Here is a 56,208-nt window from a genome sequence, read left to right as displayed (position 1 = left end):
GAGGACCGCGAAGAAGGCGATCGTGCTGAACTCCAGGATCTGGGACTCGGCGGCGACGCCCGCCTTCCGGTCCTGGATCAGCAGCCAGATGCCGAGAACGAGACCCGTGAGGGCCCCCCACTGCCAGCCGGCCGCGGAGACTGCGGCGAAAGCGATCCAGGGGATGAAGCCGCGCAGGTAGTTCATGACAGGCCTTCCAGTGGTGCGGTGATCCGGATTCCGCTCCGGCTCCCGGCATTCCATTTCCGACGTGTCAAAAGTAGAACGTCCAGCATTGACGTGTCAAGAGTGGAAGGTAGGATGGAACGTATGAGCCTCCGCCACGCACTGCTGGGCCTCTTGGTCGAACGTCCGGCCAGCGGCTACGACCTGATGAAGCTGTTCGAGACCTCCCTCGCCAACGTCTGGCCCGCGACCCAGAGCCAGGTCTACGGCGAGCTGGGACGTCTCGCCGACACGGGCCTGCTCGAAGTGGCCGCGGAAGGACCGCGCGGCCGCAAGGAGTACGCCCTCACCGACGAAGGACTCGCCGAGCTGCGCCGCTGGCTCACCGAGACGGAGCCCGACCGGGTCCGCCGCAGTGAGACGCTGCTGCGGGTCTTCTTCCTGGGCGTCCTCACCCCGGTGGAGGCATGCGCGTACCTCGGGAACGAGGCCACCCGTGCGGCCGATCACCGTGCCTCCCTGAAGGAGCTGGAGGCGGCGGTGGACTGGGGCGACGACCAGCCCTCCGTCTACGGCCGGCTGGCGCTGGAGTACGGCCTGCGCTTCACCGCCATGCAGGAGGAGTGGGCCCGCTGGGCCGCGGACCAGGTCGCGGACCGCCCGCGCTGAGCGGCTGGGCCGCTCTGGGCCCGTGTGAGCCGAGTCACCCGGCCGGTCGGGGCCGACCCGTCCCGGCCCGTCGGAGCCCAGCCGCCCGGCCCGGCCGCGCAAGGGTGGCAGGCCGACGGGAACCGGGGCAGGGTGGTGTCCGTTGGAGCTATTGGGCAAAGGAATCGTCAAGCGGCGCGGCCCGCGCCGGATTGAACAGGGAGTCCATCATGGGTGTCAGCCTCTCCAAGGGCGGCAATGTCTCGCTGACGAAGGAGGCCCCCGGACTGACGGCGGTCACCGTCGGCCTGGGCTGGGACGTGCGCACGACGACCGGCACGGACTTCGACCTGGACGCGAGCGCGCTGCTGGTCGACACGACCGGCAAGGTCGTCTCGGACAAGCACTTCATCTTCTTCAACAACCTCAAGAGCCCGGACGGCTCGGTCGAGCACACCGGTGACAACCTCACCGGTGAGGGCGAGGGTGACGACGAGGCCGTCAAGGTGAGCCTCGCGACCGTTCCGCCCGAGGTCGACAAGATCGTCTTCCCGGTCTCGATCTACGAGGGCGAGAGCCGTCAGCAGAGCTTCGGCCAGGTCCGCAACGCGTTCATCCGCGTCGTGAACCAGGCCGACAACAACGAGCTGGCGCGTTACGACCTCACCGAGGACGCCTCGACCGAGACCGCGATGGTCTTCGGCGAGCTGTACCGCAACGGCGCGGAGTGGAAGTTCCGTGCCGTCGGCCAGGGCTACGCCTCGGGCCTGCGCGGCATCGCGCAGGACTTCGGCGTCAATCTCTGACCCGGAACCGCTCCAGCGAAGGGCCGCGCGACGACTGTCGCGCGGCCCTTCGCGTTCCCGGGGGAACCGTTACGCGGGCTGGTCGGCGGGCGCGGTGACGGAGGCCGGACCGGAGGCCGCGACCTGCGGCCGGGTGTGGCGCGCCGGGATGAAGGCCGCGATCAGCAGGGCGGCGAGACCCGCCCCGCAGGCGATCGCGAAAGCGACGCGGAAACCGTTCAGCGAGGGCAGCGGCATGCCCCCGAACGGCTGCGTCATATGGGCGAGCACCACGCCGATGACCGCGCTGGAGACCGAGGTCCCGATCGACCGCATCAGGGTGTTGAGGCCGTTGGCGGCCGCCGTCTCCGACAGCGGCACGGCGCCCATGATCAGCGCGGGCATGGCCGCGTAGGCGAGCGCGATGCCGGTGCCGATGACCGCCGACACCAGGACGATCTCCCAGACCGAGTCCATCATGAACAGCCCCATGGCGTAGCCGGCGGCGACGATCGTCACGCCCAGCATCAGCGAGGTCTTCGGACCGCGGGCTGCCGAGAGCCGTGCGGACAGCGGCGAGACCACCATCATCACCAGACCGCCGGGGGCCAGGCAGAGCCCGGCCGCGACCATCGACTGGCCGAGACCGTAACCGGTCGCCTTGGGCAACTGCAGGAGCTGCGGAAGCACGATCGACATCGCGAAGAGGGCGAACCCGACCAGGACCGACGCGAGGTTGGTGAGCAGCACCTGCGGGCGGGCGGTGGTCCGCAGGTCCACCAGGGGAGCGGTCGTCCGCAGCTCGAAGGCGCCCCAGCCGATCAGGATCACGGCGGACGCGGCGAGCAGCCCGAGGGTGGTGCCGCTGCCCCAGCCCCAGTCGCCGCCCTTGGACACGGCCAGCAGCAGGCAGACCAGGCCGGCCGAGAGTCCGACGGCACCGGGGAAGTCGAACCGCGCGGGGGTCCGCACCGGCGACTCGGGGACCAGGAAGAAGATGAGCGCGGCGGCGGCGATCCCGAGCCCGGCGGAGCACAGGAACAGGGAGTGCCAGTCGAAGTGCTGCGCGATCAGTGCGGCACCCGGCATGCCGAGCGCCCCGCCGATGCCGAGCGAGGAGCTCATCAGGGCCATCGCGGAGCCCATCTTCTCCCGGGGCAGCTCGTCACGCATGATGCTGATGCCGAGCGGGATGACGCCCATCGCGCCGCCCTGGAAGGCCCGGCCGACCACCATCGGGAGCAGCGAGGTGGAGAAGGCGCAGATCAGCGAGCCGATGATGAGCAGGCCGAGGCTGACGAGCAGGATGCGCCGCTTGCCGTACGTGTCGCCGAGCCGGCCCATGACGGGGGTGGCGACCGCGCCGGCCAGCAGGGTCGCGGTGATCACCCACGAGGCGTCGGAGGCGGAGGCGTGCAGCAGCGTGGGGAGTTCGGGGATCAGGGGGACCACAAGGGTCTGCATGACCGCCACGACGATGCCCGCGAAGGCGAGCACCACGACGATGGAGCCGCCGCGGTCGCGGGCCGCTGGATCGGGTATTTCGGGCACGTGTACCGCCTCCGGGGGAAGTTGTTGATGTGCACGATACACAGGATGTGTATCGTGCACATTGCGTACCTTGTGGGCACACATGGCGCGCAGGACGCGGTGACATAGGAGGCAGTGTGCTGGAGCGACTCGAACGGGAGTTGATGCTCGTCGCCCGGCACCAGGTGATGGCCCGCCGGGACCCGGCCGGCGCGCGGCTGGAGAAGTCCGCGTACCTGCTGCTGACCAGGATCGACGCGGGTGGTGCGATGTCCATCGGGCAGCTCGCGGAGGCGTTCGGGCTCGACACCTCGACCGTCAACCGGCAGACGGCCGCGCTGCTGCGGGCCGGGCTGGCGGAGCGCGTCGCCGATCCGGACGGCGGGATGGCGCGGAAGCTGCGGATCACCGGTGAGGGCAAGGACCGGCTGGCGGTGGACCGGACGGCACACCTGGAGGGCCTGGCGCGGGTGCTCGTGGACTGGACGCCGCAGGAGATCGAGCAGTTCGAGGACGTGCTCGGCCGCTTCAACCGCAGCATCGAGGCACTGGAGGGACGCGAATGGCCCCGCCCGGAATCGGGCGGGGCCGGCGCGGCGTCGTAACGGGCCTCGCGGCGTCGTAACGGGCCTCGCGGCGTCGTGACGAGCCTCGGAATCGCGAGGCTCAGGCCTTGAGCCTGAGGCCTTGCAGTTCGGGCCTTGAATCTCGTGGAATCTCAGGCGGCGAGCCGTACGGCGAGGGCCTTGGCCTTGGCGATCGCTTCCTCGTGGGCGCGGGCGCGCGAGGCGTCGGCCAGCTCCCGGAGGTCGGCCATCTCCGGCTTGACGTGGGCGAGCGTCAGCTCGGGCACGATGAAGTCGACCTCCAGGCCGAGCATGCCGGTGAGGACCTTCTCCAGGTAGTTCGAGGCGAACTCGAAGCTCTCCCTCGGAGTGCCCGCGGCGTAGGAACCGCCCCGCGCGGTCACCACCGTGACCGGGGTGCCGGCCACCGACGACCCCTCGCCGGCGGTGCGGCCGATGATGATCACCTGGTCCAGCCACGCCTTGAGGCTGGAGGGGATCGTGAAGTTGTACATCGGGGTGCCGATCAGCACCGCGTCGGCCCGCTCCAGTTCCTCGGCGAGCGTCGCGCGCAGGGCATGCGCCGCCCGCTGCTCCGGGGTGTGGTCGGCCGCCGGGACGAAGGACGCGGTGATGGCGTCGGCGGTCAGGTGGGGGAGCGGATCGGCCGCCAGGTCGCGGTAGATCACGGCGCCGTCCGGGTGCTGGGCCTCCCATTCCTTGCGGAAGGTCGCGGCGACCTCGCGGGAGACGGAGCCCTCGTGGAAGGCGGAGGAGTCGATGTGCAGCAGGGTGGGCATGGAAATGCCTCCACTCTCGGAAGACGGGGCGAGCGCCGCTGTGCCGCGGAAGGCGGCTGCGCTCTTTTGTATGTAGCTATTGATAGCACAGTAGCTTACTTTTCTGCAGTAGCAAGATGGGCGGCAGTAGGCTGTCCTCATGCAACGGGGCGAGCAGGCGCAGGCGGAGCACGGGGAGCAGGCGTGTACGGGCGTCGACATCGCGCTGACGCGCGTCTTCGAGCTGCTGGGGAAACGGTGGACGGGGCTGATCGTGGCCGTCCTCACCCAGGGCGCGGCCTACTACGCCGACCTGCGGCGATCCCTCCCCAAGATCAGTGAGCGCATGCTGTCGGACCGGCTGAGCGAGCTGGTCGACGCCGGGCTCGTCCTCCGAGAGGTCGAGGCGGGTCCGCCGCTGCGCGTGGCCTACCGGCTCACCGAAGCCGGTCTCGGGCTCGGCCCGGCCCTCGACGAGCTGGGCCGGTGGGCCGAGACGTACCTGCTGGACGGCATCGACCCGGCGGCCGTGCTCGATGGGCCGTGCACGGGCGCGCACTCCAGCCCCTCACGGCCCCAGGCGCCCGAGATCTGCTGAACGCCGCGGCGCAGCCGGTCGCGCCGCTGCCATCGGACGAGCCGTCGGACGAGCCGTCGGACGAGCCGTGAGGTGAACCGTCGGACGAACCGTCGGACGAACCGCCGGGAGCGCCGTCAGCCGGCGGCGTCCTGGCCCGGTAGCGGCATCTCGAACCAGACCACCTTGCCCACCGCCTTGCGGCTGGTGCCCCAGCGCCGCGACAGGTTCGAGACGAGCGCGAGGCCGCGTCCCTCCTCGTCGTCCGCGTCGGCCCGCCGCAACTGCGGCAGGTTGTGGTCGTCGTCGCTGACCTCGACCAGCAGCTTGCCGACGTTCATCAGCCGCAGCTGGACGTCGTGCGACGCCACCCGCAGCGCGTTGGTGACCAGCTCGCTGACCAGCAGTTCCGTGACGTCCGACAGCCGTTCCAGACCCCAGGTGCCGAGCTGCCGCCGGGTGAGTTCCCGCGCGGTGCGGACCTCCGCGAGGTTCATCCCCAGCGTCCACTGCGCGACGTCCGCGGAGGCGATGCCCTCGAACCGGGCGACGAGCAGGGCGACGTCGTCGCGCCGGTCCTCGGAGTGCAGCCGGCTGAGGATCTGCGCGCACACGTCCTCCGGCGTCTGCTGCGGTTCGATGACGTTGGCACACAGGGCCGCCAGGCCGGCGTCTATCCCCTCGCCGCGGACCTCGACCAGACCGTCCGTGCACAGCACCAGCCAACTGCCGTCCGGTACCGGGATCTCGACCGTCTCGAACGGCACCCCGCCGACGCCGATCGGCGCGCCCTTCGGGATCTGCAGCAGCTCGCTGACCCCGTCGTGGCGGGCGAGAACGGGCGGGATGTGGCCCGCGTTGGCGAGCGTCAGATTGCGGTGGATCGGGTCGTAGACCGCGTAGACGCAGGTGGCGAGGTGTTCGGGGCCCAGCCGGTGCGCAAGGTTGTCGAGGTGCCGCAGCAGCTGCGCGGGCGGCAGGTCGAGGGCGGCCATGGTGATGACGGACGTACGGAACTGCCCCATGACGGCCGCGCTGATCAGGCCGTGCCCCATCACGTCGCCGACGATGAGCGCGACCCGCCCGCCGGGGAGCTGGATCGCGTCGAACCAGTCGCCGCCGACCTGCGCCTGGCGGTCGCCCGGCATGTAGTGGTGCGCGATGCGGACACCGGGGATCTTGGGCGGACGCGTCGGCATCATGCTGCGCTGCAGCGTCGCGGCGGCTCGGGACTCGAAGCGGTGCAGCCGGGCGTTGTCGAGGTGGACGGCGCCGCGGGTGACGATCTCGCCCGCGGTCGCGGCGTCCTTGGCGTCGAACGGGCGCCGGTTCGGCTGGCGCAGGAAGCACATCCGGCCGAGGACCGTGCCGCGCGCGGTCAGCGGGACCACGACCAGGGAGCGGCCGGGCAGCAGTGGGCCGAGGGCGGGAACGCCGAGGTCCATGGCGAGGTCGTCGGCGAGGGCCGGTTCGATGACGGGCACGAGCATCGCCTCGCCGAGGCGCGGGGTGATGTCATCGGCGGCGAGGGTGATCAACTCGCCCTCCGGGACGGCGCTGTCCCAGACGCCGGGCGGTCCGTGCAGCGCGACGGCGACCCGGCGGAGCAGCACCGAGTCGGCCGGGCGGTCGTCCTTCGGCGGCTCGTTCTCCGAGAACAGCTGGTCGACGATGAGGATCGCCGCGAAGTCCGCGAAGCGCGGGACGGTCACGGCGCACAACTCGCGGGCGGTGGTGTCGAGATCGAGGGTGCTGCCCACCTTGGTGCCGGTCTCGCGGAGTAACGCGAGCTGCTCGTCCAGCACATGGCCGGGGGCGGGCGTGGCGAAGACGGGTACGGAGGGGACGGCGGTCAGGCCGTCGGCCCCGATGCGCACCCCGCCGGCCCTGACCGAGGCGGTGTTGACCCCTACCGTGTTGATCCCGGCGGCATTGATCGAGGCCGCGTTGAGGCCGGCCGTATTGATCCCGGCGACGTTGACGGCGCCCCTCGTGTCGACGGACGCGGAGCCGGAACGGGGGCCGGGGAGCAGTTCCCGGCGGTTGGTGCGGGCCGGCCGCAGCGTGCCGCCGTCGGCCTCGTACTCCCGGGGCAGGACCGGGAGTTCCGTGCTGCCGTCCACGCGCAGGACGGGATAGCCGAGCGGGACGACCTGCCCCATGATCCGTTCGAGGCGCCCGGCGCTCACCCGGGGCAGGACGATGCCGAGGCGGGTGGTCAGCTGCCGGGCGTGCGCCAGGTCCGGGACGGGTGCGAGCTGGGCGGAGATCGTGATCCCCTCGCGCGCCGGTGTCTCGGCGGCGTACGGCAGCAGGCGGTCGCCGATGGCGATCCGCAGCGCACCGGACCGCAGCGGCTTGGCGTTGGCGGCGATGGCCAGCAGGCTGCGGCCGGCGGGCTCCATGATCCGGTACGTCCACCACAGCACGTCCCGGACGGTGCCGTCCCGGTCGGTGGTGGGCAGCGAGCCGGCCCAGGCGGGGTGCGTGAGGTCGTCCAGCAGATCGAGGGTGTCCTGGTGCGGAGCGCCGGAGGCGGTCAGCAGCCCGGAGGCACGATGTCCGAAAACGCCTTCCCAGCGGTGGCCGAAGAGCTCCTCGGCGCCGCGGTTCCAGTACGAGACGCGGCCGTCGGGATCCACGCAGATGACGGCGAGCCGCAGGAGCGCGGCCACCCCGGAGACGGCCAGGGGCGCCGCGGCCGAGCCGGTGCTTTCCATGGCGTCGATACCGGTCTTGGCGTCGGCACCCGTGTCGGCACCGGTCTCGGCACCGGCCTCGGCACCCTTCTGGGTACCCGTCCTGGTGTCGTCGGCGGTCCCGGCGTCCGGGCCCGCCTCCGTGGTGGTTCCGGAGCCGGCGCCGGTCGCGGTGCTGGTGCCGGGGCCGGGCTCAGTGCTGGGGCCGGCTACGGTACGGCTGCCGTTTCCGGAGGAAAAGTCGGCGGACACGTCCCTCTCCGTCTGCGCTTCCGCGCCGGTGACCGGAGCCTTTGAACGGGCCTTTGGCCGGATCGGCGGACTGGGAAAGCCAGGTCATCTCGTTCAACGTCGTGCACCGGCGGTTCGGCGCTGAGTAGGGTCTCGGCTCAAGGCAAGCACGAAACTTCGGGCGAGGTCGACCAAATGGCCAGATTGCCCCCAGCGCGGGGGCAATCGGCTGTGGTGCGTCCCGCTCGCTGGGGGGAGAGCACATGAGTGAGTCGAGGGTGCCGCGGATCACGGGATTCGCGGCCTGGCCGCACGAGGCCTCGGCGAAGACCGCGGGCAAGGAGCTGCGGGGCCAGGTGCCCCGATCGGCCCACGACCAGCTGCCCGACGGCAACGACCGGCCCGGCGCGCTGGGGGCGCTGGAGGCGTCGAACGCCGGGCGGATCGACGGGCTGATACCGCTGCGGGTGGGGCGGATGGCGGCGAGCCCGTTCTCGTTCCTGCGCGGCTCCGCCGGGCTGATGGCGGCCGATCTCGTCGACACCCCGGTGACCGGTGTCGGCACCCAGATATGCGGCGACGCGCACGCGGCCAACTTCGGCCTGTACGGCGACGCCCGCGGCCGGCTGGTCATGGACATCAACGACTTCGACGAGACGCTGATCGGCCCGTGGGAATGGGACGTGAAGCGGCTCGCGGCCTCCCTGGTGCTCGCCGGGCGGGAGGCGGGCGCGTCCGAGGACGTCTGCCGCGCGGCGGCCCATGACGCGGTCGGCGCGTACCGGCGCACCATGCGGCTGCTCGCCAAGCTGCCGGTGCTCGACGCGTGGAACGCCATCGCGCACGAGGAGCTCGTCGCGCACGCGGACGCGCGGGACCTGCTGGGCACGCTGGAGCAGGTGTCCGCCAAGGCACGGAAGAACACCAGCGCGAAGTTCGTCGCGCGGTCGACGGAGCTGCTGGACGACGGCGGGCGGCGCTTCGTCGACGCCCTGCCCGTGCTGCGCCGGGTGCCGGACGGGGAGGCGGCGGCGGTCGCCGGGGCGCTGGACGGCTATCTGCGGACGCTGTCGGAGGACCGGCTGCCGCTGCTCGCGCGCTACGCGGTGCACGACGTGGCGTTCCGGGTGGTGGGGACCGGGAGCGTGGGGACCAGGTCGTACGTGGTGCTGCTCCTCGACCACCTGGGGGAGCCGCTGGTGCTCCAGGTGAAGGAGGCGCGGGCGTCCGCGCTGCGGCCGTACGTGGAGAAGGCCGGATACGTGGGTGCCGAGGCGGGCGCGGGAGCCGGTGCCGCGGGTGCCGGTGCGGGCGGGGGTGCCGGTGCGCTGTCGGCGCACGACGCGCACGAGGGGCGGCGGGTGGTGCTCGGGCAGAAGAGGATGCAGGTGGTCAGCGACATCCTGCTGGGGTGGACGTCCGTGAACGGGCTGCCCTACCAGGTGCGCCAGTTCCGCAACCGGAAGGGGAGCGTGGACCCGGCGTCGCTGGAGGCGGGGCTGATCGACGACTACGCGCGCATGACGGGGGCGCTGCTCGCCCGGGCGCACTCGCACAGCGCGGATCCACGGCTGATCGCCGGGTACTGCGGGAAGAACGAGGAGCTCGACACGGCGATCTCGTCCTTCGCGGTCGCGTACGCGGACCGCACGGAGGCGGATCACGCCGAGCTGCTCGAGGCGATCAGGACGGGGAAGGTCGCGGCGGAGCTCGGCGTCTAGAGCGGCCGGCGCGACAGCCGGCGCGACAGCCGGTGAGGTGACCGGTGAGGTGACCGGTGCCGCGGCCGGTGCCGCAGGCCGCGGGCCGTCTGCGGGGCAGCCGGCGGGGCAGCCGGCGCGGCCTCGGTGGAGGGGCGCGGGACGGGGGGCCGCCGGAATCCGTACGCTGTGCGGGTGACGAACCCGGAAGCGGAACAGGTGGATCAAGCGGCCTCCCAGCGGTTGGCGAAGGCGGTGCGCGCCGCTGAGCAGGCACTCATCGAGTTCGAGATCGCGGTGGAGACCTTCCGGGTCGAGGTGGACAACTTCTCCCGGCTGCATCACCAGCGGCTCGGCCCGATGTACGCCCGGCTGGATGAGCTGGACGCCCTCATCGCGGAGGCGGTGGCGGCGAACAGCGGCGACCGCGCGGACATCGAGCGGGCCTGGGAGGCGCGCGCCCTCGTCATGCCCATGCCGGGGATAGAGGAGCTCTTCGAGGGGATGCTCGGCTCGGACGGCGTCCGGCCGGTCGAGGACCCGAACCCGCCGCGCCGGGTGCGGCCCGGCAAGGAGGCGCAGCGGCTCTACCGCGAGCTGGCCCGCAAGGCGCACCCGGACCTGGCGCAGGACGAGGCGGAGAAGGAGCGGCGCAGCGTCTTCATCGCGCGGGTCAACGAGGCCTACGCGGACGCGGACGAGGATCGGCTGCGCGAGCTGGGGGCGGAGTGGGACGCCGGGCCGGTGCTCGAGGAGGAGCTGCCGACCGAGGCGGAGGTGCTCTACGCCCGGCTGGAGTGGCTGGCCGAACGCAAGGAGGCGCTGTCCGTGATCGCCACGGATCTGGACAGCAGCGCCATCGGGCAGATGATGAAGCTGTCGCCCGACGATCCCGACGGGCTGCTCAACGAGATCGCCGAGCAGCTGCTGGAACAGGTGGGCGCGCGGGAGACCCGGCTCGCGGAGCTGGTCCGGCCCGCCGAGGGCTGAGGTAGTTTTCTCAGGTCCGTGCGTGTCGTGTGCGCCGAGCCCGTTGTGCCGAGGAGGCCCTTCCCATGTTCAACTCCCAGCTGCCCGCCGTCGACGCCTCCGGCGTTCCCGCCGACGGCATCCTGCTGGACGTCCGGGAGAACGACGAGTGGGCGGCCGGACACGCGGAGCAGGCGCTGCACATCCCCATGGGCGAGATCGTGGGCCGGATCGCCGAGGTGCCGGACGGCGGCACCGTGCACGTGATCTGCCGGGTCGGCGGACGGTCCGGGCAGGTCGCGCAGTACCTGATCGCCCAGGGCGTCGACGCGGTGAACGTGGACGGCGGGATGCTCGCCTGGGAGGCGGCCGGGCGGCCGCTCGTGACGGACGGCGACGGCCCGGCCTTCGTGCTGTAGGTCGCGGGGCGGCTGCGGGGCGGATGCCTGCCCAGGAGACGGCCTAGCCGAGGGGGTGGGCGGCGATCAGGTCGCCGAGCACCTCCTCGTGGGCGGCGGCCGGACCGAGCGAGAGCTCCAGCTGCTTGGCCCAGGCGTGGTAGCGGTGCAGGGCGTAGTCGGTGTCCGCGCCGAAGCCGCCGTGCAGGTGCTGCGCGGTCTGGACGACCCGCCGCACGCCTTCCGAGGCCCAGATCTTCGCGACCGCGACGTCCCCGGTGAGCGGCAGCGCGCCCGGGGTGCCGATGCTGAGCCGCCAGGCGGCCTGCCAGAGGGTGGCCTCCATCGCCCGCAGGTCGATGTAGCGGTCGGCGGACTGCACCGCGACCGCCTGGAAGGTCGCGATGGGGTGCCCGAACTGCTCGCGCTTGCTCGCGTAGGCGCTGGTCATGCCGAGGACCGCCTCGCCGACGCCGAGTGCCAGCGCGCAGGTGCCGACGGCGAGCACGTTGCGCAGCCACTCCCAGGCGCCGTCCGCGGTGATGACGTCGTCGGCCGGGATCCGGACGCCGTCGAGGGTGATCTCGGCGAGGCGCTCCCCGCTGGTGGAGATCTGCTCGGCGAGGGTGACCCCCTCGTGCTGCCGGGGGACCACCGCGATGACGGTCCCGCCCTCGGTGGTGTGGGCGGGCACCAGGACGTGATCGGCCTGCTGCGCCCAGGGCACGGCCGTCTGCACCCCGTCCAGCAGCCACGGGCCGTCCGGCGCCGCGCTCCCCTGCCCCTGCCGGCGCGCCTCGACGGCGAGCTCGGCCCCGTCGTGGCCGGTGCGGCCGTTGGCGGCGACGGTGAGGACGACCCCGCCGCTGCCCGCCGCCGGGAGCAGCCGGGCGCGCAGCGCGTCGGAGCCGTGGGTCTGGACGGCGAGACCGGCGGCGTACGTCTCCAGCAGCGGTACACGGGCGAGCACCTTGCCCGCCTCGCGCAGCACCAGGCACAGCGCTATCGGGTCGAGGCCTGCGCCGCCGTAGGTCCCGGACAGGGCGAGGCTCAGCAGGTCGCCGTCCACGAGCTTGCGCCACAGTGCGCGGTCGAAGTCCTCGGCGACGGCCCCGTGCGTCAGGGCGGGGCTGGGGACCGCATCCGGCGCGACGCCCGCGAACACGGCCCGCGCCGCCTCGACCGCCGCCAGTTGCTCTTCGGTGAAGCTGAAGTCCACTGCTCGCCCCTCCCACCGCCACGGCCTACTGACAGTGCGTCAGGTTAGAACACGTTCTAGTGAGAGGGAAGAGCGAGGGCACCGCTACGCGTCGAAGTCCAACTCCACCCGGTCGGTGAGCGGATGCGACTGGCAGGCCAGCACGTATCCGGCCTCCGTCTCGTCCGGCTCCAGCGCGAAGTTCCTGTCCATCCGGACCTCGCCGGAGACCAGCCGGGCCCGGCAGGTCCCGCACACCCCGCCCTTGCACGCGTACGGGGCGTCGGAGCGGTTGCGCAGCACCGTCTCCAGGACGGACTCGCCGCCCTCGGACGGCCAGCTCCCGCCGCGCCCGTCGAGCGTGGCCGCGACCACGCTGCCGACCGGGGCCGGGGCCCGGACCGCGTCGGTGACCGGGCCGTCGTCCACGTGGAAGATCTCCTGGTGGATCCGGGAACGGTCCACCCCCAGGCCGCGCAGCGCCTGCTCGGCACCCCGCACCAGGCCGAAGGGGCCGCACAGGTACCAGCCGTCCACCGCGTCCACCGGCAGCAGCGCGGGCAGCAGGGCGGTCAGCCGCTCCTGGTCCAGCCGCCCGGACGGCAGTCCGGCCTGCTGGTCCTCGCGGGACAGCACGTTCACCAGCTGGAGCCGGTCGGGGTAGCGGTCCTTGAGGTCGGCGATCTCCTCCAGGAACATCGTCGAAGCGGCCGTCCGGTCGCTGCGCACCAGGCAGAAGCGGGCCGCCGGCTCCCGCGCCAGAACGGTGGCGATGTGGGAGAGCACCGGGGTGATGCCGCTGCCGCCGACCACCGCCGCGAAGTAGCCGGGGCGCGGTTCGAGGACGAACCGGCCCATCGGCGGCATGACGTCGACCACGTCGCCCACGGCCAGCTCCTTGTGGGCGTACACGGAGAACTCGCCGCCCTCGACCAGCCGCACGCCGACCCGCAGGCTCGCCGGCCCGGCGGGACCGGGGGCGGGGTCGCAGACCGAGTACGTCCGCCGGATCTCGGAGCCGTCCACGAACCGGCGCACCGCGAGGTGCTGCCCGGCCGCGAAGCGGTACGTCTCACGCAGGGGGGCGGGCACGTCGAAGGTCACGGTCACCGAATCGTCCGTGAGCCGCTCGATCCCGGTGACCCGGAGCGGATGGAACATTCACAACTCCTTGAAGTGGTCGAACGGCTCACGGCAGCTCTCGCAGCGGCGCAGGGACTTGCACGCGGTGGAGGAGAACCGGCTCAGCACGGTGGTGTCCACCGAGCCGCAGTGCGGGCAGCGCACCGCCAGGGCGACGGGGACCGGACCGCCGCCGCCGACCGGGCGCGGCGGCGCTATCCCGTGCTCGGCGAGCTTGCGCCGCCCCTCGTCGCTGATCGCGTCGGTCGTCCAGGCCGGCGCCAGCACCGTATGGACGGACACGTCGGTCATTCCGTGCTCGCGCAGGATCCGGGTGATGTCGGTGACCATCGTGTCGATGGCCGGGCAGCCGGTGTACGTCGGCGTCAGCCGCACCTCGACCCGGCCGGGGCCCAGCAGCCGCAGACCGCGCAGCACCCCCAGCTCGGCGAGCGAGAGCACCGGCAGCTCGGGGTCGGGGACCGAGCCCGCGAGCCGCAGCAGCTCCGCCTCCAGCGCGCTGTCGGCGACCGCGCCGCCGGTCACCATGTCGCACCCGGATGGGCGCGGTGCAGGTGCTGCATCTCGGCCAGCATCCGCCCGAACGACTCGGTGTGGACGCCCTGCCGGCCGGCACCCGCCGACCAGGCCGTCACGTCGGGCCCTTCCGGCATCGTCAGCGTCGCCTGCCGGACGACGGCCGAGACCCGCTCCAGCCAGGGTTCGCGCAGCGCGCCGAGGTCGACGCCCAGGCCCTCTAGGGGCTGGAACAGCTCGCCGGTGTACCGCCACAGGGCGTCCAGGCCCCGCTGCATGCGCGCGTGGCTCTCGGCCGTGCCGTCGCCGAGCCGCAGCGTCCACTGCCGGGCGTGGTCGTGGTGGTAGGCGACCTCCTTCACCGCTTTCGCGGCCAGCGGCGCCAGCTCGCCGTCGCCCCGGGCCAGCTCCGTGTAGAGCAGCTCCTGGTACGTGGAGAAGTAGAGCTGGCGGGCGATGGTGTGGGCGAAGTCGCCGTTCGGCTGCTCGACCAGCTGGACGTTGCGGAACTCGCGCTCCTCCCGGCCGAAGGCCAGCTCGTCCTCGTCGCCGACCAGCGACAGCAGCACCCGGGCCTGCCCCAGCAGGTCAAGCGCGATGTTGGCGAGCGCGACGTCCTCTTCGAGGACCGGCGCGTGCCCGGCCCACTCCCCCAGCCGCTGGGCGAGCACCAGGGCGTCGTCACCGAGGGGCAGCGCCGAGCCGACGATCACCGGGTTCACAGGTGCCGCACCCCTTCCGGGATCTTGTAGAACGTCGGGTGCCGGTACGGCTTGTCCCCGGCCGGCTCGAAGAACGAATCCTTCTCGTCCGGCGACGAGGCGGTGATCTGCGTCGACGGCACCACCCAGATCGACACGCCCTCCGCCCGCCGGGTGTAGAGGTCGCGTGCGTTGCGCAGCGCCATCTCCGCGTCGGGGGCGTGCAGGCTGCCCGCGTGGCTGTGGCTGAGGCCGCGCCGGCTGCGGACGAAGACCTCCCACAGCGGCCAGTCAGTGGCAGTCATCAGCGCACCTCTCCGTGCTCGGTTCCCTGCTTGGCCGCGTAGGCCGTGGCCGCTTCCCTGACCCAGGCGCCCTGCTCATGGGCGGTACGGCGCTGGGTTATCCGCTGCTCGTTGCACGGCCCGTTGCCGCGCAGCACCTCGTGGAACTCGGTCCAGTCGATCTCACCGAAGTCATGCGCGCCCCGCTCCTCGTTCCACCGCAGCGCGGGGTCCGGGAGCGTCAGCCCGAGGACCTCGGCCTGCGGGACGCAGATGTCGACGAAGCGCTGCCGCAGCTCGTCGTTGGAGTGCCGCTTGATCTTCCAGGCCATGGACTGCTCGGAGTGCCCGGACTCGGTGTCCGGCGGGCCGAACATCATCAGCGACGGCCACCACCAGCGGTCCACCGCGTCCTGGGCCATCGCGTGCTGCGCCTCGGTGCCCTGGCTGAGGGCCAGCAGCAGCTCGTACCCCTGCCGCTGGTGGAAGGACTCCTCCTTGCAGATCCGCACCATGGCCCGGGCGTAGGGGCCGTAGGAGCAGCGGCACAGCGGCACCTGGTTGGTGATCGCGGCGCCGTCCACGAGCCAGCCGACCGCTCCGACGTCGGCCCAGGTCAAGGTGGGGTAGTTGAAGATCGAGGAGTACCGCTGGCGGCCGGCGTGCAGCTTGTCGAGCAGCTCGTCGCGGCTGACGCCGAGGGTCTCCGCGGCGCTGTAGAGGTACAGCCCGTGCCCGGCCTCATCCTGCACCTTGGCCATCAGGATCGCCTTGCGGCGGAGCGAGGGGGCGCGGGATATCCAGTTGGCCTCGGGCTGCATCCCGATGATCTCGGAATGTGCGTGCTGGGCCATTTGGCGGACAAGCGTCGCGCGGTACGCGTCGGGCATCCAGTCGCGCGGCTCGATCCGGGAGTCTTCGGCGAGTGCCGACTCGAAAGCGGCGAGAAGGTCGGCCTGCGGTGCCGCCTCCTCGACCGTGGCTGCCGTGGTCATCTGTGCCCCCTACGTTGTCCCGCTCCGGCTCAACCGACCGACCGATCGTTCGGTTCAATGGTCGGCTGAGCGCCCTGGGGTGTCAAGGCCATCTCGGCGGCTGTGGATAACCCGGTACGGTCACCGTTGGCGCAAGGGCATGAGTAGCGTTCCGTGCGGAAGCGGAGCGCGGTGAGGAACGGGGAGACCATGGAGCCACCTGAGAGGCCGGTACCGGGCACGGGGCCGGGCTCGGGACCGGGCGCGGATCCGGGCGACGCCGCCCGTCCGGTGGCGAGTGCCGGGACCGGCGCGCGACCCGGACCCGGGACCACGTCCTGGGGCGTCGGCGACACCGCGGCCGACAAGGGCGCGGACACCGGTGCGGACGCGAACGCGGACACCGGCGCCGGCGCGGGCGCGGGCGCGGAGACAGACGTGGACGCGGAGGCCGCCGAGACGTGGCAGCTGCCGTCTCTCTCCACCGGCTCCTGGGTCGTGGTCTCCCTCGCCGTCGCAGCGGTCACGGTCGGCGTCGTCTTCCACCTCGCGATGGTGTTCCTGCACGTCGCGCCGTCGAACACGGCCAGCAAGGAGTACCAGTCCACGGTCGACTCGTACGTCTATCCCGAGTTCGAGCAGAACTGGAAGCTCTTCGCGCCCGACCCGCTCCAGTCGAACATCCATGTGCAGGCCCGCGCCCAGGTACGCGGCGCGGACGGAAAGCTGCAGACGACGGGATGGGTCGACCTCACCGACCTCGACCTGACCGGCATCCGGCACACCGTCGCCCCCAGCCACACCCGGCAGAACGAGCTGCGCCGCGCCTGGAGCTTCTACACCTCCTCGCACGGCGACAACAACACGCCCAACGGCGTCCGCGGCCGGCTCAGCCAGGAGTACGTGCAGCGGATCGTCGAGAGCCGGTTCGGCCCGAGGCTGAACGGTGGTGACGTCGTCCGTGTGCAGGCGCGCTCCGCGACCACGGCCGTCGCCCCGCCCTCCTGGAGCGACGCGAAACCCGACACCGCGACGCAGTACCAGGAGACGCTCTGGTGGTCGGTGGCCACCTCCGGACAGGAGAACGCCTCGTGAGCGCTCGCAAGGATCTGCCGCCGTCCCCCTTCGCGGGGTTCGGCAGCAAGCTCGACAACGGACTGATCCGCGGGCTGGCCCGGATCACCACCACCGCCGTGGGGCCGTACCAGAGCGCTGTCGTCCGGATCGGCTTCTCGCTGACCTGGCTCCTGTTCCTGCTCCGCGAATGGCCGCACCGGGCCGAGCTGTACGGACCCGACGGCGTGTGGACGTGGGACATGGCCCAGCGGCTGATGGCCGCCACCGACACGGGCACCCCGTTCAGCGTGCTGATGTGGACGGACAGCCCGCTCTGGTTCGAGTTCGTCTACGGCATGTCGATCATCGCGAGCCTGCTGCTGCTCGTCGGCTGGCGGACCCGTACCTCAGCGCTGCTGTTCATGGTCGGCGTGCTGTCGCTGCAGAACCGCAGCATCTTCATGGGCGACGGCGGCGACAACGTCATCCACCTGATGGCGATCTACCTCGTGCTGACCCGCTGCGGCCAGGTCTGGTCGCTCGACAAGCGGCGCGCGGACCGGGCGCGGGAGCAGGACCGGTCCCCGGACCGGGACCTGGTCGGCATCGCCCTGTGGTCGGTGTTCGGCGCCGCGCTCGCCCTCGTCACGGCGCTGGGGAAGCTCGACCAGCTCTGGGGCGCGGTCTTCTGGATCTTCTGGCTGGGGCAGGCGGCCTGGTGGGCGGCGCGGCGCCAGGCGCCCGGTGAGCCCCGCAAGGTGCTGGACATCCTCGCCAACCTCCTCCACAACGGCGCCATGCTCGTGATCGTCGTCGAGGTGTGCCTGATCTACGCGACGGCCGGCTGGTACAAGATCCAGGGTTCTCGCTGGCAGGACGGCACCGCGCTGTACTACCCGCTGCACCTGGACGACTTCACCCCCTGGCCCGCGCTCTCGCACACCCTCGCCGGTGCCGGCCTCATCGTCATGGCCATCACCTACGGCACGGTGATCGTGCAGGTCGCCTTCCCCTTCACGCTCTTCAACCGCCGGGTGAAGAACGCGCTGCTCGTCGCGATGATCATCGAGCACGCGTCGATCGCCATCGTGCTCGGCCTGCCGTTCTTCTCCCTTGCGATGATCGCTGCCGACGCGGTCTTCCTGCCGACGAACTTCCTGCGCTGGGCGGGCAGCCGGATCGCCGGCCTCGTGCCGGGACGTGCAGGCGGCCAGGACGCTCCCCGCTCCGGCGACCCCCGCGACCAGGACCGGAAGGCCGAGGACGAGGACCAGCACCGGGTGCGGGAGCTGGGAACGACGATCGGCCGGCCCGCCGCCGAGCCGCAGCTGGCCCAGGGCGAACCGGGCGCCGCCGGCGACGGCTACCGCGTCTAGCCGGGGGCTACCGCTGTCAGAGGAGCCCGGTGCCCGGTTCCGGCAGCCAGTGGTAGAGCGCCATCGCCACCGTCGTGGCCAGGTTGAAGCTGGAGACGTGCGGGCGCATGGGCACCGCGATCAGTTCGGTCGCCCGCCCGCGCAGCTCCGGCGAGATGCCGTGCCGCTCCGAGCCGAACGCGAGCAGCGCGTCGTCCGGGATCTTCACGGACCTGATGTCCTTCCCCTCCGGGTCCAGGACGTAGAGCGGCCCGGGCGGCAGGTCGGGGAGGTCCAGCCGCTCGACCGCGGTGGCGAAGTGCAGGCCGGCGCTCGCGCGCACGACGTTCGGGTGCCAGGGGTCGATGTCCCCGGTGGTGACGACGCCGGTCGCGCCGAACCCGGCGGCGAGCCGGATCACCGCCCCGATGTTGCCGAGGTTGCGCGGGTTGTCGAGGACCACGACCGGTGACCGCCGCGGCGCCGCGTTCAGGACGCCGAGGTTGGTGCCGGCGCTCGGCCTGACGGCGAGCGCGGCCACACCGGTCGGGTGGACGCGCGGCAGCAGCTCGCGCAGCACCTGTCCTGGAACCTCGACGAGGATCGCGCGCAGCCGCTCGGTCACATCGTCCGCGAGCTCCTCGGACAGCGTCAGGGTGGCGGTCCGGTCGCTGGTCAGCGCGAGCCGCACCTCGGCGCCGAAGCGCAGCGCGTGCTTGAGGGCATGGAAGCCGTCGAGCAGAACGGCGCCGGGGGCCGCCTCGTGCCACTGCCGTGCCGCACGCCCGGCCTCGTCTTCCGCTTCCGTCATGGCCTCAGCGTACGGCGCCGGAGGAGCCGCCCCGCCAGGGCGCCGACCTGCCTGGATGGCACGGCCCGGACGGCACTGCCCGCACCGCGCCGAGCGGGCCGGGGAGCCCCGTCCGGAGTGACAGGGCAACTCGGGACGGGGCTGGACTGGGGCCGGTGCGGTACGCGCCCGCGCTACGCGGGCCTGCGCACCTCGATGACGCGGAAGCGGCCGGCCACGAAGGCCCCGTCGCACAGCGCCGCGTTGGCCGCCGGGTTGCCACCCGAACCATGGAAGTCGGAGAAGGCCGACGTCTGGTTGACGTACACCCCTCCGGTCAGGTTCAGCGAGAGCTGGGCGCACTCCTCCCAGCACGCCTCCTCCAGCAGCCGCTCCACCTCGGGCGAGGTGGTGTAGCCGCCGACCGTCATGGCGCCCTTCTCCCGGACCGTACGGCGCAGCAGCTCCACCGCGTCGGCCGTGGAGTCGACCGCGACGGCGAAGGAGACCGGTCCGAAGCACTCCGTCAGGTACGCCGCCTGGGCGTCGGGCTTCGCCCCGTCCAGCTTCACCAGCACCGGGGTGCGGACCGTCGCGTCCGGGAAGTCCGGGTGGGTGACGGCACGGGAGGCGAGGGCCACCTCGCCGATCGAGGGCGCCGCCTCCAGCCGCGCCTTCACATCCGGGTTGACCAGCGCGCCCAGCAGCGCGTTGGCCCGCGCGTCGTCGCCGAGCAGGCCTTCGACGGAGGCGGCCAGGTCGGCCACCACCTCGTCGTACGACCGGTGGCCCGCGTCCGTGGTGATGCCGTCCCGGGGGATGAGCAGGTTCTGCGGGGTGGTGCACATCTGGCCGCTGTACAGGGAGAGCGAGAAGGCCAGGTTGGCGAGCATCCCCTTGTAGTTGTCCGTCGAGTCCACGACGACGGTGTTGACGCCCGCCTTCTCGGTGTAGACCTGCGCCTGGCGGGCGTTGGCCTCCAGCCAGTCGCCGAAGGCGGTGGAGCCGGTGTAGTCGATGATGCGGATCTCGGGCCGGACGGCGAGCGTCTTGGCCAGCCCCTCGCCGGGCCGCTCGGCGGCCAGCGCGACCAGGTTGGGGTCGAAGCCCGCGTCGGCCAGCACCTCACGGGCGACCGCGACGGTCAGCGCGAGCGGCAGTACGGCACGGGGGTGCGGCTTGACCAGCACGGCGTTGCCGGTCGCCAGGGAGGCGAAGATGCCCGGGTACCCGTTCCACGTCGGGAACGTGTTGCAGCCGACCACCAGGGCGATGCCGCGGGGGACGGCTGTGAAGGTCTTCTGCAGTCGCAGCGGGTCCCGCTTGCCCTGCGGCTTGACCCACTCGGCCGCGTCGGGCGTACGGACCTGCTCGGCGTACGCGTAGGTCACGGCTTCCAGGCCGCGGTCCTGCGCGTGGGGGCCGCCGGCCTGGAACGCCATCGTGAAGGCCTGGCCCGAGGTGTGCATCACCGCGTGGGCGAACTCGTTGGTCCGCGCGTTGATCCGCGCCAGGATCTCCAGGCACACCATCGCCCGCAGCTCCGGGCCGGCGTCCCGCCACGCGGGCATGCCCGCCCGCATCGCCGGGAGCAGCACCTCGATGTCCGGGTGCGGGTACTCGACCCCGAGCTCGATCCCGTAGGGCGAGGTCTCGCGGCCGGTCCACTCGTCGGTGCCGGGCTGGTCGAGCGGGAAGCGCTGTCCGAGCAGCGCGTCGAACGCGCCCTTGCCCTCGGCTCCGTCTCCGTAGGCCTTCGGGTGTTCGGGGTACGGCGACCAGAACTCGCGCGTCCTGATCGCTTCGAGTGCCTTGTCGAGAGTGCCGCGATGCCGTTCGATCAACGGGACAGCGGTGAGATCGGCGGCCATGGGGACCAACTCCTCGTCGAGCTGGGCTGGGTAGGGGAACACCGCTAGATTAACCGAATGTTCGGTCGGTTCAAGAGGGCGGCCGGAGCTGTGGACAACTTGGCGAGGAGCAGTCGGCATCATGATCGCGCTTGATCGAACCCGCACCGTCGCTGTCATCGGCGCCGGCACGATGGGTCAGGGAATCGCCCAGGTAGCACTGGTCGCCGGCCATCGCGTACGGCTCTACGACGCCGCTCCCGGCAGTGCCGAGCGCGGTGCGGCCGCCGTGGCCGCCCGGCTCGCCCGGCTGGCCGAAAAGGGCCGGATGGACGCGGCCGAACGGGATGCCGCGCTGGCCCGGCTCGCCCCGGCCGGGGCCCTCGGCGAGCTGGCCGACGCCGCGCTCGTCATCGAGGCGATCATCGAGGACCTGCCGGCCAAGCAGCGGCTCTTCGCCGAGCTGGAGGACGTCGTCGACGACGCGTGCCTGCTCGCCACCAACACCTCCTCGCTCTCGGTGACCGCCGTCGCCGGCGCTCTGCGCCGCCCCGGCCGCTTCGTGGGCCTGCACTTCTTCAACCCCGCGCCGCTCCTCCCCCTCGTGGAGGTGGTCTCCGCCGCCACCACCGACGAGGACGCGGCGGACACCGCGTACGCGACCGCCGCCGCGTGGGGCAAGTCCCCGGTGCGCTGCACCGACACCCCGGGGTTCATCGTGAACCGGGTCGCCCGCCCCTTCTACGCCGAGGCTTTCCGCCTCCACGAGGAGGGCGTCGCCGACCCCGCCACCATCGACGCGGTCCTGCGCGAGTGCGGCGGGTTCGCGATGGGGCCGTTCGAGCTGACCGACCTGATCGGCCAGGACGTCAACGAGGCCGTCACCCGCTCCGTCTGGGAGTCGTTCTTCCACGACCCCAAGTTCACGCCGTCGCTCGCCCAGCGCCGCCTCGTCGAGTCCGGGCTGCTCGGCCGGAAGTCCGGGCGCGGCTGGTTCCGGTACGGGGACGAGCAGGACCGGCCGCTCCCGGCGACGGCGCCGCCCGCGCCCGCGCCGGAGTGGGTGACGGTGAGCGGGGACCTGGGGCCGGCGGAGGAACTCGTCGCCCTCATGGAGGAGGCGGGCATCGCCGTCGAGCGCGAGGAGGACGGCGTGGGCGCGATCGTTCTCGACGACGTGACGCTCTTCCTCGCCCAGGGCGGCTACGCCTTCGAGTACGGCGACAACGTCATCCACTACGACCTGGCGCTGGACTACCGGGCCGCCACCCGCATCGCCCTGGCGCCCGCCGACACCGTGGACCCGGAGGGTGTCCGGGCGGCCGTCGGGCTGTTCCGGGCGCTGGGCAAGCAGGTCAGCGTGATCGAGGACGTCCCGGGCATGATCGTCGCCCGCACGGTGGCGATGCTGGTGGACCTCGCCGCCGACGCGGTCGCCAAGGGCGTCGCCTCGCCCGCGGACATCGACACCGCGATGCGGCGGGGCGTGAACTACCCCATCGGCCCGCTGGAGTGGGGCGACCGCCTCAGCGCGGACTGGGTGAGCGTGTTCCTGTCCGAATTGCACGATGCGTGCCCCGGTGGCCGCTACGCCCCGTCGGCACTGCTGCGCCGCCGTGGGGCCTCCGAAGGGAAGCTGCTCTAATCGTGACCATGGCCGAGCCCCACAGTCCCCGCGTCAAGAGGGACACGTACACCCCCGACACGCTGCTCGCCGTCGCCGTCGAGGTGTTCAACGAGCGCGGCTACGACGGCACCTCCATGGAGGACCTGTCCCGCGCCGCCGGGATCTCCAAGTCCTCGATCTACCACCATGTGCGCGGCAAGGAGGAGCTGCTCCAACGTGCCGTCGGGCGGGCCCTGGACGGACTGTTCGGCATCCTGGAGGAGCCGCGGGCACGGCAGGGGCAGGCGATCGAGCGGTTGGAGTACGTCACCCGCCGTACCGCGGAGGTGCTCATGGAGGAGCTGCCCTACGTCACCCTGCTGCTGCGGGTGCGCGGGAACACCGGCACCGAGCGCTGGGCGATGGAGCGGCGCAGGGAGTTCGACCAGCGGGTGTCCGACCTGCTGAAGGCCGCCGCGAGCGAGGGCGACCTCCGCTCCGACATGGACATCCGGCTGGCGACGCGGCTGCTCTTCGGCATGATCAACTCCATCGTGGAGTGGTACCGGCCCGACGCCAAGGGGGCGCTCGACGGGAAGCACGTCGCGGACGCCGCCGTACGCCTGGCGTTCGAGGGGCTGCGCACGTAGCCGAACCGTGAGGTCCAGACCATTGACCTCCGCGCGGGGCCGCCGACACGATCCAGCCATGTATTCACCTGGACGTACCCGGACCCTCCGCGCGATCGCCGCCACGGCCCTGGCCACCGCGCTTCCCCTGTTGCTGACGGCCTGCGGAGACGACGGCGGCGGCGGGAAGGCGACGGCGGAGCCGTCCCCGACGGCCACGGTGAAGACGTTCGACTGCCTGACCGAGGCCCAGGCCAAGGCGGGCTCGATCAACTTCAAGGACACCGACGGCAACGCGGTGGACGGCTACCTGGCGGGCACCGGCACCACCGGCATCGTGCTCGCGCACCAGTCGGACGGAAACGTCTGCCAGTGGGTGCCCAAGGCGCTGGAGCTGGTCAAGAGCGGCTACCGGGTGCTGGCGATCGACTCCAACGGCACCGAGGTCCCCGAGGTCGTCGCGGGCGCCCAATTGCTGCGCTCCAAGGGTGCGAAGAAGCTGGTGCTCATGGGTGCCTCCAAGGGCGGCACCTCGGTGCTCACGGCCGCCGCGAAGGTGCAGCCGCCGGCGGACGCGGTCGTCTCGCTCTCCGCGCCCGAGCAGTACGGGCAGATGGACGCCGCGGCGGCCGTCCCGGGGCTGACCGCGCCGATCCTCTACATGGCGGCGGACGGGGACACCGCGTTCGCCGAGTCCACCAAGGCGCTCAGCAAGTCCTCGGCGAAGGCCAAGGAGAACGCTCTGTACATCGTGACCGGTGCACATCACGGGGTCTCGATGCTCGACGACGCCGAGAACTGGGCGAAGGTCACCGCCTTCCTGAAGAAGTACGGCGGCTGAGCGGGACGGGCAGCCCCCTGGCGTAGCCGGGATGGCTCAGTCGCCGACGACGAGGTCGGTCTCCTCGAAGACCAGGAGCGTCCGGCTGCTGAGCACCTCCGGTATGGCCTGGATGCGGGTCAGGACCAGCTCGCGGAGGCTGCGGTTGTCGGCGGTGTGCACCAGCATCAGCACATCGAAATCCCCGCTCACCAGGGCGATGTGGGCCACGCCAGGAAGGGTGAGGAGGGTCTCCCGGACCGTCCGCCAGGAGTTCTGAACGATCTTGAGGGTGATGTACGCGGACGCGCCCTGCCCGGCGCGTTCGTGGTCCACCCGCGCGGTGAACCCGCGGATGACGCCGTCCTCGATGAGGCGGTTGATCCGTGCATAGGCGTTCGCCCGGGAAACGTGCACGCGCTCGGCCACCGAGCGGACCGAGGCCCTCCCGTCCTCCTGCAGCAGCCGCAGAATCGTCCGGTCGATGGAATCGAGGGGGCGACTGTGCGGATCGGGCTCGGCCATCTGTTCTCGCGGCATGCCCCCGAACCTCCTTACCATGGACGGACTGGCTCCATTCCAGGCTGTGGAGAACCGTTTGTCCACAGGCTGAACGCACCTGTGGCCAAAATGCCTCCGACAACCGAACAATCGGTTGGGAGGGCGTGATCCGTCCTCCAACCTACGAGGAGGTGCTCGCGATGACCGTCATGGACCAGAAACCCGCTCCTGGCCACAGGCATGGGGGACCCCAGCGCCCCCCCATCGACGCCACGCCGCTGCTGCCCGAGACCGTGCCGTTCCGGCTGCTGGGCACCCCCGACGCCGCCGAGCTCGACCCCGCGCTGCTCACCGAGCTCTACGCCCAGCTCGTGCGCGGCCGCCGGTACAACCGGCAGGCCACCGCGCTGACCCGGCAGGGCCGGCTCGCCGTCTACCCCTCCAGCACGGGTCAGGAAGCCTGCGAGGTCGCCGCCGCGATGGCGCTGCGCCCGCAGGACTGGCTCTTCCCGAGCTACCGCGACACCCTCGCCGTCATCGCCCGCGGCGTGGACCCCGTCGAGGCGCTCACCCTGCTGCGCGGCGACTGGCACACGGGCTACGACCCCCGCGAACACCACGTGGCACCGCTGAGCACCCCGCTGGCCACCCAACTGCCGCACGCGGTCGGCCTCGCGCACGCCGCCCGCCTCCAGGGCGACGACGTGGTCGCGCTCGCCATGGTCGGCGACGGCGGCACCAGCGAGGGCGACTTCCACGAGGCGCTGAACTTCGCGGCCGTCTGGAACGCGCCGGTCGTCTTCCTCGTGCAGAACAACGGCTTCGCCATCTCCGTGCCGCTCGACAAGCAGAGCGCCGCCCCCTCGCTCGCCCACAAGGCGGTCGGCTACGGGATGCCGGGCCGGATGGTCGACGGGAACGACGTCGTCGCCGTGCACCAGGTGCTCACCGAGGCCGTGGACCGGGCCCGCGCGGGCGGCGGACCGACCCTCGTCGAGGCCATCACGTACCGCATGGAGGCGCACACCAACGCCGACGACGCCACCCGCTACCGGGACGAGGCCGAGGTCGAGGCCTGGCGCGACCACGACCCGATCACCCTGCTGGAGCGCGAGCTGAACGAGCGCGGTCTGCTCGACGACACGCTGCGGCACGTCACCGAGGAAGCCGCCGAGAAGATGGCCGCGGACCTGCGCGAGCGGATGAACGCGGAACCGCTGCTGGACCCGATGGACCTCTTCGCGCACGTCTACGCCGAGCCGACCCCGCAGCTGCGGGAGCAGGCGGCGATGCTGCGCGCCGAGCTCGACGCCGAACGCGACGGCGGGCACACCGACCACACCCAGCACGCCGGAGCCGGTTCATGAGCACAGCGACCGCCCCCGCCGCCACCGCGCGCAAGCCCGCCACCATGGCGCAGGCGCTCAACCGCGCGCTGCGGGACGCCATGGCGGAGGACCCGTCCGTCCACGTCCTCGGCGAGGACGTCGGCGCGCTCGGCGGCGTCTTCCGCATCACGGACGGCCTCACCAAGGAGTTCGGCGAGACCCGCTGCACCGACACCCCGCTCGCCGAGGCCGGGATCCTCGGCACCGCGGTCGGGATGGCGATGTACGGGCTGCGACCGGTCGTCGAGATGCAGTTCGACGCCTTCGCCTATCCCTCCTTCGAGCAGCTGATCAGCCATGTGGCCAAGATGCGCAACCGCACCCGCGGGGCGGTCCCGCTGCCGATCACGATCCGGGTGCCGTACGGCGGCGGCATCGGCGGCGTCGAGCACCACAGTGACTCCTCGGAGGCGTACTACCTGCACACCCCCGGCCTGCACGTGGTCACCCCGGCGACGGTCGGGGACGCGTACGGGCTGCTGCGGGCCGCCATCGCCTCGGACGATCCGGTGGTCTTCCTGGAGCCGAAGCGGCTCTACTGGTCCAAGGACGAGTGGAACCCGGACGATCCGGCACCGGTGGAGCCCATAGGGCGCGCCGTGGTGCGGCGCCAGGGAAGCGGTGCCACCCTCATCACGTACGGCCCCTCCCTGCCGGTCTGCCTCGAAGCCGCGGAAGCGGCCCGCGAGGAGGGCTGGGACCTGGAGGTCCTGGACCTGCGCAGTCTGGTCCCCTTCGACGACGAGACGGTCGCGGCAGCCGTGCGCAGGACGGGCCGGGCGGTCGTCGTGCACGAGTCCGCCGGATTCGGCGGCGCGGGAGCGGAGATCGCGGCCCGGGTCACCGAGCGCTGCTTCCACCACCTCGAGGCACCGGTCCTGCGGGTCGCCGGCTTCGACATCCCGTACCCGCCGCCGATGGTCGAGCGGCACCACCTGCCCAGCGTGGACCGGATCCTGGACGCGGTCGGCCGGCTCCAGTGGGAGGAGCGCTGATGGCCGTCGTGAAGGAGTTCACCCTCCCGGACCTGGGAGAGGGGCTGACGGAGGCGGAGATCGTCCGCTGGCTGGTGCAGGTCGGCGAGGTCGTCGCCATCGACCAGCCGGTCGTCGAGGTCGAGACGGCCAAGGCCGTGGTCGAGGTCCCGTGCCCCTACGGCGGGGTCGTCACCGCCCGGTACGGCGCGGAGGGCGAATCGCTGGCCGTGGGCCGTCCCCTGATCACGGTGGCGGTCGGTTCCGCGCTGGGTTCCGACGCCCCGGGCGGCGGTGCCGCGTCCGCCGCGGGAGCCGCGGCCGAGGGATCCGGCAACGTCCTGGTCGGCTACGGCACGGCTGCGCCGGGGGCGCGCCGCCGCCGGGTCCGGCCGACGGGCGCCGACCGGCACCCGTCACCGGCGGGACAGCCCACGCCCACGCCCACGCCCGAACCTGCGCCCGAACCCGTCCCCGCCCCTGCCCCCGTACGGGAAGCAGTGCGCGTCGACGGCCCCGTGGCGGTCATCTCGCCGCTCGTGCGGCGGATCGCGCGGGAGCACCGGCTCGACCTGCGGTCGCTGGCGGGGTCGGGACCGGACGGGCTGATCCTGCGCGCGGATGTGGAGCGGGCGGTCGCCGCGGCGGGCGCACCGGTCGCGACAGCCCCGGCGACGACGGCCGCACCGGCCGCCGCCGTGGCGGGGGAGCGGGTGCCGCTGCGCGGGATCCGCGGAGCGGTGGCCGAGAAGCTCAGCCGCAGCCGCCGGGAGATCCCGGACGCCACCTGCTGGGTGGACGCCGACGCTACGGAGCTGCTCGCGGCCCGGGCGGCCATGAACGCCGGCGGTGGACCGAAGGTCTCCGTGCTCGCGCTGTTCGCGCGGATCTGTACGGCGGCACTGGCGCGGTACCCCGAGCTCAACTCCACCGTCGACACCGAGCGGAACGAGATCGTGCGGCTGCCCGCCGTGCACATCGGCTTCGCCGCGCAGACGGAGCGCGGGCTGATGGTCCCGGTCGTCAAGGACGCCCAGACACGGACCACCAGGGAGCTGTCGGCGGAGATGGCCCGGCTCACCGAGGCGGCGCGCACCGGCCGCCTCACGCCCGCGGACCTCACCGGCGGCACGTTCACCCTCAACAACTACGGGGTGTTCGGCGTCGACGGCTCGACGCCGATCATCAACCACCCCGAGGCGGCGATGCTCGGAGTCGGCCGCATAGCCGCCAAGCCCTGGGTGCACCAGGGGGAGCTGGCCGTCCGTCAGGTCGTCCAGCTGTCGTTCACGTTCGACCACCGGGTGTGCGACGGCGGTACGGCGGGCGGCTTCCTGCGGTTCGTCGCCGACTGCGTGGAACAGCCCGCGGTGCTGCTCGCGGCGGTCTGAGGGCGCCGGCCCGGCCCGGGTTCGGGGGCCGGGCGGGGCCGTCCGGCGGGGCGTCACGGCATACTGCGCGGTATGAGTGCACATGACGCCGTGGTGCTGGCGGGCGGCGCCGCCCGGCGCCTGGGCGGGGCGGACAAGCCGGGTCTCGACGTCGCCGGGCGCCCGCTGCTCGACCGGGTGCTGGAAGCCTGCGAGGGCGCTGTCGACACGGTGGTCGTCGGTCCGCGCAGAGCCACCGCGCGGCCGGTCCTGTGGGCCCGCGAGGAGCCGGCGGGCGGCGGACCGCTGCCCGCCCTCGCCGCCGGTCTGGTGCGGGTGGGTGCGGAGACGGTGCTGGTGTTCGCCGCCGACATGCCGTTCCTGACACGGGCGACGGCGGACGCGCTGCGGGAGGCGCTGCGGGACGCGGCGGACGCGGACGGCGTCGTGCTGACCGACCCGTCCGGCCGGGACCAGCCGCTGGCCGCCGCCTACCGGACGGAGTCCCTGCGCCGGGGGCTGGCGCTGGTCGCCACCGAGCACGGCACGCTCGCCGGGCTGCCGTTGCGACTGCTCGCCGAGGAGCTGCGGCTGCACCGGCTGCCGGACCCCTCGGGTTCGGATTCCTTCGACTGCGACACCTGGGACGACGTCGCGGTCGCACGGGCGCGACTGGAGCAGGGGTGAGCCTGCGCGGCGATGGGCGCCGCATCGGGGACGATGGGCCTGTGTTGGATGAATGGATCGCCGCAGCCAAGGCCGAACTGGGGATCGAGCTCGAGGTCGACACCACGGTCCTCCTCGACCTCGCCCGTGATGCCGCGCATGGTGTCGCCCGCCCCGCCGCACCGCTGACCACGTTTCTGGTCGGCTACGCCGCCGCCCAGTCCGGGGGCGGCCCCGAGGAAGTGCGCAACGCCGCCCGCAAAGCGGCCGAACTCGCCGAACGCTGGTCCGCCGAGGCGGCCAAGGAAGCCAAGCCCGCCGAGACCGCCAAGGGCGGCGACACCGGGTCCGGTGATACCGGCCCCTCCCAGGCAGGGAGCCCGGCCGGATGACGGATCAGGAGGAGGCCGCCCTCAACGCGATGGGCGAAGCCCTGCTGCTCGCCAACGAGGGCAGGTCCCCCCAGGCGTACGCGGCCGGAAGCGGCGGCACGCACAGCGGAACGTTCACGGGCACGGGCGCAGGCAGGGGTACCGGCGCAGGCGCAGGAGCAGGCACCGGCACCGGCACCGGCACCGGACGAAGTGCCGACCGAGCCCCCGGCCCCGACAGCCTCGACCCCCTCGCCACCGCGGGGCTCGACGCCGACGACGCGCAACGCCCCGAGCCCGCGAAGCAATCAGCGCCGGAATCCGGGCCCGGCGCCCGGACCGAGCCCCCGCCCCGCCCCCACGACCTCACCTGGCCCGAGGCCCGCAGGGCCGCGCGCGCCGCCGGCCGGCGGCTGCCCGCCGTCAGCCGGCCGCTCGCCGGCGCGCTCGGGTACGCGCTCGCCGCCCCGCTCACCGCGCTGACCGATCTGCCGTCCTTCGACACCTCGGCGATGGACGGCTGGGCCGTGGCCGGCCCCGGCCCCTGGCGGCTGGAGAGCCGGCAGCTCCTCGCAGGCCAGCGGCCCGGCGTGGCGCTGCTCGACGGCCACGCCATCGCGATCGCGACCGGCGCGGCCCTCCCGCCCGGCGCCACCGCGATCATCCGCAACGAGCACGGCAGGACCGAACGGCGCACCGACGGCGAGTTGCTGCACGCCACCCGCGGAGCGCCCACCCCCGGCCAGGACGTGCGCCCGCGCGCCCAGGAGTGCCGAGGGGGAGACGAACTGCTCTCCCCCGGTGTCGTCGTCACGCCCGCCGTGCTGGGCCTCGCGGCGGCTGCCGGGTACGACGAGCTGCGCGTGATCACCCGCCCCCGGGTGGAGGTGCTGGTCCTCGGCGACGAGCTGCTCGACCACGGACTGCCCCACGCCGGATTCGTCCGCGACGCCCTCGGCCCGATGCTGGCCCCGTGGCTGGAGGCGCTCGGCGCCGAAGTGATCGGTACCCGGCGCGTCGTGGACGAGGTCGACGCGCTCATGAGCGCGATCGGCGGCACCACCGCCGACCTGCTGATCACCACCGGCGGGACGGCCGCCGGGCCGGTCGACCACGTCCACCCCGTCCTGCACACGCTGGGCGCGAAACTGCTGGTCGACGGCGTCGCCGTCCGTCCGGGCCACCCCATGCTGCTGGCCGAACTCCCCGCGGGCGGCCATCTCGTGGGGCTGCCGGGCAATCCGCTGGCGGCGGTCTCCGGCGTCGTCACCCTCGTCGCGCCCCTGCTGCGCATGCTCGCGGGCCGTCCGGTCCCGGCCCCGTACACCGCGGCGCTCACCGCCGACGTGCCCGGCCATCCGACCGACACCCGCCTGGTGCCGGTCGTCTTCGACGACGAATCGGCCGTCGTCCCGCTGCGTTTCCACGGGCCCGCCATGCTGCGGGGCCTGGCCACCGCCGACGGGCTGGCGGTCATCCCGCCCGGCGGCGCGGTGGCGGGGCAGGAGACGGCCGTGCTCGACCTGGGCTGGGGGACGGCGGGTTGCTGACAGCGGGCATACCGGTGCCGGCGGGCATACCTGGGATGCCGGTGCCGGCGGGGGCACCAGGAGTTCCGGGGACACCGAAAGCACCAGGGACGGCGGTTCGACCGTCACGAGAGCGCCGAGAGCCACGAGGTGAAGTCCGTTGAAACTGCCCCGCCACGACGCCGCCGCGGGCCGGGCGGACAGGGACCCCGGCACCCACGACCCCGCCGACCCCACGGATTCCACCGACGGCCAGAGTGATGACCAGGGTGACGGCCAGGGCGACGACTCCGCCGCGGTCTTCCACCGCGGCGGCCACCGCGCCGACCACGACCACCCGGGCAGCGCGGCCTACCGCGTGATGTTCCCCCGGCAGGCCATCGGCCCGCTGGTGCAGGTCTCGCGGCGGCTGGCGATGGCGCTGCTGGTGCTGCTCGCCACGGTCCTCATCGTCTATCTGGACCGCGGCGGGTACCACGACAACGCCGACGACGCCGTCTCGTTCCTCGACGCGCTCTACTACGCGACGGTCACGCTCTCGACGACCGGCTACGGCGACATCGTCCCCTACAGCGTCAGCGCGCGGCTGTGCAACGTCTTCCTGGTGACCCCGCTGCGCGTCATCTTCCTGATCATCCTGGTCGGCACGACCCTCGAGGTGCTCACCGAGCGCACCCGCGAGCAATGGCGGCTCAAACGCTGGAGGTCCACCTTGCGCGACCACATCGTCATCGTCGGATACGGCACCAAGGGCCGGTCCGCCGCGCAGACGCTGCTCGGCCGGGGGATCCCGGTCGAGAAGATCGTGATCATCGACCCCAGCCCGAAGGTGGTCCAGGCGGCCACCGCCGAGGGCTTCGTCGGGGTGGTGGGCGACGCGACCCGCAACGACGTGCTGCTGCGCGCCGAGGCCGAGCGCGCCAAGGAGATCGTGATCGCGGCGCAGCGTGACGACACCGCCGTGCTCGTCACCCTGACCGCGCGTCAGCTCAACAAGCGGGCGAACATCGTCGCCTCGGTGCGCGAGGAGGAGAACGCCCCGCTGCTGCGCCAGTCCGGCGCCAACGCGGTGATCACCAGCTCCAGCGCCGCCGGCCGGCTGCTCGGCCTGTCGATGCTCAGCCCGAGCGTGGGGCAGGTGATGGACGACCTGATCACCTACGGCAGCGGGCTCGACCTCATTGAGCGGCCGGTCACCAAGGCCGAGGTGGGCAAGGCGCCGCGGGACGTGTCCGACCTCGTCGTCTCCATCAAGCGCGGCCACCGGCTGCTGAGCTTCGACGATCCGGACGTGGGGACGCTGCAGTTCGCCGACCGCCTGATCGCCATCCATCGCGCGGGCCCCGACCTGCCGACCGGGGAGTAGCCTCGCCAGCATGTATGCGATCACCATCCCCGAAGCCGGCGGACCCGAGGCGCTCGTCTGGGCCGAGGTCCCGGATCCCGTACCCGCCGCGGGCGAGGTCCTGGTCGAGGTCGTGGCCGGCGCCGTCAACCGTGCCGATCTGCTGCAGCGCCAGGGCTTCTACGACCCGCCGCCCGGCTCGTCCCCCTACCCGGGCCTGGAGTGTTCCGGCCGGATCGCCGAGCTCGGCCCCGGCGTCGCCGGCTGGGCGGTCGGCGACGAGGTGTGCGCGCTGCTCTCGGGCGGCGGTTACGCGCAGAAGGTCGTCGTCCCGGCCGGGCAGCTGCTGCCGGTGCCCAAGGGCGTCGACCTGGTGGCCGCGGCCGCGCTGCCCGAGGTCGCGTGCACCGTATGGTCCAACGTCTTCATGGTCGCGCACCTGCGCCCCGCCGAGACGCTGCTGGTCCACGGCGGTTCGAGCGGGATCGGCACCATGGCGATCCAGCTCGCGAAGGCCGTGGGCGCCAAGGTCGCGGTGACGGCCGGCAGCGCGGAGAAGCTGGAGGCGTGCCGGGAGCTGGGTGCGGACATCCTCATCAACTACCGCGAGCAGGACTTCGCGGAGCTGGTCTCGGCCGACGTGATCCTCGACATCATGGGCGCGAAGTACCTCGAACGGAACGTGGACGCGCTGGCGGTCAACGGCCGCCTCGTCATCATCGGGCTGCAGGGCGGCGCCAAGGGCGAGCTGAACCTCGGCAAGATGCTGGCCAAGCGCGTGGCGGTCGCCGCGACCTCGCTGCGCGGGCGCCCACTGGGCGAGAAGGCCGCGATCGTGGCGGCCGTGCGGGAGCACGTCTGGCCGCTGTTGGAGGCCGGTACGGTGCGGCCGGTGGTCGACCGTACGGTCCCGATGTCCGACGCCGCAGAGGCGCACCGGATCGTCGAGGGCAGTACGCACATCGGCAAGGTCGTGCTGACGGTCTGAGGCCCGTCACTGCGACGGCCCGGCCACGTCCCCTTCCTGACGCCCGCCCGAGATGCCGCAATTGACCCCCTGTGTGAGGCTTTGTTTCACAGTGGAGTCGGCGGCTGAGAGGGGCGGGCGTCTTGCGTGCGGCACCCGTTGGGCGAGTGGCGGCGACAGCCGCACTGGCCGGAGCGCTCCTGCTGCTGCCGGCCGGATCGGGGTGGGCGGCACAGGCGCGCGCGATGGTGGTGCACGAGGTCACGCTCGCGGCGCCCCCGCCCACGGCGCTTCCCGCGCTGCCCCGGCTGGTGCGGAAGCCGCTGCGGCTTCCGCGGCGACCGGAACAGCCGCGACCGCCGACGCGGCTGGAGCGGCCGGAGCTGCCGGAGCTGCCGAGACCTCCGAAGCCGCCCGTGCCGCCCGAGCCTTCGCGCCCGCCGATACCCCGGCCCCCGGAGTTGCCCGAACAGCCGTCCGGGCCGGGCGAACCCTCGGAGCCGCCGCATTCCGCGTCCCCGAAGCCCGAGAAGCCCGAGAAGCCGCAGAAGCCGGAGCAGCCGGGCGTCCCGAAGCCCGCCGAGCCGCGGCCGCCCACCACGCAGCCCACGAAGCCCGCGAAGCCCAGTAAGCCTGCGACCCCCACGAAGCCCGCGAAGCCGACGACCCCGGCGAAGCCGAAAACGCCCGCGAAGCCGAAGCCCGGCGCGACGGTCCCGAGCCATCAGGGCGGGGTGCACGGGATGTCCGACTCCGTCCCCTCGGCCGTCACCGACTCCGACGCCGACTCCGACCCCGGCGCCGACCTCGGCTCCGACGAGGACCGCTTCGCGGCGGAGTACCAGCCCCCGGACGATGGCCCGCCGGAAGGCGCCGACGGCGCCGAGGAGTACGGCCCCGCGGGATCCGCGCCGTCCACCTCGCCCGTCCCCCCGCAGAAGCCGCCGGTGCTGCCGGGAGCGCCCGTCCTGGCCCGTGTCACGGACGCTCCTGCCGTCGAGCAGGATGCCGCGGACCCCGTGGGCCGCGCGGTGAGCGTGCTGCCGCTCGGTGCGGGGCTGGCCCTGGTGGGGCTCGGTCTCGGCTTCCTGGGTCTGCGCCTGCGCCGGTCCTGATCGGCCGCCTCGCCGCCCCCCTCGTCCTTGCTCTCCGTGACCATACTCGGTATACATACTCAGTATGTCGATCCGTCACGGCCTTCTGGCCCTCCTCGATCGCGGTCCCCGCTACGGCTTCCAGCTGCGCACCGAGTTCGAGTCCCGCACCGGTTCCACCTGGCCGCTGAACGTGGGCCAGGTCTACACGACCCTCAACCGGCTGGAGCGCGACGGCCTGGTCGTGCCGGCGGGGGAGGACGACGGCGGACACGCGCTGTACGCCATCACCGATGAGGGACGCAGCGAACTGCGCACCTGGTTCTCCACACCGGTGGACCGCGCGAACCCGCCGCGCAACGAGCTGGCGATCAAGCTCGCGATGGCCGTCGGCTCGTCCGACATCGACATCCGCGCCGTCATCCAGGCGCAGCGCCACCACACCCTCCAGGCCCTGCAGGACTACACCCGGCTGAAGGCCCAGGCGCTCGTCGCCCTGGAGCAGGACCAGAACCGCGACGACGTCGCGTGGCTGCTCGTCATCGAGCAGCTGATCTTCCAGGCGGAGGCCGAGGCCCGCTGGCTCGACCACGCGGAGACCCGTCTCGTACGGCTCGCCGGCGCGATCGCCGCCGACAAAGGTGCCGACCTGAAGGACCCGAAGCAGCAGGACTCGGCGCAGGACAGGGGACTGCGGAGCGCCCTGGCGCGCTCGCGCCCCGGCCGCCGCTGAAACCGCGCTCCCCGCGCCCCACCGGCACTCCGGCACACGCATGCCGAGCGACCAGTGACCCGACCGACCTGACTGACCCGACCGACCCAAAAGACCTGATCACAGGGGGATCGACCCATGTCTGCCCAAGAGCATCAGCCCGTCCTGCAGTTGCAGGAGCTGACCCGAGTTCATGGCAGCGGCACCACCGAGGTGCACGCGCTGCGCGGCATAGACCTGTCCGTCTTCCCCGGTGAGCTCGTCGCCGTCATGGGCCCGTCCGGCTCCGGCAAGTCCACGCTGCTGACCATCGCGGGCGGACTCGACCTCCCCACCTCGGGCCGGGTGCTCGTCGAGGGCACCGACCTCACCACCGCCAACCGCAAGCAGATGGCCGCGCTGCGCCGCCGCAGCATCGGGTACGTCTTCCAGGACTACAACCTCATCCCGGCGCTGACCGCCGTCGAGAACGTCGCCCTACCCCGCGAGCTGGACGGCACCTCCGCCCGCAAGGCCCGCCGCGAGGCGCTGGCCTCGCTGCAGGAGATGGACCTCGACCACCTCGCCGACCGCTTCCCGGACGAGATGTCCGGCGGCCAGCAGCAGCGGGTCGCCATCGCCCGCGCGCTGGTCGGCGACCGCCGGCTGGTCCTGGCCGACGAGCCGACGGGTGCGCTGGACTCCGAGACCGGCGAGTCGGTGCTCGCGCTGCTGCGGGCCCGCTGCGACGCGGGCGCCGCCGGCGTCCTGGTCACCCACGAGCCGCGGTTCGCGGCCTGGGCGGACCGGGTGGTGTTCCTGCGGGACGGCTCCGTCGTCGACACGACGCTGCGCTCGTCCGCCGAGTCCCTGCTCACCGGCGGTGTCGCTCAGTGAACGGCTGGCTCAACTCCTGGCGTGCCGCCGTGCGGATCGCACGGCGCGACGCCTGGCGCTACAAGGGGCGCAGCCTCCTCGTCCTCGCCATGATCGCGCTGCCGATCCTGGGCGTCAGCGCCGCGGACATCACCATCCGCAGCTCGCAGCTGTCCGCCGAGCAGAAGCTGGCCCGCGACATCGGCGCGGCCGACGCCAGGCTCTCCGACGCCGGATACGACGGCCAGCCGGTCTACCAGGCGCCCGACGGCCAGAACAAGGCGCTGGTCAACGAGAACTCCGAGGGACACCTGGTGTCGGGCCGCCCCGGCGCCAACGCCGATGTGCCGGCCGCCATCCCGGCCGGGGCGAAGTCGCTGAAGGACTCCACCGGCACGGGCAAGGTCCACACGAAGTACGGCCTGCTGGACGTCGACATCCGTGAGCTGAAGGCCTCCGACCCGATGGCCGCCGGGATCATGGAGCTGGACCGCGGCCGCTTCCCGGCCGCGCCGGACGAGGTCATCGCGACCAACGCGTTCCTCAAGACGAGCGGGCTGTACGTCGGCTCCTCGGTCTCCGCCCGCGACCTGCCGACCAAGTACAAGATCGTCGGCGCTTACGACCTGCCCGGCGAGCTGAAGACCCTGCAGATCAACGCCCTGCCGGACTCTTTCCTGGCGCCGCTCGCGAAGGCGCTGAAGGCGGCGGGACGCGACGGGCCGGGCACGTCCTCCACGTACCTCGTGGCCCTGGACGGTGGTTTCACGTGGAACATGGTGAAGGAGTCGAACGCCAAGAGCGTCGTCGTCCGCTCCCGAGCGGTGACGCTCGACCCGCCGGCCGAGTCCGCCGTGCCGCTCTTCGTCAAGTACCCCGACTGGAACCGCGACTACAGCGGCAGCACCGCTGAGCGGGCCGCGCTGCTCGCCGTCGGCGCGACCATCGTCGGCCTGGCGATGCTGGAGATCTGCCTGCTCGCCGGCCCCGCGTTCGCCGTCGGCGCCCGCCGCTCGCGCCGCCAGCTCGGTCTGGTCGGTGCCAACGGCGGCGACCGCCGCCACATCCGCGCGATCGTGCTCTCCGGTGGCCTGGTGATCGGGGTGGCCGCGGCCGTCATCGGCACGGTGCTCGGACTCGCGCTGACCTACGCGCTGCGCGAGCCGCTGGAGCAGTACGTCGGCGCGCGCTTCGGCGGGATCTCGCTGCACCCGCTCGAACTCATCGGGATCGGGCTGCTGGCGATCCTCACCGGGCTGATGGCCGCCATCGTCCCGGCGATCGTCGCCTCCCGGCAGAGCGTGCTGGCCGCGCTGACCGGCCGCCGCGGCGTCCGGCACGCCAACCGGGTGCTGCCGGTGCTCGGCCTCGCCGCCGTCTGCCTCGGCGCCGGCATCGCGGCCTTCGGCTCGTCGAAGACCGACAACGTGCTCGCCGTCGGCGGCGGCTCCGCCATCGCCGAACTCGGCATCGTCGCCCTCACCCCGACCCTCGTCGGGATGTTCGGACGGCTCGGCGGCTGGCTGCCGCTCTCCCCGCGGCTCGCGCTCCGCGACGCGGTGCGCAACCGGGGCCGTACGGCGCCGGCCGTCGCCGCCGTCCTCGCGGCCGTCGCGGGCACGGTCGCCGTGGCGACGTACACCGCCAGCAGCGACCTGGAGTCGCGCAACGGGTACGAGGCACGGGCACCCTACGGTGTCACCACGATCAGTATCGAGCGGGAGCAGGGCCGTGACCTGGACGGGGTCCGGGCGGCCGTCGAGAAGCGCTTCCCCGTCTCGGCCCGCGCGGACGTCTCCCGGCTGGTCGTCGGCAAGAAGTCCTGCACGATGTACCGCGACAACCCCGGCTGCGGCCGGGTGCAGATGATCCTCCCCCCGGCGAACGCGTGCCCCACGGACGGGCCGGACAACGAGACGCGGTTCAGCGTGGCCGAGCGCCGGAAACTGGCCACGGACTGGCGCTGCGCCCGGACGTACCACCCCAGCGCCATCACCACGGATTCCGACGTGCTGGTCGGTGACGCCGGAGTGCTGCACGCGCTCGGCATCCACGACCCCGGGGCCGAGCAGGCGCTGGCGGCGAACCACACCGTGCTCTTCGACAAGCACTACGTGGAGAAGAACCGGCTGACCTTCCGGATCATCGAGGACTCCTCGAAGCCGGTCGCCGAGGGCCAGGAGCCCGTCGGCCCGCTGAAGTCCTTCCCCACGTACGTGGCCAAGGACGGCACGGAGTCCTACGGCGTGCGCGCCCTCATGACGCCCGCCACGGCGCAGGCCGCCGGGCTGATGACCGTTCCCTACGGCTCGTACTTCGTGAACGAGAAGGCGCCCAGCAGCGAGCAGCGGCAGGCGCTGGACGACGATCTCGCCAAGCTGGGCGCCGACCCGGACCTCTACGTCGAGCGGGGGTACGTCAGCGACAACAACATCGTCCTGCTGGCGCTGACCGTCTTCGCCGGCCTGGTCACCGTCGGTGCCGCGGGCATCGCCACCGGCCTGGCCCAGGCGGACGCCGAGCCCGACCTGAAGACGCTGGCGGCGATCGGCGCGGATCCGCGGGTCCGCAGGACGCTGTCCGGCTTCCAGTGCGGGGTGGTGGCCGTGATGGGCGTCGTCCTCGGCTCGGCTGCGGGCGTCCTGCCCGCGATCGGGCTGCGCAAGGCCGAGGAGCGGCAGCAGCTGAAGTTCTACCACGAGGCGCTGGACCGGGGCTGGGGCGGCCAGACCACGCCCCCGCACCTCCCGATCGTCGTGCCGTGGCCGACGCTGGCGGCCCTGATCGTCGCCGTCCCGCTGGGCGCGGCACTGCTGGCGGCCCTGGTCACCCGGTCCCGCACCTCGCTGTCGCGCCGCGAGGCCTCGTGAGCCGCTGACGACCGGCCCGAACTGGTCAAATGAAGAAACGTATGCCCTCTGACGTGGTGGATCAGCCGCGCCAGGGGGCACACCTTCAGGAGAACGCGGTGTGCGAGAGAATGGCGGCATGGAGATGCCGATGAACGAACGGTCGCAGGAGAGCCCGCAGGTCCTGATCATGGGGCCGGACGGAATGGCGCTCGGCGGCACCCCTGGCGGCGGCGAGGAATCGCGCGAGGTCCCGGTGACAGACATGGTGGAACAGCCGGCGAAGGTCATGCGCATCGGCAGCATGATCAAGCAACTTCTGGAGGAAGTGCGGCAGGCGCCTCTCGACGAGGCGAGCCGCGTGCGTCTGAAGGAGATCCACGCCAGCTCCGTGAAGGAGCTGGAGGACGGTCTCGCCCCCGAGCTGGTGGAGGAGCTGGAGCGACTCTCCCTGCCTTTCAACGACGACTCGATCCCGACCGAGGCCGAGCTGCGCATCGCGCAGGCCCAGCTGGTCGGCTGGCTCGAGGGCCTCTTCCACGGCATCCAGACGGCACTGTTCGCCCAGCAGATGGCGGCCAGGGCCCAGCTGGAGCAGATGCGCCGCGCGCTCCCGCCCGGTGCGGGCGGCCATGACGACGACGAGGGCGGCCACCCGAACGCGCGCTCCGGCCCGTACCTCTAACGAACGCCGACAGGCGACAGCGGCAGCGAACGGCGAAGGGCCCGGCACACACCAGGTGTGCCGGGCCCTTTCCGCAGGTCCGCCGGTCCGAGGGTCCGCTGCTCGGAGGTCGTCGTCCGCTCAGCTGGCGCCCTTGCCGGTGGAGACCCAGATGGTGATCTTGCTTGCGTCGTTCTTCTGCGTGACGTTGTAGTCCGCCAGCGCCTTGGGCGTCTGGTCGACGACCGCGCCCTTGCCCCACTGCTGCTCGTTCGTGTACTTGACGGTGTACTTCCATCCGGCGGCCTTGAGGCACGCCTCGACGGAGTCCCGGTACTTGGTGTTGAACTGCGGGAACAGCACCACGTTGGGGTCCGTGTTGGTGAAGCCCTGGGTGGCCCCGGTGCACGCCGACGACTCCAGCGTCCGGGTCTTGTCGCCCTGGACGATCCCGCCGTCGTTGCCCCCGGTCGACGGCGACGTGCCGCCGCTGGAGGCTCCCGGCACGGCCTGGCTGGACTGGCTGGTCGACGGGGTCGGGTCGGGGTCCTTGTTGGCGGTGTTGTCCTTGTCGTCCCGGTTCGCGATGATCAGGCCGACGATCAGGGCCACGACCACCACCGCCACCGTGGCGCCGATCAGCACGGCGCGGTTCGACCGCCCGCCGCTGTTCCCGCCGGTACCGCCGCCGTGTCCGGCCGGGCCGTGCGGCTGCACCTGCTGCGGGTAGCCGGCCGTCGGAGCCGGCGTCTGGTACTGCGGCGCCTGGTGCTGGACCTGCTGCGGGTAGCCGTACGCGGCCGGGGTCGCGGGTGCCGGAGTGCCGGGACCGTACGCGCTGTGCTGCGGCGCGGGCGTCTGGTACGGGCTGTGGACGTTCGGCGGCGGGGTGTGCAGACCGCCCTGGACGGGCGGGAAGACCGTCGCGGAGACGCCCTCGCCGCGGCTGTGGGCGGGCGGACCGCCGCCGATGATCAGCGGGGTGGTGCCGGCCTGCCCCGAGGCGCCGACCCGCTCCAGCTCGTCGTGCATGGCGTCGGCGGTCGGGAAGCGCTCCGCGGGGTTCTTCTTCAGGGCCCGCGCGATGAGAGCGTCCACCCCCGGGGTGATCGCCCGGTTGTACTGCGACGGCGCGGGCGGGATCTCCTGCACGTGCTGGTAGGCCATGCCCAGCGGCGAGTCGGACTCGAAGGGGATGCGCCCGGTCGTCAGCTCGAAGAGCATGCAGCCGACGGAGTACAGGTCGGAGCGCTCGTCGACGCCGCGGCCCAGCGCCTGCTCGGGCGACAGGTACTGCGGGGTGCCGACGACCATGCCGGTCTGCGTCATCGACGTGACCCCGGACTGCATGGCCCGCGCGATGCCGAAGTCCATGACCTTGACCACGCCGCGCTTGGTCACCATCACGTTGCCGGGCTTGATGTCGCGGTGCACCAGGCCCATCTCGTGGCTGACGGCGAGCGCGGCCAGCACGTCGCCGGTGATCTTCAGGGCCTTCTCGGCCGGCATCGCGCCGTACTGCGCGATGTCCTCGGCCAGCACCACGTTGAGCGGCTTGCCCTCGACGTACTCCATGACGATGTACGGGACCATCGCGCCGTCGAGGGTGTCCTCGCCCGAGTCGAAGACCGAGACGATGTTGGTGTGGTTGAGCTTGGCGACGGCCTGCGCCTCGCGGCGGAACCGCTCGCGGAAGGACTGTTCGTTCCCCAGGCTCGTGTGCAGCGTCTTGACGGCGACCGGGCGGTCCAGCACCGTGTCGTGTCCCAGGTGCACCGATGCCATGCCGCCCTCGCCGAGGAGATCGCGCAGAACGTAGCGACCGCCTCCGACCGAGCGACCCGCATAACCGGTCTGCGCGCCGTCCCCGCTGCTCATCTGTACCGCTTCCCCCTAGAGAAGGCCCTCGTCCCGCGAGCTTGCCCGCCAAGTCTGGCTTATCGCGCGAGCACGTCAAGTTTGGTGACCATCTCGTCACCTGATGGGCATACGGCCCATACACGAGCGGCCCGCCGCGGTCCCCGGAGACGGTAGCGTGACCGACCAGAAAACCTGTAAGGCGAGGCACAAGCGACGGCGAGGACTGATGGTCGACCCCCATGAGACGACCGCAGGAACCGGAGCGTCCGATTCTCCCGAATTGTGGGGCGCCCAGGGAATGGTCGGTGACGGGCGTTACCGGCTCACCCACCGGCTGGGACGCGGCGGAATGGCCGAGGTGTTCGCGGCCGAGGACGTACGGCTGGGACGCATCGTGGCGATCAAGCTGCTGCGCTCCGACCTGGCCGAGGATCCGGTCTCCAAGGCGCGCTTCACCCGCGAGGCACAGTCGGTCGCCGGGCTGAACCACCACGCGGTGGTCGCGGTGTACGACTCCGGCGAGGACCGCACCCCCACGGGCACGGTGCCCTACATCGTCATGGAGCTGGTCGACGGACACACCATCCGCGACCTGCTGACCGGCGCCGAGGCGCCGCCCATCGACCAGGCGCTGATCATCATCTCCGGTGTGCTGGAGGCTCTCGCCTACAGCCACCAGCACGGCATCGTGCACCGTGACATCAAGCCGGCCAACGTCATCATCACCAACACCGGCGCCGTCAAGGTCATGGACTTCGGCATCGCCCGCGCCCTGCACGGTGCGGCCAGCACCATGACCCAGACCGGCATGGTCATGGGCACCCCGCAGTACCTCTCCCCCGAGCAGGCGCTCGGCAAGGCGGTCGACTACCGCTCCGACCTGTACGCGACCGGCTGCATGCTCTACGAGCTGCTCGCGCTGCGGCCCCCCTTCACCGGCGAGACGCCGCTGTCGGTGGTCTACCAGCACGTGCAGGACGAACCGCAGGTGCCGTCCACGGTCAGCGACCGGGTGCCGCCGGAACTCGACGGCATGGTGCTGCGCGCGCTCGCGAAGCACCCGGACGACCGGTTCCAGAGCGCCGAGGAGATGCTCGGCGTCGTGCAGTACGCGCTGCACATGCTGCAGGAGCAGGGCGGCTGGAACAACGTCTGGGACACCGGCGTCGTCCCGCAGTCCTCCCCCGGCGGGCCGTCGGCGGGCGCGGCGGGTACCCCCGGCGCGACCATCGGCCGGCAGGGCAACAGCACCACCGCGGAGTTCAGCCGGCCGGTGATGCTGGGCGCCGCGGGCGGTGGGGCCGACGAGACGCGCGGCTACCACGAGCCGCAGCACGGCGGCGGTGGTGGCGGCAACAAGTGGCTCAAGCCGGTGCTCTTCGTGCTGGCCGCGGTGCTCGCCATATCGCTGGGCGTGTACTTCGCCATCGGGCAGGCGGGGGACAAGAAGGACCCGGGCAAGGACGTGGTGTCGCCGAGTTCGCAGACCTCGCAGGGCCAGACCACCGCGCCGAGCCAGGACACCTCCACGGACCCGAACCAGGGCAGCGGGGGCGCCACCCAGGAGACGACGCAGCCGCCGTCCCACCGGCCGACGCGCACCTCCAGCCCGACGCCCACGGAGACGGCGACCGAGACGGGGACGGAGTCCCCGACCGCGACGCCCACCGAGACGGTGACGGACTCCCCGACGCCGACCAAGGAAACGCCGACGTCCCCGCAGACGACGGCCCCGACCGGCGGCGCCACCGGCGGCGGCAACAACCAGGGCAAGCCCGGCGGCAACTGACCGGACGCGATCACCGGCCTGACCGACCTGACCGGCCACCGGCAACCAGGCCGGTCAGCCGGTCGGTCAACCGGTACGCCGGCCCGGTCGGTCAGCCGGTACGCCGGCCCGGCCGGTCAGCCGGTACGCCCGGCCCGACCGGTCAGCCGGTGAACGCGTCGCTGACGGCCTCGTACTCGCGCGTCCACCACACGGCGAGCGCCGAGGACGCCGGGAAGAGCGGGTCGGAGCGCCGGTCGTGCTCCTGGTAGCGCCAGCAGAGCATCCAGAAGTCGTTCAGACGCTCCCACCAGACCCGGTGGACGGCCGCGGCCAGCTCCACCTGGGTCACCCCCGCCGCGAGCCGGTAGGCGCGCGCGTAGGGCCGCACCTTCGCCAGGTCCAGCTTCCCGTCGCCCGGCCGGACGAAGAAGATCGCGGCGGCGCGTACCGCCTCCTCGGCGCGCGGCTGCACGCCGAGCCGGTCCCAGTCCACGATCGCCACGGGCTCGTCACCCCGGTAGAGCAGGTTCAGCGGGTGGAAGTCGCCGTGCACCCAGCCGGTGGCGGGCGCGTCCGGTGCGGGCGGCCTGCGGTGGGCGTGCCGCTCCAGCAGGGCGCGGCGCTCCAGCAGCCGGTGCTCGGCCAGCTCGTCGAAGATCTCCCGCGGCTCGTGCGCGTGGGCCAGCCGCAGCAGCTCGTCGATGAGCGCGTACGTCCGCGCCGGGTCGGCGCTGGGGTGCGGGATCCGGTCGGCCTCCGGCGAGGGCTGCACGCGGGCCAGACCGGCGTGCACGCGGCCCAGCAGCGCGCCCAGCCGCCGGGACTGGGCGGCGGTCAGCTCGGTGCCCTCCCGGTGCCGTCCCTCGACCCACGGGTAGAGCGCGTAGCAGCGCCCGCCCACGACGGCGACCGTCCTGCCCTCCGTGTCGGCGACGGGCGGGGCGACGGGCAGCCCGAGGCCGTCCAGGAGCAGCGTCGCGCGGTGCTGGCGGGCGATGACGGCGGCGTCGGCGGTGTCCGGCGCGAGGTAGTGCTTGAGGAAGAAGCGGCCACGGGTGGTGGCGAGCCGGTAGCCGCGGTTCAGCAGTCCCTGGGGAACCGGATCGCAGGCCAGCGGGGTGCCGGCGCCTTCGTAACGGCGCAGCAGCGTGCTGAGCGTGCCTTCGGGGAGCAGCTCCGTCGCCGTGCCCGTCACTTGGTCAAGCGTAGATCACGCGGCGTGTGCCTCCGGCCACTGTGCGACATCCCGTACGAATTGCACGTCCACGAACGCGGGATCGATCCGCAGGTGCACGGGGTCGAAGGCGGGCTCCTCCACGAACGAGGGAAGCGGTCCGAACACATCGTCGGGGCCGTCCGGCGCCGGGGCCCGGTGCGGCGGGACGACGCGGGCGGTGCCGGTGACGTGCACGGCCCAGACGGAGTCGGCGGCCGTGTGCAGGTTGTCGGCCTGGTAGCCGACGACGGAGCCGTCGCAGGCGCCGTGCACGCCCCAGCCGCGGTGCACCCGGATCAGCAGGTGGTCGTCGACCACGGCGTGCCGGGCGACGGCGATGTACGGCATGGCGTGGCGCGAGAGGGCCAGCCGGCCGTAGCGGACGGTGGCCACGAGCGCCATCGCGCGTCGATCCTGTGGGGACATCCCTCCACTGTGGCGATCGGCGGCCGGGACGAAACAGGGCCCCCGGGCCCTTTCCCAGGGGCCCTAGGTCCCCAGGTCCCCGCTCCCCAGGTCCTGCCGCCTCAGCGCTGCCGGTTCCCCTCCGCCTGCATCCTGGCGACGTACGCGGCCGCCTGGGTCCTGCGCTCCATGCCGAGCTTGGAGAGCAGCGAGGAGACGTAGTTCTTGACGGTCTTCTCGGCGAGGTGCAGCTTCTCGCCGATCTGCCGGTTGGTGTGGCCCTCGCCGATCAGGTCCAGGATCTTCTTCTCCTGCTCGGTGAGGTCGGCCAGCCGGTCGTCGCCCTTGTCCGCGCCCTGCCGCAGCCGCTCCAGCACCCGGGCGGTCGCGACGGGGTCCAGCAGCGACTTCCCGGCGGCGACGTCACGGACGGCGCTGAGCAGGTCCGTCCCCCGGATGGCCTTGAGGACGTAACCCGCCGCACCGGCCATGATCGCGTCGAAGAGCGCCTCGTCGTCGGCGAAGGACGTCAACATCAGGCACTTGATGTTCGGATCGTTCGAGCGGATCTCCCGGCAGACCTCGACGCCGCTGCCGTCGGGCAGCCGGACGTCCAGGACCGCCACGTCGGGGCGGGTGGCGGGGATCCGGGTCAGGGCCTCGGCGGCGGTGCCCGCCTCGCCGACGACCTCGATGTCGTCCTCCACGGAGAGCAGCTCATGGACGCCCCGGCGGACCACTTCGTGGTCATCGAGGAGGAATACATGGATTTTTCCGTCTTCGCGCACGAATCGAGCATCCCACACGATTCGATCTCCAGACCTCTTACGCCAATTCGATCGGCGAGATACCGTTCTGCTGTCCCGGTGGCCTGCGACAACGCCTATTTACTAGGTAATCCAAGCAAAACCGCAGGTAGGACGCCTTCGCGCGATTGCGGATGTAGTAGGTAACGTCTTTCTTGCAGGCCACTTGCCGGGGCACTGTCACGCCTGGCTCGGCCATGCCGCACATACCCCGTGCGCCGCGTCGAACCAGGTGAGCCGCAACTGGCCTCCCGGCGGATCCCGGGGGCCGGACAGACGGAGGAGCGAACGTGAGCGTGAAGAGCACTGCCGCGCGGCGGACCACCCGCGGCGGCGCGAAGCGCCGTGGGGGCGAGCCCGAGCTCGTACAGCTGCTGACCCCCGAGGGCAAACGCGTCGAGCACAGCGAGTACTCCATCGACCTGACCCCGGACGAGCTGCGTGGCCTGTACCGCGACATGGTGCTGACCCGCCGCTTCGACGCCGAGGCGATCACACTGCAGCGGCAGGGCGAGCTGGGCCTGTGGGCCTCGCTCCTCGGCCAGGAGGCGGCACAGATCGGATCGGGCCGGGCCACCCGACCGGACGACTACGTGTTCCCCACCTACCGCGAACACGGTGTCGCCTGGACCCGTGACGTGGACCCGTTGAACCTGCTGGGCATGTTCCGCGGGGTCAACCACGGCGGCTGGGACCCGAACGAGAACAACTTCCACCTCTACACGATCGTCATCGGCTCGCAGACGCTGCACGCGACCGGTTACGCGATGGGTGTCGCCAAGGACGGCGCGGACTCCGCCGTCATCGCCTACTTCGGCGACGGTGCCTCCAGCCAGGGCGACGTCGCGGAGGCGTTCACCTTCGCGGCCGTCTACAACGCCCCGGTGGTGTTCTTCTGCCAGAACAACCAGTGGGCGATCTCCGAGCCCACCGAGAAGCAGAGCCGGGTGCCGATCTACCAGCGCTCGGCCGGCTTCGGCTTCCCGGGCGTCCGGGTCGACGGCAACGACGTGCTGGCCGTGCTGGCCGTCACCAAGGCCGCCCTGGAGCGGGCCCGCACCGGCCAGGGGCCGATGCTCGTGGAGGCGTTCACCTACCGGATGGGCGCGCACACCACGACCGACGACCCCACCCGCTACCGCGCCGACGAGGAGCGCGAGCAGTGGGAGCTGAAGGACCCGATCCTGCGGCTCAGGACGTACCTGGAGGCCGAGGGCCTCGCCGACGAGGAGTACTACGCCTCGATCGACAAGGAGAGCGACGCGCTCGCCAAGCGGGTGCGGGACGGTGTGCGCACCATGCCGAACCCCGACACCATGGCGATCTTCGAGAACGTCTACGCGGACGGGCACGCGCTCGTCGACGAGGAGCGCGCGCAGTTCGCCGAGTACCTCGCGTCGTTCGCCGACGAGACTGAGGGGCACTGACCATGACCACGACCACGTTGACCATGGCCAAGGCCCTCAACGAGGCACTGCGCCAGTCGCTGGACACCGACCCCAAGGTCCTGCTCATGGGCGAGGACATCGGGAAGCTCGGCGGCGTCTTCCGCATCACCGACGGCCTGCAGAAGGACTTCGGCGAGGAGCGGGTCATCGACACCCCGCTGGCCGAGTCCGGCATCGTCGGCACCGCGATCGGCCTGGCGCTGCGCGGCTACCGCCCGGTCGTCGAGATCCAGTTCGACGGCTTCGTCTTCCCGGCGTACGACCAGATCGTCACGCAGCTCGCCAAGATGCACGCGCGGGCGCTGGGCAAGGTCAAGATGCCCGTCGTCATCCGCATCCCGTACGCGGGCGGCATCGGCGCGGTCGAGCACCACAGCGAGTCCCCGGAGACGCTCTTCGCGCACATCCCGGGCCTCAAGGTGGTCTCCCCCTCCAACCCGCAGGACGCCTACTGGATGCTCCGGCAGGCCATCGACTGCGACGACCCGGTGATCTTCTTCGAGCCGAAGCGCCGCTACTGGGACAAGGGCGAGGTCGACACCGAGGCCATTCCGGGCCCGCTGCACAAGGCCCGGGTGGCCAGTGCGGGCACGGACCTCACCCTGGCGGCGTACGGCCCCATGGTGAAGGTCTGCCTGGAGGCCGCCGCGGCGGCCGCCAAGGAGGGTCGTAGCCTGGAGGTGGTGGACCTGCGGTCCTTGTCGCCGATGGACTTCGACACGATCCAGGCGTCGGTCGAGAAGACCCGCCGGCTGGTGATCGTGCACGAGGCTCCCGTCTTCCTGGGGACCGGCGCGGAGATCGCCGCCCGGATCACCGAGCGGTGCTTCTACCACCTCGAGGCTCCCGTGCTGAGGGTCGGCGGCTTCCACGCCCCGTACCCGCCGGCGCGGCTCGAGGAGGAGTACCTGCCCGGCCTGGACCGCGTACTCGACGCCGTCGACCGCGCGCTGGCGTACTGAGAGGCGAGGAGAGCGTGACAGTGACCGACATTGCGCAGCGCTTCCGCGAGTTCAAGATGCCCGACGTGGGCGAGGGACTCACGGAGGCCGAGATCCTCAAGTGGTACGTCAAGCCGGGTGACACCGTCACCGACGGGCAGGTCGTCTGCGAGGTCGAGACGGCGAAGGCGGCCGTCGAGCTGCCGATCCCGTTCGACGGCGTCGTCCACGAGATCCGCTTCCCCGAGGGGGAGACGGTCGACGTGGGCACCGCCATCATCTCGGTGGACACCACCCCGGGCGCCCCCGACGAGGCTCCCGCCACCGCGGCCGTCCCGGCTTCGGCCGCGCCGGCCGAGGCCGCGCCCGAACCGCCCGCCGAGCCGGCGAAGCGGCAGGCGGTGCTGGTGGGCTACGGCGTCTCCGAGGCGTCGACCGTCCGCCGGGCCCGCAGGACGCCGGGCGGCGTCCCGGACCGGCCCAAGGGCCGGCCCGCGAGCGAGGTGAACGGGCACGGCGCGAGCACGGCGGGCGGTTTCGACGCCCCCGCCGGGGACCGCCCGCTGGCCAAGCCGCCGGTGCGCAAGCTCGCGAAGGACCTCGGCATCGACCTGAGCGCCGTCGTCCCGAGCGGCCGCGACGGGACCATCACCCGCGAGGACGTGCACGCGGCGGTCGCGCTCGCGCCGTCCGCGCCGGCGATGGACGTGGCACCCGCCGCCGCTGCCGCCCCCGAGGCGGCCGTGGAGCCGGGCGCGCGGGAGACCCGTACGCCGATCAAGGGCGTCCGCAAGGCCACCGCGCAGGCGATGGTCACGAGCGCCTTCACCGCGCCGCACGTCACGGAGTTCGTGACGTTCGACATCACGCGGACGATGAAGCTGGTCCAGGAGCTCAAGCTGGACCCGGCGTTCGCCGGCCGCAAGGTCAGCCCGCTGCTGCTGGTGGCGAAGGCGCTGCTGGTGGCGATCCGGCGCAACCCCGAGGTCAACGCGACCTGGGACGAGGCCGGCCAGGAGATCGTCCGCAAGGAGTACGTGAACCTGGGCATCGCGGCGGCGACCCCGCGCGGGCTGATCGTGCCGAACATCAAGGACGCGCACGCGAAGACGCTGCCCGAACTCGCCACCGCGCTCGGCGAGCTGGTGGCGACCGCGCGCGAGGGCAAGACCTCCCCCGCGCAGATGCAGGGCGGCACGGTGACCATCACCAACGTCGGCGTCTTCGGCGTCGACACCGGTACGCCGATCCTGAACCCGGGGGAGTCCGCGATCCTCGCCTTCGGCGCGGTCAAGGACATGCCCTGGGTGCACAAGGGCAAGGTGAAGGTCCGCAAGGTCACCACGCTGGCCCTGTCGTTCGACCACCGGGTGGTCGACGGCGAGCTGGGCTCGAAGGTGCTCGCGGACGTCGCGGCGCTGCTGGAGCAGCCGAAGCGCCTCCTGACCTGGGCGTAGGTTCCCGCCGGCAGGCGAATGTCACCCGAAAGAGGCCCGGACGTACAAACGTCCGGGCCTCTTTGCCGTGTCCGGCAGCCGGGAAACGCGCCTTCTGTGGCGATATACAGGGACAACCCCAGATGTCAGGCTTCGAGCCCGGAGGACGCCGTGGCCGTATCCGTATCCGCCATCCTGCTTCTCCTGATCATGGCGATCGTCTTCCTGCGCAGCGGATCCCTGAAGGTCTCGCACGCCCTGGTCTGCGTCTTCCTCGGCTTCTACCTCGCGAGCTCCAGCGTCGCCCCGACCATCCAGAACGGCCTGACGGCGACGGCGAACGTGGTGAGCAGCCTGCACCCGTGACGGTCCGGCCGCCGTCTGCGGTCCGCATCCCGGACGCGGGTTTCTCGTGGATACGTGATGTATCTATGATGCGTCCATCATGATTCCCGCTCCCGTGACGGCTCCGGCCGCCAAGTCGCCGCCCGCCGCCGAGCGGGTCTATGTCCACGTCAAGCAGGGTGTCCTCGACCGCAGTTACGAGGGCGGCACCCTGCTCACCGAGGGCGATCTCGCCGAGGCCGTCGGGGTCTCCCGGACGCCGGTGCGCGAGGCGCTGCTGCGCCTGGAGGCGGAAGGGCTGCTCAAGCTCTACCCGAAGAAGGGCGCGCTGGTCCTGCCGGTCTCCATGCAGGAGATCGCCGACGTCGTCGAGACCCGGCTCCTCGTCGAGCAGCACGCGGTCGCCAAGCTGGTGCCCGCCGCGCCGCCCGCGCTGCTGGCCCGGCTGGAGGAGCTGCTCGCCGAGCAGCAGGGCCACGCCCACGCCGGCGACCTCGCGGCGTTCGCGGTCGCCGACCGCTGCTTCCACGCCGAGATCGTCCGGGCGGCGGGCAACCGCATCCTCGCCCACCTCTACGACCAGCTGCGCGACCGGCAGCTGCGGATGGGCGTCGCCACGATGCACGCCGAGCCCAGCCGCGTCGCGAAGAACCTCGTGGAGCACGGCGAGATCCTCGCCGCGCTCAGGGACGGCGACGGCGACCGTGCCGCCGCCCTGGTGCACCGGCACGTCTCGTGGGTGAAGGTCATGGCGCGGGGGGACGCGTGAGCATGAACGGCGAACCGCCCGGCGGCCGGCGCGCCGCCACCGTGTGGGGCATCGGCACGCTCGTCTACATGGTCGCCGTGGTGCACCGCACCAGCCTCGGCGTGGCCGGGATCGACGCCGCCGAGCGCTTCCACATCGGCGCCTCCGCGCTCTCCACGTTCTCGATCCTCCAGGTGCTCGTCTACGCCGGACTGCAGATACCGGTCGGGCTGATGGTCGACCGGCTCGGCACCAAGAAGGTGCTGACCATCGGCATCGTGCTCTTCACCGCCGGCCAGCTCGCGTTCGCGCTGTCGCACTCGTACGGGATGGCGCTCGCCGCCCGCGCGGTGCTCGGCTGCGGTGACGCGATGACGTTCGTCAGCGTGCTGCGGCTGGGCTCGCGCTGGTTCCCGGCCCGCCGGGGGCCGATGATCGCGCAGGCCGCCGCGCTCTTCGGCGTCGCGGGCAACCTGATCAGCACGGTCGCGCTCTCCCGCGTCCTGCACTCGGCCGGCTGGACCGCCACGTTCACCGGCACGGCGGTCGGCGGCGCGTTCGTCCTCGTCCTGGTGCTGCTGTTCCTCAAGGACCACCCCGAGGGGTACGAGCCCGCCCCCGCCGAGCACGCGGGCTTCGGCTACGTGCGCCACCAGATCGTCTCCGCCTGGCGGGAGCCCGGCACCCGGCTCGGCATGTGGGTGCACTTCACCACGCAGTTCTCCGGGATGGTCTTCCTGCTGCTGTGGGGGCTGCCGTACCTGGTGGAGGACCAGGGCATGTCGCGCGGGGCGGCCGGCTCGATGCTCACCCTCGTGGTGCTCGCCAACATGGTGTTCGGCACGCTCTTCGGCCAGCTGATCGCCCGTCACCACGGCGCCCGGATGCCGATCACGCTCACCGCGATCGGGGCCAGCACCGTCGCCTGGGCGACCGTGCTGGCCTGGCCCGGCGGCCACGTCCCGCTGTGGATGCTGATCTGCCTGTGCGTCGCGCTCGGCGCCTGCGGCCCCGCGTCGATGATCGGCTTCGACTTCGCCCGCCCGGCCAACCCGCCGGAACGATTCGGCACCGCCTCCGGCATCGTCAACGTGGGCGGCTTCACCGCGTCGATGATCACCCTGCTGGCGATCGGCGTGCTGCTGGACGCGACGGGGGACAACTACCGGATCGCCTGGTGCAGCGTGTTCGTGCTCCAGGCGATCGGCACCGTCCAGATCCTGCGGCTGCGCGGCCGCGCGACCCGGCTGGAGAAGGACCGGATCGCGGTCAGCCGCGTCGAGAGCGTGCACGTGCCGGTGTAGCGGGGGCCGGGACCCACGGGGCGACCGGGACCCACGGGGTGAGGGCCGGGACCTACGGGGTCAGGGCGATGTGCGCCAGGATCGCGTTCGCGAGCTGCTGGTCGCCCTCCACCTTCACCCGGTCCATGACGGCCGCCGGGCGCACGCGCCCGCAGACCAGCCGCAGGAACGTCTCCCAGTCGGTGCTGAACGTCACGGCCGGTCCCAGCGAGACGGCGGAGTCGATCGTGCCGCGCCCGTCCTGGTCGACCCGGACCGTCCGCATGAACTCCAGCGGGCCGTGGATGTCGAAGACCACCGCGGAGCCGGGCGGCGCGCCCGCGTCCTTGGCGATCACCTTCGGCAGCGCGCGGAGCAGGAAGTCCCGCGCGTACACGGCGGCGGGAGACGCCAGGTTCCCCGGCGTGCCCAGCGCGCGCCGCAGGTCCTGCTCGTGGACCCAGACGTCGAAGGTCCGCATCCACAGCAGGTGTTCGAGGGTCATCTCCTGGCCCATCGGGCCACGCATGATCTGCTCGGGGCCGCGCGACTCGTTCCGCAGCTGTCGGGAGCGCCGGATGATCGTGTATTCGAGCTCGGAGGTCATCTCCGGAGCCGTGTGGTGCCGCCGGGTGTCGACCGGCACCTCGATGTAGCGGGCGAACTCGCTGGTGATGTGCCGCAGATCACTCGGCAGGGTGTGGATCGGGCGCGGGTCGCCGAGCATCTCGCACTCGTAGCCGATGACGTGGGACACCACGTCGCGCACCGACCAGTACGGGCACTCGGTCCGCCGGTTCCATTCACCCTCGACGAGGGGGGCGACCAGTTCGTTGATGGATTCTATGGAGTGGGTCCAGGCGTCGATGTACGGCTGGATCTTACTGTGGACGGTCACGGGACCCCTCGACGGATCGATGCGCGGTCGTGGTGGTGTGCGCCTAAGTTACGCTCCGCGCGGGTACCCACGCAGTGCTTTCGAGTGACGATGGTAGGCCCGACTTGACGACCAAACGTATGGGCGGTGGGTGTATGCGCGCTTCTTTGCTGCAGATCGACGTCGACTTGAACGAAACGGTCGCCGAAAGGCGCGTTCGGGCGGCCGCGCTGGTGCGTGCGCAGGCCGGGGCGGATCTGGTCGTACTGCCCGAACTGTGGCCGGTCGGCGCCTTCGCGTCGGACACGTTCGCGACGGAGGCGGAGCCGCTCGACGGGCCGACGGCCGACGCGATGTCAGCGGCGGCGCGGGAGGCGGGGGTCTGGCTGCACGCCGGCTCCATCGTCGAACGGGATCCGGACGGCCCCCTCTACAACACCTCGCTGGTCTTCGATCCCGAGGGCGGGCTGCGGCACACCTACCGCAAGATCCACCGCTTCGGCTTCGACCAGGGCGAGGCCGCGCTGATGGCACCCGGCGAGGAGATCGTCACGGTCGCGCTCCCGGACACCGTCCTGGGCCTGGCGACCTGTTACGACCTGCGCTTCCCCGAGCAGTTCCGGCTCCTCGTCGACGCCGGCGCCCAGGTCCTCGTCATCCCGGCCGGCTGGCCGGCGAGGCGGCTGGAGCACTGGCGGCTGCTGGCGCGGGCCCGCGCGGTCGAGTCCCAGACCTACGTCCTGGCCTGCGGCACGGCCGGCACCCACGCGGGCGTCGAGCTCGCCGGCCACAGCATGGTCGTCGACCCGTGGGGCGACGTCCTCGCCGAGGCCGGCACCGGCGAGGAGGTCCTCACCGTCGACCTGGACCCGGCCCTCGTCACGAAGACCCGGCTCGACTTCCCGGTGCTGCGCGACCGCCGCCTGGGCTGAGCGGGCGGCTGGGCCGGGCGGAGGCCCGTCCGGTTCAGCCGTCCCCGTGCTCCTTGTCGACCAGCCGGTCCACGCACACCGCGATGGCGACGAGCATCCCCGCGTCCGCGTCCTCGCGCTCCACGTCGATCGCGTACGTGTCGCGCATCCGGAACCACTTGCGGGAGATCCGCGCGAGCCGCTCCCCCTCGTACTCGATGTCGAACTCCTTGTCGACGATGTCCCCGCGGACCTCCAGCTCCTCCCCCGAGGCCAGCTCCGCCCGGTACACGTCCCGCAGCAGCGTCAGCCGCTTCTTCCTGACGGTCACCAGGACGTCGCCGCCGCGCTCCACCTCCATGGCGTCCCGCAGGCTCACCAGCTTCTTGCGGATCACCGCGACCTCGTTGCCCTGGGCGTCCCGCAGCTCCAGCGTCTCCCGGATCCGCAGGACCTTCCCGTCGACGTAGAACGCCCGGTCACCGCGCTCGTCCTCGATCCAGTAGTCGTCACCGACCGCGAACAGCTTCTCCCGCACGAGGTATTTCATGGAGGAATGTCTACCCCCTGAGTGCTGTTGGATGGGGGTATGACTGCACGTGCGCGCGTTCGAGCCCCGGAACTCATCGGCAAGGGCGGCTGGCTCAACACCGGTGGCCGCCCCCTGACCCTCGCGGAGCTGCGAGGGCGTGTGGTCATTCTCGACTTTTGGACGTTCTGCTGTGTCAACTGCCTGCACGTGCTCGACGAGCTGCGGGAGCTGGAGGAGAAGCACCGGGACACCGTGGTGATCGTCGGGGTGCACTCGCCGAAGTTCGTGCACGAGGCGGAGCACCAGGCGGTCGTGGACGCCGTCGAGCGGTACCAGGTGCACCACCCGGTGCTCGACGACCCGGAGCTCGGCACGTGGAAGCAGTACGCGGTGCGGGCCTGGCCGACGCTGGTGGTGATCGATCCCGAGGGGTACGTCGTCGCGCAGCACGCGGGCGAGGGGCACGCGCACGCGCTGGAGGCGCTGGTCACGGAGCTGGAGGCGGAGCACGGCGCCAAGGGGACGCTGCGGCGGGGCGAGGGGCCCTACGTGGCGCCGGAGCCCGTGGCGACGCACCTGCGGTTCCCGGGGAAGGCGCTGGCGCTGGACGGCGGCGGGTTCCTCGTCTCGGACACGACCCGGCACCAGCTCGTGGAGCTGGCGGCCGACGGCGAGAGCGTCGTGCGGCGGATCGGCGACGGGGAGCGCGGGCTGGTGGACGGCGGCCCGGACGTGGCGCGGTTCAGCGAGCCGCAGGGGCTGGCGCTGCTGCCGGACGGGTCCGTCGTGGTCGCGGACACGGTGAACCACGCGCTGCGGCGGCTGGACCCCGCGACCGGCGCGGTGACCACGATCGCCGGGACCGGCGGCCAGTGGTGGCAGGGGTTCCCGACGGCGGGTCCGGCCCGTGAGGTGGCGCTGTCGTCGCCGTGGGACGTCGCCTGGTTCGCCGGCCGGCTGTGGATCGCGATGGCGGGCGTGCACCAGTTGTGGACGTACGACCCGGTGGCGGAGACCGTCGGTGTGGCGGCCGGTACGACCAACGAGGGGCTGGTCGACGGGCCCGCCGAGGAGGCGTGGTTCGCGCAGCCGTCGGGTCTGGCGGCGGCCGGCGACCGCCTGTGGGTGGCGGACTCGGAGACGTCGTCGGTGCGCTGGGTGGAGAGTGACGGCGTCGGGTTCGTGGTCAGGACCGCGGTCGGGACCGGGCTGTTCGACTTCGGGCACCGGGACGGCGCCGCGGGACAGGCGCTGCTGCAGCACCCGTTGGGCGTCACGGCGCTGCCGGACGGATCCGTCGCGATCAGCGACACGTACAACAACGCGCTGCGCCGCTTCGACCCGGCGACCGGCGAGGTGACGACGCTCGCGACCGATCTGCGGGAGCCGTCGGACGCGGTGCTGGCGGGTGAGGACGTCGTCGTGGTCGAGTCGGCGCGGCACCGGCTCACCCGGCTGCGGCTGCCCGAGGAGGCGGTGCGGGTGGAGTCGGCCGCGCACCGCACGCGGCGGCCGGCGACCGAGGTGGCCGCGGGGCCGTTCCGGCTGGACGTGGTCTTCACCGCGCCGGCGGGGCAGAAGAGCGACGATCGCTACGGTCCCTCGACCCGGCTGCTGGTGAGCTCGACCCCGCCGGAACTCCTGCTGGAGGGCGAGGGGAAGGGCACCGATCTGGGGCGGGACCTGGTGCTGAACCCCGAGGTCGCCGAGGGGGTGCTGCATGTGTCGGCGATGGCCGCCTCGTGCGACGACGACTCCGACAACGAGTTTCCCGCCTGCCACATGCACCAGCAGGACTGGGGTGTCCCGGTCCTGCTGGCCGCCGGCGGCGCGGGCCGGCTGGCGCTGGTGCTGGCGGGGATGGACGAGCCGGGCGAGTAGCCGCCCCCAGCGTCAGCGGGTGTCCGTGGACGTCAGTGGACGTCCGTAGGCGTCACGGGGGACGTCACCGGGGCCGGAACGCGGCCCCGGTGCACGTCACTCGTAGTAGCGACGCTCCTCGACGACGGGCTCGACGCCGCCTCGTACGGTCTCCAGCCGACGCCGCTTGAAGATGCTGACGTAGGCCGCGACGCCGATCGCCCCGACGGCCATCATGATCAGGCCCACGAGGTCGATGTTGACGCCTGACATGTCCCAGTCGGTCGCGAAAGTGAGGATCGCGCCGACCGCGATCAGTGCGATGCAGCCGCCGATTCCCATGATGTCCGCCTCCGTCGTCCCTTGGCCGTGCCGGTTGCTTGTGGAGGGGCGTCTACCCCCGACCGGAACGGCCATGCGCGGCTGCGGAGTTGGCCACGCTTCACTCCGGCCACGTGCGTCATTCGCTACAGTCGCCCCGCAACAGGACTCACCCGTTCGGGTTAATCCGCGAC

Annotated in this window: 52 protein-coding genes and 1 pseudogene (1 of these 53 only partly in view); 33 read left to right on the top strand and 20 right to left on the bottom strand. The window is 72.2% G+C overall.

Annotated elements, in window-relative coordinates; translation table 11 throughout:
- Positions 1–186 carry the 5' portion of a hypothetical protein gene (locus tag ABZ721_RS25960; RefSeq protein ID WP_358791100.1) on the bottom strand. Its footprint begins 381 nt before the window's first position, so 186 of the gene's 567 nt are visible here — the first part of the coding sequence; it begins with the start codon at positions 184–186; the stop codon falls past the left edge of the window.
- A 123-nt stretch (positions 187–309) separates the two neighbouring features.
- Here ABZ721_RS25960 and ABZ721_RS25955 point away from each other — a divergent pair, with 123 nt between their 5' ends.
- Entirely contained in the window at positions 310–834 is a 525-nt protein-coding gene (locus tag ABZ721_RS25955; protein WP_358791099.1) for a PadR family transcriptional regulator, read from the top strand.
- Between the two features lie 209 nt (positions 835–1,043).
- Positions 1,044–1,619, top strand: coding sequence for a TerD family protein (locus ABZ721_RS25950; protein WP_138351212.1), 576 nt, complete (start codon positions 1,044–1,046; stop codon positions 1,617–1,619).
- A gap of 69 nt (positions 1,620–1,688) precedes the next feature.
- Here the strand turns inward: ABZ721_RS25950 and ABZ721_RS25945 are convergent, their stop codons facing one another.
- Complete coding sequence (locus ABZ721_RS25945) at positions 1,689–3,062, bottom strand: MFS transporter (RefSeq protein ID WP_358791155.1); 1,374 nt, start codon at positions 3,060–3,062, stop codon at positions 1,689–1,691.
- 230 nt (positions 3,063–3,292) lie between these two features.
- On the opposite strand from ABZ721_RS25945, the gene ABZ721_RS25940 reads away from it, so the two are divergent.
- Positions 3,293–3,733 (top strand): MarR family transcriptional regulator, encoded by a 441-nt coding sequence (locus ABZ721_RS25940; RefSeq protein WP_358791154.1) that lies wholly within the window; start codon positions 3,293–3,295, stop codon positions 3,731–3,733.
- Between the two features lie 113 nt (positions 3,734–3,846).
- Here ABZ721_RS25940 and ABZ721_RS25935 read toward each other — a convergent pair whose 3' ends face one another.
- Positions 3,847–4,494: an NAD(P)H-dependent oxidoreductase gene (locus tag ABZ721_RS25935; RefSeq protein WP_358791098.1), complete on the bottom strand. Its 648-nt coding sequence runs from the start codon at positions 4,492–4,494 to the stop codon at positions 3,847–3,849.
- A 139-nt stretch (positions 4,495–4,633) separates the two neighbouring features.
- Between ABZ721_RS25935 and ABZ721_RS25930 the strand changes: the two genes are divergently transcribed.
- Positions 4,634–5,071, top strand: coding sequence for a helix-turn-helix domain-containing protein (locus tag ABZ721_RS25930; protein ID WP_358791097.1), 438 nt, complete (start codon positions 4,634–4,636; stop codon positions 5,069–5,071).
- 116 nt (positions 5,072–5,187) lie between these two features.
- On the opposite strand, the gene ABZ721_RS25925 is transcribed toward ABZ721_RS25930, so the two are convergent.
- Positions 5,188–8,001, bottom strand: a complete 2,814-nt coding sequence (locus ABZ721_RS25925) for a SpoIIE family protein phosphatase (RefSeq protein ID WP_358791096.1) — start codon at positions 7,999–8,001, stop codon at positions 5,188–5,190.
- 242 nt (positions 8,002–8,243) lie between these two features.
- On the opposite strand from ABZ721_RS25925, the gene ABZ721_RS25920 reads away from it, so the two are divergent.
- From ABZ721_RS25920 to ABZ721_RS25910, 3 genes are all read left to right on the top strand, one after another.
- Entirely contained in the window at positions 8,244–9,701 is a 1,458-nt protein-coding gene (locus tag ABZ721_RS25920; protein WP_358791095.1) for a DUF2252 domain-containing protein, read from the top strand.
- Between the two features lie 174 nt (positions 9,702–9,875).
- Entirely contained in the window at positions 9,876–10,670 is a 795-nt protein-coding gene (locus ABZ721_RS25915; RefSeq protein ID WP_358791094.1) for a hypothetical protein, read from the top strand.
- Between the two features lie 65 nt (positions 10,671–10,735).
- The gene (locus tag ABZ721_RS25910; protein WP_358791093.1) at positions 10,736–11,068 is read left to right on the top strand and encodes a rhodanese-like domain-containing protein; all 333 of its coding nucleotides are present in this window, start codon (positions 10,736–10,738) and stop codon (positions 11,066–11,068) included.
- A 43-nt stretch (positions 11,069–11,111) separates the two neighbouring features.
- Here ABZ721_RS25910 and ABZ721_RS25905 read toward each other — a convergent pair whose 3' ends face one another.
- The 6 genes from ABZ721_RS25905 to paaA form a co-directional block, all read right to left on the bottom strand.
- The gene (locus ABZ721_RS25905; protein ID WP_358791092.1) at positions 11,112–12,266 is read right to left on the bottom strand and encodes an acyl-CoA dehydrogenase family protein; all 1,155 of its coding nucleotides are present in this window, start codon (positions 12,264–12,266) and stop codon (positions 11,112–11,114) included.
- A gap of 84 nt (positions 12,267–12,350) precedes the next feature.
- Positions 12,351–13,406, bottom strand: coding sequence for a 2Fe-2S iron-sulfur cluster-binding protein (locus ABZ721_RS25900; protein ID WP_358791091.1), 1,056 nt, complete (start codon positions 13,404–13,406; stop codon positions 12,351–12,353).
- Complete coding sequence (gene paaD / locus ABZ721_RS25895; RefSeq protein ID WP_358791090.1) at positions 13,407–13,916, bottom strand: 1,2-phenylacetyl-CoA epoxidase subunit PaaD; 510 nt, start codon at positions 13,914–13,916, stop codon at positions 13,407–13,409. It lies immediately after the preceding gene.
- Positions 13,910–14,626 (bottom strand): 1,2-phenylacetyl-CoA epoxidase subunit PaaC, encoded by a 717-nt coding sequence (paaC, locus tag ABZ721_RS25890; protein WP_358791089.1) that lies wholly within the window; start codon positions 14,624–14,626, stop codon positions 13,910–13,912. The genes paaD and paaC overlap by 7 nt, the downstream gene beginning before the upstream one ends.
- Positions 14,623–14,910, bottom strand: a complete 288-nt coding sequence (paaB, locus tag ABZ721_RS25885) for a 1,2-phenylacetyl-CoA epoxidase subunit PaaB (RefSeq protein WP_277439169.1) — start codon at positions 14,908–14,910, stop codon at positions 14,623–14,625. Before paaB ends, paaC begins: the two co-directional genes overlap by 4 nt.
- Entirely contained in the window at positions 14,910–15,884 is a 975-nt protein-coding gene (gene paaA / locus ABZ721_RS25880) for a 1,2-phenylacetyl-CoA epoxidase subunit PaaA (RefSeq protein ID WP_358791088.1), read from the bottom strand. The genes paaB and paaA overlap by 1 nt, the downstream gene beginning before the upstream one ends.
- A gap of 189 nt (positions 15,885–16,073) precedes the next feature.
- Between paaA and ABZ721_RS25875 the strand changes: the two genes are divergently transcribed.
- Both ABZ721_RS25875 and ABZ721_RS25870 read left to right on the top strand, forming a co-directional pair.
- Positions 16,074–16,958, top strand: a complete 885-nt coding sequence (locus ABZ721_RS25875; protein ID WP_358791087.1) for a DUF5819 family protein — start codon at positions 16,074–16,076, stop codon at positions 16,956–16,958.
- 62 nt (positions 16,959–17,020) lie between these two features.
- On the top strand, positions 17,021–18,295 hold the full coding sequence (locus tag ABZ721_RS25870) for an HTTM domain-containing protein (RefSeq protein ID WP_358791153.1): 1,275 nt from the start codon (positions 17,021–17,023) through the stop codon (positions 18,293–18,295).
- Positions 18,296–18,311: 16 nt separating this feature from the next.
- Here ABZ721_RS25870 and ABZ721_RS25865 read toward each other — a convergent pair whose 3' ends face one another.
- Complete coding sequence (locus tag ABZ721_RS25865; protein WP_358791086.1) at positions 18,312–19,085, bottom strand: RNA methyltransferase; 774 nt, start codon at positions 19,083–19,085, stop codon at positions 18,312–18,314.
- A gap of 173 nt (positions 19,086–19,258) precedes the next feature.
- Complete coding sequence (paaN, locus tag ABZ721_RS25860; protein WP_358791152.1) at positions 19,259–20,935, bottom strand: phenylacetic acid degradation protein PaaN; 1,677 nt, start codon at positions 20,933–20,935, stop codon at positions 19,259–19,261.
- A 121-nt stretch (positions 20,936–21,056) separates the two neighbouring features.
- On the opposite strand from paaN, the gene ABZ721_RS25855 reads away from it, so the two are divergent.
- The 3 genes from ABZ721_RS25855 to ABZ721_RS25845 are packed head-to-tail and all read left to right on the top strand — an operon-like array spanning position 21,057 to position 23,990.
- Complete coding sequence (locus ABZ721_RS25855) at positions 21,057–22,559, top strand: 3-hydroxyacyl-CoA dehydrogenase (protein WP_358791085.1); 1,503 nt, start codon at positions 21,057–21,059, stop codon at positions 22,557–22,559.
- 8 nt (positions 22,560–22,567) lie between these two features.
- On the top strand, positions 22,568–23,170 hold the full coding sequence (locus ABZ721_RS25850; protein WP_358791084.1) for a TetR/AcrR family transcriptional regulator: 603 nt from the start codon (positions 22,568–22,570) through the stop codon (positions 23,168–23,170).
- A gap of 58 nt (positions 23,171–23,228) precedes the next feature.
- Complete coding sequence (locus ABZ721_RS25845) at positions 23,229–23,990, top strand: hypothetical protein (protein ID WP_358791083.1); 762 nt, start codon at positions 23,229–23,231, stop codon at positions 23,988–23,990.
- A 36-nt stretch (positions 23,991–24,026) separates the two neighbouring features.
- On the opposite strand, the gene ABZ721_RS25840 is transcribed toward ABZ721_RS25845, so the two are convergent.
- The gene (locus ABZ721_RS25840; protein ID WP_358791082.1) at positions 24,027–24,509 is read right to left on the bottom strand and encodes an Lrp/AsnC family transcriptional regulator; all 483 of its coding nucleotides are present in this window, start codon (positions 24,507–24,509) and stop codon (positions 24,027–24,029) included.
- Positions 24,510–24,670: 161 nt separating this feature from the next.
- Between ABZ721_RS25840 and pdhA (ABZ721_RS25835) the strand changes: the two genes are divergently transcribed.
- From pdhA (ABZ721_RS25835) to ABZ721_RS25780, 12 genes and pseudogenes are all read left to right on the top strand, one after another.
- Positions 24,671–25,837 carry a pyruvate dehydrogenase (acetyl-transferring) E1 component subunit alpha gene (gene pdhA, locus ABZ721_RS25835; RefSeq protein WP_358791151.1) on the top strand — a complete coding sequence of 389 codons (1,167 nt, stop codon included), beginning with the start codon at positions 24,671–24,673 and terminating at the stop codon, positions 25,835–25,837.
- Positions 25,834–26,853: an alpha-ketoacid dehydrogenase subunit beta gene (locus ABZ721_RS25830; RefSeq protein WP_358791081.1), complete on the top strand. Its 1,020-nt coding sequence runs from the start codon at positions 25,834–25,836 to the stop codon at positions 26,851–26,853. Before pdhA (ABZ721_RS25835) ends, ABZ721_RS25830 begins: the two co-directional genes overlap by 4 nt.
- Positions 26,853–28,223, top strand: a complete 1,371-nt coding sequence (locus ABZ721_RS25825) for a dihydrolipoamide acetyltransferase family protein (RefSeq protein ID WP_358791080.1) — start codon at positions 26,853–26,855, stop codon at positions 28,221–28,223. The genes ABZ721_RS25830 and ABZ721_RS25825 overlap by 1 nt, the downstream gene beginning before the upstream one ends.
- A gap of 72 nt (positions 28,224–28,295) precedes the next feature.
- Positions 28,296–29,260, top strand: a pseudogene (locus ABZ721_RS25820) (NTP transferase domain-containing protein).
- On the top strand, positions 29,257–30,789 hold the full coding sequence (locus ABZ721_RS25815) for a molybdopterin molybdotransferase MoeA (RefSeq protein WP_358791079.1): 1,533 nt from the start codon (positions 29,257–29,259) through the stop codon (positions 30,787–30,789). Before ABZ721_RS25820 ends, ABZ721_RS25815 begins: the two are co-directional and overlap by 4 nt.
- Before the next feature lie 340 nt (positions 30,790–31,129).
- Positions 31,130–32,134 (top strand): potassium channel family protein, encoded by a 1,005-nt coding sequence (locus ABZ721_RS25810; protein WP_358791150.1) that lies wholly within the window; start codon positions 31,130–31,132, stop codon positions 32,132–32,134.
- A 10-nt stretch (positions 32,135–32,144) separates the two neighbouring features.
- Positions 32,145–33,101, top strand: a complete 957-nt coding sequence (locus tag ABZ721_RS25805; RefSeq protein WP_358791078.1) for an NAD(P)H-quinone oxidoreductase — start codon at positions 32,145–32,147, stop codon at positions 33,099–33,101.
- 146 nt (positions 33,102–33,247) lie between these two features.
- On the top strand, positions 33,248–34,195 hold the full coding sequence (locus ABZ721_RS25800) for a hypothetical protein (RefSeq protein WP_358791077.1): 948 nt from the start codon (positions 33,248–33,250) through the stop codon (positions 34,193–34,195).
- Positions 34,196–34,259: 64 nt separating this feature from the next.
- Positions 34,260–34,907, top strand: coding sequence for a PadR family transcriptional regulator (locus ABZ721_RS25795; RefSeq protein ID WP_358791076.1), 648 nt, complete (start codon positions 34,260–34,262; stop codon positions 34,905–34,907).
- A gap of 117 nt (positions 34,908–35,024) precedes the next feature.
- The gene (locus ABZ721_RS25790; RefSeq protein WP_358791075.1) at positions 35,025–35,762 is read left to right on the top strand and encodes an ABC transporter ATP-binding protein; all 738 of its coding nucleotides are present in this window, start codon (positions 35,025–35,027) and stop codon (positions 35,760–35,762) included.
- Entirely contained in the window at positions 35,759–38,611 is a 2,853-nt protein-coding gene (locus tag ABZ721_RS25785; RefSeq protein ID WP_358791074.1) for an ABC transporter permease, read from the top strand. Before ABZ721_RS25790 ends, ABZ721_RS25785 begins: the two co-directional genes overlap by 4 nt.
- Positions 38,612–38,729: 118 nt before the next feature.
- Complete coding sequence (locus tag ABZ721_RS25780; protein ID WP_358791073.1) at positions 38,730–39,275, top strand: bacterial proteasome activator family protein; 546 nt, start codon at positions 38,730–38,732, stop codon at positions 39,273–39,275.
- Positions 39,276–39,395: 120 nt separating this feature from the next.
- Here the strand turns inward: ABZ721_RS25780 and ABZ721_RS25775 are convergent, their stop codons facing one another.
- A complete protein-coding gene (locus tag ABZ721_RS25775) occupies positions 39,396–41,132 on the bottom strand; it encodes a protein kinase (RefSeq protein ID WP_358791072.1) in 1,737 nt (578 codons plus the stop codon).
- A gap of 208 nt (positions 41,133–41,340) precedes the next feature.
- Between ABZ721_RS25775 and ABZ721_RS25770 the strand changes: the two genes are divergently transcribed.
- Positions 41,341–42,903 carry a protein kinase gene (locus ABZ721_RS25770; RefSeq protein WP_358791071.1) on the top strand — a complete coding sequence of 521 codons (1,563 nt, stop codon included), beginning with the start codon at positions 41,341–41,343 and terminating at the stop codon, positions 42,901–42,903.
- Positions 42,904–43,045: 142 nt separating this feature from the next.
- Here ABZ721_RS25770 and ABZ721_RS25765 read toward each other — a convergent pair whose 3' ends face one another.
- The 3 genes from ABZ721_RS25765 to ABZ721_RS25755 form a co-directional block, all read right to left on the bottom strand.
- Positions 43,046–44,080: a phosphotransferase gene (locus ABZ721_RS25765; RefSeq protein ID WP_358791070.1), complete on the bottom strand. Its 1,035-nt coding sequence runs from the start codon at positions 44,078–44,080 to the stop codon at positions 43,046–43,048.
- A gap of 15 nt (positions 44,081–44,095) precedes the next feature.
- Positions 44,096–44,527 (bottom strand): pyridoxamine 5'-phosphate oxidase family protein, encoded by a 432-nt coding sequence (locus ABZ721_RS25760; RefSeq protein WP_358791069.1) that lies wholly within the window; start codon positions 44,525–44,527, stop codon positions 44,096–44,098.
- A gap of 101 nt (positions 44,528–44,628) precedes the next feature.
- On the bottom strand, positions 44,629–45,294 hold the full coding sequence (locus ABZ721_RS25755; protein WP_358791068.1) for a response regulator transcription factor: 666 nt from the start codon (positions 45,292–45,294) through the stop codon (positions 44,629–44,631).
- Between the two features lie 308 nt (positions 45,295–45,602).
- On the opposite strand from ABZ721_RS25755, the gene pdhA (ABZ721_RS25750) reads away from it, so the two are divergent.
- The 6 genes from pdhA (ABZ721_RS25750) (at position 45,603) to ABZ721_RS25725 (ending at position 51,534) form a co-directional block, all read left to right on the top strand.
- Positions 45,603–46,739 (top strand): pyruvate dehydrogenase (acetyl-transferring) E1 component subunit alpha, encoded by a 1,137-nt coding sequence (gene pdhA, locus ABZ721_RS25750; RefSeq protein WP_358791067.1) that lies wholly within the window; start codon positions 45,603–45,605, stop codon positions 46,737–46,739.
- A gap of 2 nt (positions 46,740–46,741) precedes the next feature.
- Positions 46,742–47,722 carry an alpha-ketoacid dehydrogenase subunit beta gene (locus ABZ721_RS25745; RefSeq protein WP_358791066.1) on the top strand — a complete coding sequence of 327 codons (981 nt, stop codon included), beginning with the start codon at positions 46,742–46,744 and terminating at the stop codon, positions 47,720–47,722.
- 56 nt (positions 47,723–47,778) lie between these two features.
- Positions 47,779–49,158 carry a dihydrolipoamide acetyltransferase family protein gene (locus ABZ721_RS25740; RefSeq protein ID WP_358791149.1) on the top strand — a complete coding sequence of 460 codons (1,380 nt, stop codon included), beginning with the start codon at positions 47,779–47,781 and terminating at the stop codon, positions 49,156–49,158.
- A gap of 150 nt (positions 49,159–49,308) precedes the next feature.
- The gene (locus ABZ721_RS25735; protein ID WP_358791065.1) at positions 49,309–49,503 is read left to right on the top strand and encodes a hypothetical protein; all 195 of its coding nucleotides are present in this window, start codon (positions 49,309–49,311) and stop codon (positions 49,501–49,503) included.
- 79 nt (positions 49,504–49,582) lie between these two features.
- Complete coding sequence (locus ABZ721_RS25730; protein WP_358791064.1) at positions 49,583–50,251, top strand: GntR family transcriptional regulator; 669 nt, start codon at positions 49,583–49,585, stop codon at positions 50,249–50,251.
- Positions 50,252–50,253: 2 nt separating this feature from the next.
- The gene (locus ABZ721_RS25725) at positions 50,254–51,534 is read left to right on the top strand and encodes an MFS transporter (RefSeq protein ID WP_358791063.1); all 1,281 of its coding nucleotides are present in this window, start codon (positions 50,254–50,256) and stop codon (positions 51,532–51,534) included.
- A gap of 52 nt (positions 51,535–51,586) precedes the next feature.
- Here ABZ721_RS25725 and ABZ721_RS25720 read toward each other — a convergent pair whose 3' ends face one another.
- Positions 51,587–52,411 (bottom strand): maleylpyruvate isomerase family mycothiol-dependent enzyme, encoded by an 825-nt coding sequence (locus ABZ721_RS25720; protein WP_358791062.1) that lies wholly within the window; start codon positions 52,409–52,411, stop codon positions 51,587–51,589.
- Between the two features lie 134 nt (positions 52,412–52,545).
- Between ABZ721_RS25720 and ABZ721_RS25715 the strand changes: the two genes are divergently transcribed.
- Positions 52,546–53,322, top strand: coding sequence for a carbon-nitrogen family hydrolase (locus tag ABZ721_RS25715; protein WP_358791061.1), 777 nt, complete (start codon positions 52,546–52,548; stop codon positions 53,320–53,322).
- 34 nt (positions 53,323–53,356) lie between these two features.
- On the opposite strand, the gene ABZ721_RS25710 is transcribed toward ABZ721_RS25715, so the two are convergent.
- Positions 53,357–53,851 carry an LURP-one-related family protein gene (locus tag ABZ721_RS25710; protein ID WP_358791060.1) on the bottom strand — a complete coding sequence of 165 codons (495 nt, stop codon included), beginning with the start codon at positions 53,849–53,851 and terminating at the stop codon, positions 53,357–53,359.
- Between the two features lie 39 nt (positions 53,852–53,890).
- Between ABZ721_RS25710 and ABZ721_RS25705 the strand changes: the two genes are divergently transcribed.
- Positions 53,891–55,714, top strand: a complete 1,824-nt coding sequence (locus ABZ721_RS25705; protein ID WP_358791059.1) for an NHL domain-containing thioredoxin family protein — start codon at positions 53,891–53,893, stop codon at positions 55,712–55,714.
- A gap of 96 nt (positions 55,715–55,810) precedes the next feature.
- On the opposite strand, the gene ABZ721_RS25700 is transcribed toward ABZ721_RS25705, so the two are convergent.
- Positions 55,811–56,035 (bottom strand): DUF6458 family protein, encoded by a 225-nt coding sequence (locus tag ABZ721_RS25700; protein ID WP_358791058.1) that lies wholly within the window; start codon positions 56,033–56,035, stop codon positions 55,811–55,813.
- Positions 56,036–56,208 lie beyond the last annotated feature (173 nt).

It is taken from the genome of Streptomyces sp. NPDC006733, assembly GCF_040636125.1.
Lineage (GTDB): Bacteria > Actinomycetota > Actinomycetes > Streptomycetales > Streptomycetaceae > Actinacidiphila.
The sequence above is the reverse complement of the archived record's forward strand: the minus strand, read 5'-3'. Positions and strand labels throughout refer to the sequence as shown.

Bases quoted from the DNA above. Each gene is read 5' to 3' on its own strand.
- ABZ721_RS25955 (WP_358791099.1), top strand. From the start codon at position 310: ATGAGCCTCCGCCACGCACTGCTGGGCCTCTTGGTCGAACGTCCGGCC.
- ABZ721_RS25950 (WP_138351212.1), top strand. From the start codon at position 1,044: ATGGGTGTCAGCCTCTCCAAGGGCGGCAATGTCTCGCTGACGAAGGAG.
- ABZ721_RS25945 (WP_358791155.1), bottom strand. From the start codon at position 3,062: ATGCAGACCCTTGTGGTCCCCCTGATCCCCGAACTCCCCACGCTGCTG.
- ABZ721_RS25940 (WP_358791154.1), top strand. From the start codon at position 3,293: ATGCTCGTCGCCCGGCACCAGGTGATGGCCCGCCGGGACCCGGCCGGC.
- ABZ721_RS25935 (WP_358791098.1), bottom strand. From the start codon at position 4,494: ATGCCCACCCTGCTGCACATCGACTCCTCCGCCTTCCACGAGGGCTCC.
- ABZ721_RS25930 (WP_358791097.1), top strand. From the start codon at position 4,634: ATGCAACGGGGCGAGCAGGCGCAGGCGGAGCACGGGGAGCAGGCGTGT.
- ABZ721_RS25920 (WP_358791095.1), top strand. From the start codon at position 8,244: ATGAGTGAGTCGAGGGTGCCGCGGATCACGGGATTCGCGGCCTGGCCG.
- ABZ721_RS25910 (WP_358791093.1), top strand. From the start codon at position 10,736: ATGTTCAACTCCCAGCTGCCCGCCGTCGACGCCTCCGGCGTTCCCGCC.
- ABZ721_RS25900 (WP_358791091.1), bottom strand. From the start codon at position 13,406: ATGTTCCATCCGCTCCGGGTCACCGGGATCGAGCGGCTCACGGACGAT.
- paaD (WP_358791090.1), bottom strand. From the start codon at position 13,916: ATGGTGACCGGCGGCGCGGTCGCCGACAGCGCGCTGGAGGCGGAGCTG.
- paaB (WP_277439169.1), bottom strand. From the start codon at position 14,910: ATGACTGCCACTGACTGGCCGCTGTGGGAGGTCTTCGTCCGCAGCCGG.
- paaA (WP_358791088.1), bottom strand. From the start codon at position 15,884: ATGACCACGGCAGCCACGGTCGAGGAGGCGGCACCGCAGGCCGACCTT.
- ABZ721_RS25875 (WP_358791087.1), top strand. From the start codon at position 16,074: ATGGAGCCACCTGAGAGGCCGGTACCGGGCACGGGGCCGGGCTCGGGA.
- ABZ721_RS25865 (WP_358791086.1), bottom strand. From the start codon at position 19,085: ATGACGGAAGCGGAAGACGAGGCCGGGCGTGCGGCACGGCAGTGGCAC.
- paaN (WP_358791152.1), bottom strand. From the start codon at position 20,935: ATGGCCGCCGATCTCACCGCTGTCCCGTTGATCGAACGGCATCGCGGC.
- ABZ721_RS25855 (WP_358791085.1), top strand. From the start codon at position 21,057: ATGATCGCGCTTGATCGAACCCGCACCGTCGCTGTCATCGGCGCCGGC.
- ABZ721_RS25850 (WP_358791084.1), top strand. From the start codon at position 22,568: ATGGCCGAGCCCCACAGTCCCCGCGTCAAGAGGGACACGTACACCCCC.
- ABZ721_RS25845 (WP_358791083.1), top strand. From the start codon at position 23,229: ATGTATTCACCTGGACGTACCCGGACCCTCCGCGCGATCGCCGCCACG.
- ABZ721_RS25840 (WP_358791082.1), bottom strand. From the start codon at position 24,509: ATGCCGCGAGAACAGATGGCCGAGCCCGATCCGCACAGTCGCCCCCTC.
- pdhA (WP_358791151.1), top strand. From the start codon at position 24,671: ATGACCGTCATGGACCAGAAACCCGCTCCTGGCCACAGGCATGGGGGA.
- ABZ721_RS25830 (WP_358791081.1), top strand. From the start codon at position 25,834: ATGAGCACAGCGACCGCCCCCGCCGCCACCGCGCGCAAGCCCGCCACC.
- ABZ721_RS25825 (WP_358791080.1), top strand. From the start codon at position 26,853: ATGGCCGTCGTGAAGGAGTTCACCCTCCCGGACCTGGGAGAGGGGCTG.
- ABZ721_RS25815 (WP_358791079.1), top strand. From the start codon at position 29,257: ATGACGGATCAGGAGGAGGCCGCCCTCAACGCGATGGGCGAAGCCCTG.
- ABZ721_RS25810 (WP_358791150.1), top strand. From the start codon at position 31,130: ATGTTCCCCCGGCAGGCCATCGGCCCGCTGGTGCAGGTCTCGCGGCGG.
- ABZ721_RS25805 (WP_358791078.1), top strand. From the start codon at position 32,145: ATGTATGCGATCACCATCCCCGAAGCCGGCGGACCCGAGGCGCTCGTC.
- ABZ721_RS25795 (WP_358791076.1), top strand. From the start codon at position 34,260: ATGTCGATCCGTCACGGCCTTCTGGCCCTCCTCGATCGCGGTCCCCGC.
- ABZ721_RS25790 (WP_358791075.1), top strand. From the start codon at position 35,025: ATGTCTGCCCAAGAGCATCAGCCCGTCCTGCAGTTGCAGGAGCTGACC.
- ABZ721_RS25780 (WP_358791073.1), top strand. From the start codon at position 38,730: ATGGAGATGCCGATGAACGAACGGTCGCAGGAGAGCCCGCAGGTCCTG.
- ABZ721_RS25775 (WP_358791072.1), bottom strand. From the start codon at position 41,132: ATGAGCAGCGGGGACGGCGCGCAGACCGGTTATGCGGGTCGCTCGGTC.
- ABZ721_RS25770 (WP_358791071.1), top strand. From the start codon at position 41,341: ATGGTCGACCCCCATGAGACGACCGCAGGAACCGGAGCGTCCGATTCT.
- ABZ721_RS25760 (WP_358791069.1), bottom strand. From the start codon at position 44,527: ATGTCCCCACAGGATCGACGCGCGATGGCGCTCGTGGCCACCGTCCGC.
- ABZ721_RS25745 (WP_358791066.1), top strand. From the start codon at position 46,742: ATGACCACGACCACGTTGACCATGGCCAAGGCCCTCAACGAGGCACTG.
- ABZ721_RS25740 (WP_358791149.1), top strand. From the start codon at position 47,779: ATGCCCGACGTGGGCGAGGGACTCACGGAGGCCGAGATCCTCAAGTGG.
- ABZ721_RS25730 (WP_358791064.1), top strand. From the start codon at position 49,583: ATGATTCCCGCTCCCGTGACGGCTCCGGCCGCCAAGTCGCCGCCCGCC.
- ABZ721_RS25725 (WP_358791063.1), top strand. From the start codon at position 50,254: ATGAACGGCGAACCGCCCGGCGGCCGGCGCGCCGCCACCGTGTGGGGC.
- ABZ721_RS25715 (WP_358791061.1), top strand. From the start codon at position 52,546: ATGCGCGCTTCTTTGCTGCAGATCGACGTCGACTTGAACGAAACGGTC.
- ABZ721_RS25710 (WP_358791060.1), bottom strand. From the start codon at position 53,851: ATGAAATACCTCGTGCGGGAGAAGCTGTTCGCGGTCGGTGACGACTAC.
- ABZ721_RS25705 (WP_358791059.1), top strand. From the start codon at position 53,891: ATGACTGCACGTGCGCGCGTTCGAGCCCCGGAACTCATCGGCAAGGGC.
- ABZ721_RS25700 (WP_358791058.1), bottom strand. From the start codon at position 56,035: ATGGGAATCGGCGGCTGCATCGCACTGATCGCGGTCGGCGCGATCCTC.